Source organism: Xanthomonas sp. CFBP 8445, assembly GCF_025666235.1.
Lineage (GTDB): Bacteria > Pseudomonadota > Gammaproteobacteria > Xanthomonadales > Xanthomonadaceae > Xanthomonas_A > Xanthomonas_A indica.
Genome location: NZ_CP102594.1, coordinates 4,186,529 through 4,239,829, shown reverse-complemented (window position 1 = coordinate 4,239,829; position 53,301 = coordinate 4,186,529). Strand labels below are relative to the sequence as shown.

Sequence of the window (53,301 nt, the reverse complement as noted above, 5' to 3'; positions counted from 1 at the left end):
GTGCGGGAAGCCCAGTTCGATCGCGCTGGCCGCGTCCAGCCGCTGCAGCGCCTCGGCGTCCAGGTGCAAGGTCAGGGCGCCCAGGTTGTCCTGCAGTTGCGTCACGCTGCGTGCGCCGACGATCGGCATCGCCCCACGCGCCAGCAGCCAGGCCAGCGCCACCTGCGCCGGCGAGCGCTGCAGGTCGGCGGCCAGCGCCACCACCGCCTCGGCCACCGCCAGCGCGTGCTCGTTGAAGGTCCGTTGCGAATGCGCGACCTCGGCGCGGCCCACGCCATCGACCTGCGCGCCGCCGGAGGCGGCCGCGCGCACCCGCGCCAGGTCGGCGGCGCCGTACTTGCCGGTGAGCACGCCCATCGCCAGCGGCGACCAGGCCAGCACCGACATGCCCAGCGCCTCGGCCATCGGCACTAGTTCGCGCTCGACCGTGCGCTGCGCCAGCGAGTATTCGATCTGCAGGGCGACGAACGGCGTCCAGCCGCGCAGGTCGGCCAGGGTCTGCATGCGCGCCACCTGCCAGGCGGGGGTGTCGGAGATGCCGGCGTAGAGGATCTTGCCGGCGCGCACCAGGTCGTCGAAACCGCGCATGACCTCGTCGATGCCGGTGGTGCCGTCCCAGGCATGCAGGTACAGCAGGTCCAGGTAGTCGGTGCCCAGCCGCGCCAGGCTGGCGTCGACCGAGCGCAGCAGCGCCTTGCGGTGGTTGCCGCCGCCGTTGGGGTCGCCGGGGAAGGGATTGAGCGCGAACTTGCTGGCGATCACCAGGCGGTCGCGGCGGCCGGCGACGAAGCGGCCGAGCAGGGTCTCGGCGCTGCCGTTGGTGTAGATGTTGGCGGTATCGAGGAAGTTGCCGCCGGCATCGACGTACAGGTCGAACAGGCGGCGCGCCTCGGCCTCGTCCGCGCCCCAGCCCCAGTCGGCGCCGAAGGTCATGGTACCCAGGCACAGCGGGCTGACGCGCAGGCCGGAGCGGCCGAGCAGGCGGTAGTGATCGAGGGCCATTGCAGCGGTCTCCAGGTGAGGTGCGGGCACTGTAGGCGCCGCGTCGCCACGGATAAATCGGTGGAATCTGCATGTGCTTTGAAGGTGTGCTAAATAATCGCGGGCGCCACATCACGCGTCCGCCCTGCCGCTGTTGCCAGTTCCCATGCACCGTCCACCGCCGCTCTCCGCCGTCGTCGCCTTCGTCCGCGTGGCCCACCACGGCAGCTTCACCCGCGCCGCGGCCGAACTGGGCGTCTCGCCCTCGGCCTTGTCGCAGACGCTGCGCGCGCTGGAGGCGCAGCTGGGCGCGCGCCTGCTCAACCGCACCACCCGCCGGGTCGGCCTGAGCGAGCATGGCGAGCGCTTCCTGCAGCGGGTGGCGCCGGGCCTGGCGCAGATCGACGCGGCCTTCGCCGACCTGGATTTCCTGCGCGACCGCCCGGCCGGCACGCTGCGCATCAACCTGCCGCTGGTGGCCGCCGAGCAACTGGTGTGCCCGCAGTTGCCGGCGTTCCTGGCGCGCTATCCGGAGGTCAGCGTGGAGCTGTATTCGGACCGGACCCTGGCCGACATCGTCGCCGGCGGCTTCGACGCCGGCATCCGCCTGGGCGAGAGCCTGGCACGCGACATGATCGCGGTGCCGGTGGGGCCGCCGCAGCGGCAGACGGTGGTGGCCGCGCCGGCGTACTTCGCCGCGCACGGGGTGCCACGCACGCCGGCCGAGCTGGCCGAGCACGACTGCATCCGCTGGCGGCGCACCGACGGCCGCCTGCAGGCCTGGGAATTCACCCGCGACGGCCACGATTTTCTGGTCGAGGTCACCGGGCGGCTGGTGGTCAACGACACCGCGGTCGGCCTGGACGCCGCGCGCCGCGGTCTGGGGCTGGGCCAGGCGTTCGAGTGGCAGGTCGCCGCCGACGTCGCCGCCGGCCGCCTGCAGCGGGTGCTGGACGACTGGCATGCGCCGTTCGCCGGCTGGCACATCTACTACCCGGCGCGCGAGCACCTGCCGCCGAAGCTGCGCGTGTTCATCGATCACCTGCGCGCGGCGCATGCGGCCGGCGCCGTGCTGCCCGGCGCGCAGTAGTTTTGTCGGCTGCTCTTATTCCGGCAGCGCCGGCAGCGGCTGCAGGGTCTTGGCCGCGGTCACGAACGGCGCGAACATCGCCGCCATCGGCGTGGCGACCGCGGCCGGCGTGGTCGCCATGGTGCCGCCGGCGAACGGCGGCTGCGGGTGATACTCGGCGGTCAGCATCGAGGCGGCGGCATAGGGCTGGCCGCGCAGCCTGGAGACCACGGACAGGCCGAAATCCAGCCCTGCCGAGACCCCGGCGCCGGTGATCAGTTTGCCGTCCTCGACCACCCGCGCATCCACCGGGGTGGCGCCGAAGCGCGCCAGCAGCGGGCGCACCGACCAGTGCGAGGTGGCGCGGCGCCCGCGCAGCAATCCGGCCGCGCCGAGGATCAACGCACCGGTGCACACGCTGGTGAGGTAGTCGGCGTGGACCGCGGTCTCGCGCAGGAAGGCCAGGGTGCGCGGATCGCGCGCCGCCGCGAGGGTGCCGTCGGTACCGCCGGGCACGAACACCAGGGTGAGCTTGCGCGGGCAATCGGCATAGGTGACGGTCGGCGCGATCGCCAGGCCCATGTCGCTGCGGACCGGGGTCAGGTCCTCGCCGCTGCTGACCAGATGCACCTGGGCGCCCATCATCCCGGCCAGGAAGTGATAGGGACCGACCAGATCCAGCGCGGTGAAACCGGGATAGAGCAGCATCGCGATCTGTTCGTCGCCTTGCAGGCGCACCCCCGGCAGGCGCGCGAAGCGCTCGGCCCAGGCCGCGTCGGCATGCGCGTCTGCATGCATGTGGTCGTGCGCCGCGGCCGCGCCCGGCAGCAGGCCGGCAGCGCTGCCGGCGAGCAGGCCGAGTACGGTACGTCTGTCCATTGCGATCTCCTTGGGGATGCGGTCTAGCGATGGCGGCTGGCGCGCGACTGCGCGCCGAGTCAGCGCTGCTACGCCAGACGTTGCAGCAGCGCGTCGGCCTCGTCCCAGCCGTGCAGGCGCGGGTAGCGCTGCTCGGCGGCGTTGTGGGGCGCGGAAAACAGCACGCCCTGGCCGCGGAAATGGGCGAAATGGCGCGCGTTGTCGTCGATCATGATGTCCGCGGCGACGATACGTTTGTCGCCGCAGAACACGATGTTCAGCGGGTCCAGAAAATCGAAGTGAGTGCGCAGCCAGGTCCACTTGAACGGCATCGATGCCGGATATTCCATCGCCGCGGTGGTGACGAACACCTCGTGGCGGCGCGCCAGCCGGCGCAGCGCCTCCTGGCTGCCCGGCATGCAGCGCAGGGTGCCGAAGAACTCGCCCAATTGCAGATGCGCTTCCAGCGCCTCGGCGTGCTCGGCGGCGAGCAATTGCCGCAGGCGTTTGCCGTGCAGTTGCGGCGCTTCCCAGACATAGCCGAAGCGCTTCTGCAGCCACGCCAACTGCGCCGACAGCGCGTCGGCGATCACTTCGTCCATGTCCACTGCGATGCGCAGTCGCTGCATTGTCGGTACTCCGTGGTGGCCGCGCGCCGCTGGCGGCATGCGCCGGCGCGCGCTCCGGGGATGCAGGCGCCAGCGTAGTGCAGCGATGCCGAGGCGGATCTGAACGCCGCCGCGTGTGGGAAACGCCGCGCCGGCGACGTACGCTTGCGCGCAACTCTGTCTGGACGAGGTCACGATGCGCGCACTGTATGCCGGTTTGTTCGTACTCGGAACGGCCTTGCCATTGGCGGCCTTCTGGCCTTGGTTGCAGCAGTACGGGCTGGATGTGCCGCTGCTGCTGCGGCACATCGCTGGCTCGCCGCAGGCGCTGTTCGCCTGGTGCGACGTGCTGGTCGCGGCGCTGGCGGTGATCGCGCTGGTGCTGATCGAAGGCCAGCGCCTGGGCATGCGCCGGCGCTGGCTGCCGCTGCTGGCGTTGTTGACGGTGGGAGTGTCCTCGGGCCTGCCGCTGTTCCTGTGGATGCGCGAGCGGCGCCTGGCGCTGGCCCGTGGCCGCGCCGGCGGCCAGTGAGCGCCGCTGTCTGGGATCGTAGCGTCCGCCTGGTTGCCGCCGTCTGTCGTGGCGTAAACCATGCGCGGGATCTGCTTCGCCTGCGATCGAGGTCCGCGACGGCTAAACCGGCGCGTGCCGATCGGGAGTCATGCGCCAGACGCTGGCATCCGCTCAGAGCGCATCGAAGGCTTTCCAGCTCGCCAGGGCCAGCGATCCACACCAAACCGGTGGCAAGGGTCGCGACCGCGACAAACCCCGATCCCGCATAGAGCAGCCCCATGAGCATCGGACCCACGAAGACCGCCGCATAGGTGACTGCGCTGTTCAGGCCCATCACCGCGCCTCGCGCTTGCGCCGCGCTACGGTTCAACGAGAACACCAGGGCGTTCAGCCCAAGCTGGTTGAGCGCTCCCCAAAGCACGGCGGCGGCGAACGCCGCCGACGGGTGTCGCCAAGGCAAAGCGCCAACCGAAATAGCTGGCTCCAATACCGAGAAGCACCGCCATCGTATAGCGGCGCTGGATCTGGGGCGCAGCAATGCCGACCCCGACCCCAGCCGCACCGAACCCCAGCCCGTAGGCCAACACGAACATGCTGGTCGCTTGCGCCGATAGGACGAAGGCATGGCGTACGCCTTCGCCGAAAAAGGCGAAGCTGCCGTAAAACGCCGTCATGTAGGCGAATATCAGCACAGGCAGCGGCGCCACCCGCGGTACCCGCAATGCCTGTAATGGAGACGTCCGCCGCGCCTTGCCGGGTTCGCTGCCGACCCCGCGCAAGACCCGTAACATCCACAGGGCGATCAGCACGGACATTCCCGCCAGCAGGACCTAGACGCCCGCCAGCCGAAGCCTGCGGCGACAAAGGCCGCCAATGGCACCGCCAGCACCAGCGACAGCGCCCAGCTTGTCAGCACGATCCCAAGACGCGCGGCCTCGCGCCCTTGCGGCGCCGTCGCCACCGCCGTCGCATACGTGCCGGGAAGCAGAACCCCGGTCGCAACCCCGGCCAAGGCCGGCGCCAGGCAGAGCCAGACCCAAGTCTGGCTGACGCTGCTGGCTGCCAGCGCCAATAGCAGTGTGGCCCCGCCCAGCACCCATCCGGCGGGACGTCGGTCGATCAGTGTCCCAAGCGTCAGCGCCGACACCGCCGTCGCTGCGCCAAAGGCCGAAATCGCCCATGCGATGCGGAACGGTTCTGTCCCAAGCGCTGCCGCTACGTCCGACAGGATCGGGGTCAGCACGAAGGCGTTCGACCCCACAAGCAGAACCGCGGCCAGCAGCGCAGCGGTCTGCTTGATCCGAATACGATTCGCTGAAATGTCGGTCTCATGGGGCGCATACGGCGATAAGGTACAGATTCAGACGCTCTTGGCGAACGAAAAGCGAGAGGATGAACGCAAAAACGAACGCGGTTCTGCGCGGAGCGACGCACCCCTCCGGCCTCGACAGCACCGACCGAACGTTATTAAGGCTGCTCGCGGAAAACGCCGACAGGTCCTATTCCGAGCTTTCGGAACGGGTGCACCTGTCCGCTCCGGCAGCGCATGAGCGGGTGAAGCGATTGCGCCGCGGCGGTTTCATGCGCGGCACGGTCGCGCAGCTCGGCGGCGCAAAGATCGGTTGCCCGCTCCTTGCCTTCGTCCACGTCACGACGGAGGGATGGGGCATGACCGAGCCGATCCAGGCCTTGCGGGAATTGGCCGATGTCGAGGAGATCCATACCGCGACCGGAAACACCTGCCTGATCCTGAAGGTGCGCTGCGCGGACCCGGCTGGCCTGGAGCGGCTGCTGTCCAGTATTCAAGCGGTCAAGGGCGTACGTGCCACCCACAGCTATGTCGTGCTCGGTACCTACCTTGAACGCGGCCCCATGCCCGAGATACCGCAACGCGTCGCCACCCCTGCAGCGTGATCGTTGCGGCGGCAGCGGAGCGGCGCCGTCGATGATGGACGGCGCCGCCTGCGATCAGCCCTTGAGCCTGGCGGCGAACTCGGCCACGCGCTTGCCGAGCAGGCGCGCGGTCTCCAGGTCGCCGCTGCGCGGCGCCTCGTCCGGCGAGGCGTCGGACGGCGAGATCGCCAGCGCGCCGCCGGAGCCGGCGGTCCAGTTCACGTCGTTGGGGCCGTGCGCCTTGGTGTTGGACGGCAGCAGGCCGGTGCCGACCCAGATCTGGCCGTGCTGCTGGGCCAGGGTCCAGAAGTATTCGATGGTGGCGAACTTGTCGCCGTTGACCGAGGCCGAGTTGGTGAAGCCGGCGGCGATCTTGTCCTTCCAGGCCTGCGAGAACCACGGCTTGGAGCTGGCGTCGGCGAACTTCTTGAACTGCCAGGCCGGGCCGCCCATGTAGGTCGGGCTGCCGTAGATGATGGCGTCGGCCTGGCCGATGGCCTCCCAGGCGCCGTCGGGCAGGTTGCCGTCCTGGTCGATGCGGTACAGCGTGGCCTCGCCGACGCTGGCGGCGCCGGCGTGCACGGCCTCGGCCTGCTTGACGGTGTGGCCGTAGCCGCTGAAGTAGACGATCGCGATCTTGCTCATAAGCGGACTCCTGAGGTGAGGGGGGGGGGAAGCGCGGGCATTGTGCGCATGCCCGGCTGCCCGGATCAGCGCCATCGGCGGGATGTTGTGTCCGACCGCGCGCCGCGGTTCGGTTCAGTTCTCGGCCGGGGAGCGCATGGTGCGGTCGATGCCGACCTCGACCAGGTAGTCGATGAAGCTGCGCACCTTCGGCGCCAGGTGGCTGCGGCTGGCGTACACCGCGTAGACACCGATCGGGCCGACCTCGTGCTCGGGCAGCACCCGTACCAGGCGGCCATCTTCCAGTGCCGCCTCGGCCATGAAGTCCGGCTGCATGGTAATGCCCATGCCGGCGATGGCCGCCTCGCGCAGCACGTCGCCGCAATTGGCGCGCAGGGTGCCGGCCACCCGCACCTGGGTCGCTCCCTCGGGGCCGTGCAGCGTCAGGTCGTCCTGCACGTAGCTGTAGCTGAGGAAGGCGTGGCCGGCCAGGTCGGCCGCCAGCTGCGGCGTGCCGGCGCGCGCCAGGTAGGCCGGCGCCGCGCACAGGAAGGCCTGCACTTCGCCGAGCTTGCGCGCGATCAAGGTCGGCGCCACCTGGCGGGTGATGCGGATCGCCAGGTCGTAGCCTTCCTCGACGATGTCCACCAGGCGGTCGGACAGGGTCAGGTCCAGTGCCACCTGCGGATAGCGCGCGCTGTAGCCGGCCAGGCGCGGCCCGAGCCGGGCGATGCTGAAACTGAAGGGGGCGTTGATCCGCAGCGTGCCCGAGGGCGTCAGCGCCTGCTCGCCGACCGCCGCCTCCATGTCGTCGAACTCGGCCAGCAACATCTGGCAGCGCTGGTAGTAGGCGGCGCCGACGCTGCTCGGGCTGACCCGGCGGGTGGTGCGGTTGAGCAGGCGCGAGCCCAGGCGTTGCTCCAGCCACGCCACCTGGCGGGTGACGCTGGCCGTGGACATGCCCAGCGCCTCGGCGGCGGCGTTGAAGCCGTTGCGGTCGACCACGGCGACGAACACCCGCATCGCATCAAGCGTATCCATTGTTGCGGATCCCGAAATGAATTCTCGAAATAACGATAATTTATTCGTGGCGGCGACGGGAATAGCCTGTACAGCGTTCCCCATCCCATGGTCCGTCGTGAGGTCTCCCATGTCCGCTCCCGTCTCCCGCCTGGCGCCCTACGGTGCCACCCTGCTGCGCCTGGCCCTGGGCGCGCTGTTCCTGGTGCATGCACTGACCAAGCTGCTGGTGTTCACCCCGGCCGGCACCGCCGCCTACTTCGTGTCGCTCGGGTTGCCGGGCGCGGTGGGCTATGTGGCGATGGCGCTGGAGTTCACTCTCGCCGCGGCCTTGCTGCTCGGCGTGTACGCGCGCTGGGTGGGGCTGCTCGGCATCCCGCTGCTGCTCGGCACCATCGTCAGCGTGCACGGCGCCAACGGCTTCGGCTTCGCCAATCCCGGCGGCGGCTGGGAGTACCCGGCGTTCTGGGCGCTGGCGCTGGCGGTGCTGTTCCTGATCGGTGACGGCCGCTTCACGTTGCGCACGCGCTGAGCGCGGTGTTTCCTGTCCCTTCCGGAGACCTGTCATGTCTCGTCTGCCCTCCCTGTACATCTCGCACGGTTCGCCGATGACCGCGCTGCAGCCCGGCCTGGTCGGCACCCGCCTGGCCGAACTGGCGAAGACGCTGCCGCGGCCGCGCGCCATCGTGCTGGCCTCGGCGCACTGGCTGGGCCGGCGGCCATTGGTCGGCGCCGCGGCGCAGCCGCCGACCATCCACGACTTCGGCGGCTTCCCGCAGGCGCTGTACGCGATGCAGTATCCGGCGCCGGGTGCGCCGGCGCTGGCGCACCAGGTCGCCGAGCTGCTGGCGCAGGCCGGGCTGGCGCCGGTGCTGGACGAACGCCGCGGGCTGGACCATGGCGTGTGGGTGCCGCTGTCGCTGCTGTACCCGCAGGCCGACATTCCGGTGGTACCGCTGTCGATCCAGCCGGAACTGGGGCCGGAGCACCACCTGGCGCTGGGCCGCGCGCTGGCGCCGCTGCGCGAGGACGGCGTGCTGGTGATCGGCTCGGGCAGCATCACCCACAACCTGCACGACTTCGGCCGCTACGCCGAGGGCAAGGAAGTGCCCTACGTGCGTCCGTTCATCGAGTGGACCGAGCAGGCGTTGCGCCGCGACGACGTGCCGGCGATGCTCGACTACCGTCGGCAGGCGCCGTTCGCCGCGCGTGCGCATCCCACCGACGAGCACTGGTTGCCGATCTACGTGGCGGTGGGCGCGGCGGGCACGGAGGGGCTGGGAGCGCAGCGCATCGACGCCGGGATCGACGCCGGCCTGCTGGCGATGGACATCTATCGCTTCGATGGCGCCGCGGCGCGCGCAGCGGCCTGAACGCCGGCGCGTCGACCTGAGCGATTCATGGCGGTGAAGGCCGCAGCGCATCCGCGTCTCACCGTTTGAGACGCGGACCCGGCATCGTCGGCCGGTGAATACCCTCGAAAAACTCGCCGTGCTCGCCGACGCGGCCAAGTACGACGCCTCCTGCGCTTCCAGCGGCGCCGACAAGCGCCATTCGCTGCGCAGTGGCGGCATCGGCAGCACCGAGGGCATGGGCATCTGCCATTCGTACACGCCCGACGGGCGCTGCGTGTCGCTGCTGAAGATCCTGCTGACCAATTTCTGCGTGTTCGACTGCGCGTACTGCGTCAACCGCGTCTCCAGCAACGTGCGCCGCGCGCGCTTCACCCCGGCCGAAGTGGTCAAGCTGACCCTGGATTTCTACAAGCGCAACTACATCGAAGGGCTGTTCCTCTCCAGCGGCATCATCCGCAACAGCGACTACACCATGGAGCAACTGGTGGAGGTGGCGCGGCAGTTGCGCGAAGAGCATCGCTTCGCCGGCTACATCCATCTCAAGACCATTCCCGATGCGGCGCCGGAACTGCTCGCCGCCGCCGGCCGCTACGCCGACCGGCTCAGCATCAACGTGGAGTTGCCGACCGAAGGCGGCCTGGCGCAACTGGCGCCGGAGAAGAACGTCGGCGGCATCCGGGCGGCGATGGGCGAGTTGCGCTGGCGCATCGAGGAGAGCAAGGAGGCGCGCAAAGCCGAGGCGCGGGTGCGCGCCAAGCCGCCGCGCTTCGCCCCGGCCGGGCAGAGCACGCAGATGATCGTCGGCGCCGACGGCGCGGACGACCGCGCGATCCTGCACACCAGCCACAATCTCTACGGCAACTATCGCCTGCGCCGGGTCTACTACTCCGCGTTCAGTCCGATTCCCGACGCCTCCGCCAAGCTGCCGTTGCTGGCGCCGCCGCTGCAGCGCGAACACCGCCTGTACCAGGCCGACTGGCTGCTGCGGTTCTACGATTTCTCGGTGGAGGAGATCGCCCCGCCCGCGGCCAGCGGCATGCTCGACCTGGACGTGGATCCCAAGCTGGCCTGGGCGCTGCGCAACCCCGAGCGGTTCCCGGTGGATCTCAACACCGCCGCGCGCGAACTGCTGCTGCGGGTGCCGGGGCTGGGCACGCGCAACGTCGAGCGGCTGCTGCTGGCGCGGCGGCACGCGCGGCTGCGGGTCGAGGACCTGGCGCGGCTGCGGGTGCCGCTGAAGAAGCTGCTGCCGTTCGTCAGCGTGCTCGATCACCATCCGCGGCAGCGGCTGGACGATCCGCAGCGGCTGCGCGCGCAACTGGCGCCGGCGCCGCGCCAGGGTGGCTTGTTTGACTGACGCGGTGGGCGCGGCCCGTCGCGTTCGACGCGCTGGCGCGAGGCAGGGAGCAGGCCGTGTTCCAGGCTGAGGTGGTGCCGCCGTGGAGCCTGGAGGCGTGGCGGGCGGTGGCGCGGGCGGCATGGTGCGCGCAGGCGGCGCCGGAGACGCTGGCCTGGGATGGCGATGCGCAGGGCGGCCTGCTGGCCGGGACCGACGTTGCGACGCTGCCTGCGCAGGTGTCGCCACCGCGGGTATCGGCCGAGTTCCTGGCGCTGGCCGGCGCGGTGCTGTGCCATCGCGATCCGCAGCGGCATGCGCTGCTGTACCGCCTGCTGTGGCGCATCGCCGGCGGGGAGCGCGCGCTGCTGCAGCGGGTCACCGATGCCGACGTGCACCGCGCCCGGCAATGGGCGCAGGCGGTGCGCCGCGACAGCCACAAGATGAAGGCGTTCGTGCGCTTCCGCGAGGTGCCGGGCGAGCAGGAGGCGTACATCGCCTGGTTCGAGCCGGAGCACCACATCGTCGATCGGGTGGCGCCGTTCTTCGCGCGGCGCTTCGCCGGCATGCGCTGGGCGATTCTCACTCCGTACCGCAGCGTGCGCTGGGACGGCGAGACGCTGCAGTTCGGCGCCGGTGCGCAGCGCGCCGATGCGCCGGCCGACGACGCGCAGGACGCGCTGTGGCGCACCTACTACGCCAACATCTTCAACCCGGCGCGGCTCAACCCGACGATGATGCGCCAGGAGATGCCGCAGAAATACTGGAAGCATCTGCCGGAGGCGCAGTTGCTGCCCACGCTGATCCGCGACGCCGGGCAGCGCGTGCGCGAGATGGCCGAGCGCGCGCCGGAGCCGGTGCGTCGGCGCATTCCCGCCCCGGCACCGGCGCCGGCGGTGGCCGCCGACGACAGCCTCGAGGCGCTGCGCGCGGCGGCCCGCGACTGCCGCCGCTGCCCGCTGTGGCAGCCGGCCACCCAGACCGTGTTCGGCGAAGGCCCGCAGGACGCGGCGGTGATGGTGGTCGGCGAGCAGCCCGGCGACGAGGAGGACCTGAGCGGACGTCCCTTCGTCGGCCCGGCCGGGCGCCTGTTCGACCGCGCGTTGCAGGAGCTGGGGATCGAACGTGCCGGCATGTACGTCACCAACGCGGTCAAGCATTTCCGCTTCGAGCAGCGCGGCAAGGCGCGGCTGCACCGCAATCCCGAGCGTGCCCATGTCGAGGCCTGCCGCATGTGGCTGGCTGGCGAACTGGCGCGGGTACGCCCGCGCATCGTGCTGTGCCTGGGCGCGACCGCGGCGCGCGCGGTGCTGGGGAATGGGTTCGCGCTGATGGCCCAGCGAGGGCAGTGGCAGGCGCTGGACGACGGCACGCATGCCCTGGCCACCGTGCATCCGTCGTGGGTGCTGCGCCAGCGCGGCGGCGAAGCGGGCGAGGCCGCCTATCGAGGCTTCGTGCGCGACTTGCGCGTGTTGGCGGAGCGGGTGCCGATGCTGCACGGAGACAGTGCCGACGACTGACGGCCTGCGCATGCGGCGGTCGTCGCAGTCGGGGCGTGCTGCCGTCGTCGAGCGCATGGAGGCGCAAAACGGGGACGGCCGCAGCCGTCCCCGCGATGCCAATGCACCCCCGATGTGCTTACGGCATCAAAACCTTGTCCACCACATGGATCACGCCATTGCGCTGCATCACGTCGGCGGTGGTGACGTGCGCGGTATTGCCCTTGCTGTCCGTGAGGGTGACCTTGCCGCCGCGGGTCTTGGCGATCAGCGTTTCGCCCTGCACCGTGGTCAGCTTGGCGCTGCCGCCGCCGGCCTTGATCTGCGCCAGCAGCGTCGCCGCATCGAGCTTGCCGGGGACCACGTGGTAGGTCAGCACCTGGGTCAGCTTTTCCTTGTTCTCCGGCTTGAGCAGCGTGTCCACCGTGCCGGCCGGCAAGGCGGCGAAGGCGGCATTGGTCGGCGCGAACACGGTGAACGGGCCTGCGCCCTTCAGCGTGTCCACCAGGCCGGCGGCCTTGACCGCGGCGACCAGGGTGGTGTGCTCCTTGGAGTTGACCGCGTTGTCGATGATGTCCTTGGTGGCGTACATCGGCGCGCCGCCGACCATCGGATTCGGCTTGGCCGTGCTCATCGCTGCGTGGTCGTGCGCCGCGGCCTGACCGGTGTCGGCCATGGCGGGCAGGGAGACGAGGCCGGCGAGGGCCAGGGCCAGCAACTGGAGTTTCATGGGCTTGCTCCTTGAAAGGGATGCGCGGCCAGTCGACCGTGCACCTGCCTTTACGCGCGCAGCGCCGGCGCGGTTGCATCACGCGGCCCAGAGAATGATGAACGAGTGCTCCCCGTGTCGTCGCGCTCGCTGCAATACGCCAGATGGGAAGAGTAGGGCGGGTACTGGCCGCAAATCAGGTTTTGCCCGGCATCTCTTGCTTCGCCGTCGGCCGATTCTGTGGGGGCATGGCCCTTCGCCAATCACGATCGGTCCTGTCGATCAACTGGAAGCCGCCGCTGTTGCCAGTGGAACGCGATCGGCATCTGCCGTCGACCGGGATGCAGGGACATGCCAATCAACCGCACGATCACACGTAAAGAGAGGATGGCATGAAGTACTACCACTACGGCCCGGTGTCGATTCTGAGCAAGGTAAAGCGACTGGGCGGCAGCAAGGGATGGGAGTTCATCGAAAGCGCACAGGATCAGTCGGAAGGAAAGCCGAAAGCGTGCTACGTCACGCGCCTTTCGCCGGAGCAACTTGCCGACAACAGTAGCCCGGTAGCACGGGTGCTGGGCCTGAAGGCGACGCCGGGCGACCGCTGGCTGTGCTTTGAGATGGACTTGCCCGATGCCTGGGAGGAAAAAGGGGCTGCCGTGCTGATCACGCCCATCAAGGGAGACAGAGGCAAGCAGGGAATCGCCCTGTTTCTGACCAAGCAAAAGGACTACGACGCGAGTCTCGATAACGACGTGGATCCACGTAGCGACTACATCTACATCAATCGCGCGTATTGCACGCAAATATGGACCATCAGCACGGCCACGGGGAAAGACAAGGTGTTCGAACCCTACACGCCGTAGTCGATCCGGTTACGTACCTGCCGCGTGGCATGCTCGCGGCACGGTGCGTTCGTGCGCTCCCTTGGCGAATCGCAGGGAGCGACGCGATGCCGTTCCACACCTGTCGAGTCAGGAACATGGGCGGATCATGCGTCGCTCGCCGCAGTGCAGCCAGCGGACAACGTCGGCCGCGCCGTCATCCATCGGCGACGCACCCGGGGCGTCCAGATCCGGCTGGATGGACGCCGCTGGGTCCAGGGCGAGCGCTGCCCATCTTGCACCCCGGTTGTGGGCCAGCTGTCCGGGCGGCAACGTCGCGACATCAGCGGCCGGCTGCGTCGTCCCACTGGACATCGCCGCCGCGGTGCGCTTTGCTTGCAGGCTCCCCCATTCATGGGCGGCGCTGCCGCGTGGCGCCGCCGTCCGGACGAGCATGCATTCGATCGAAGTGGTCTTGGCGATGTTGCTGGCGGTGGTGGCCAGTGGCTATCTCGTGCGCGTTCTGCCGTTCTCGCTGCCGTTGCCGCTGGTGCAGATCGGCCTGGGCGCGATCATCGCCGGCGTGTTCAAGAAGGGCTATGCGCTGGAGCCGGAGCTGTTCTTCCTGCTGTTCCTGCCGCCGCTGCTGTTCCTGGACGGCTGGCGCATCCCCAAGCAGGGTCTGTTCCGCGACAAGGGCGTGATCCTGGAACTGGCGCTGGGCCTGGTGGTGTTCACGGTGATCGGCGCCGGCTTCCTGATCCACTGGATGATCCCGACCATGCCGCTGGCGGTGGCGTTCGCGCTGGCGGCGGTGGTGTCGCCGACCGATCCGATCGCGGTGTCCTCGATCGCCGCGCGCGCGCCCATCCCCAAGCGGCTGATGCACATCCTGGAAGGCGAGTCGCTGCTCAACGACGCGTCCGGCCTGGTCTGCTTCCAGTTCGCGGTGGCCGCGGCGATCACCGGCGCGTTCTCGCTGGCCGACGCCTCGCTGACCTTCCTGTGGGTGGCGCTGGTCGGCGTGGCCGCCGGCATCGCGGTGGTGGTCGGCACCAGCCTGGCGCAGCGCTGGGTGTGGCGCCAGGTCGGCGAGGAGCCGGGCGCGGCGATCCTGGTCAACCTGTTGCTGCCCTTCGCCGCCTACCTGCTGGCCGAGGCGATCAACGCCTCGGGCATCCTCGCCGCGGTCGCCGCCGGCATCGCCATGAGCTACGTGGAACTGAGCGGCCGCGCCCCGGGCAGCATGCGCGTGCAGCGCTCGGCGGTGTGGGACATGGTGCAGTTCACTCTCAACGGCATCATGTTCGTGCTGCTCGGCGAGCAGTTGCCGGGCATTGTGCAGGGCGCCATGCACAACATGGACGAGGCCGGGCACCTGGATCCGTGGTGGCTGCTGGGCTATGCGCTGGCCATCTACGTCGGCCTGCTGCTGCTGCGCTTCCTGTGGGTGTGGCTGTCGCTGCGCTGGACCCTGCTCAAGGCGCGCCGTCGCGGCGAGGACCGGCAGAGCCCGCCGTGGCGGATCGTGGTGGCGACCTCGCTGGCCGGCGTGCGCGGCGCGATCACCCTGGCCGGCGTGCTGACCCTGCCGCTGGCCCTGCCCAACGGCGCCGCGTTCCCGGCGCGCGACCTGGCGATCTTCCTGGCCAGTGCGGTGATCGTCACCTCGCTGCTCGTCGCCAGCATCGCGCTGCCGCGCCTGCTGCGCGGCCTGGAGCTGCCGGAAGAGCCGAGCGACCGCCTGGAGGAAGACCTGGCCCGGCGCGAGTCCTCGCGTGCGGCATTGGCCGCGGTGGAGAAGCTGCGCCAGCGGCTGGTGCAGGACAGCGAGCACGCCGACCTGTACAACGAGGCGGCCAACCGGGTCAGCGCGCTGTACCAGCGCCACCTCGACCACGGCGACGCGATGGAGAGCGACCCGGAGGAGGCGCGGCGCCTGGACAATGTGCTGCGCCAACTGCGCAACGCCGGCCTGCAGGCCGAGCGCCAGGAACTGTTCAAGCTGACCCGCCAGCGCAAGATCTCCGACGAGATCGCGCGCCGGCTGATCCGCAACCTGGATCTGCTGGAGGCGCGGCGCAAGAGCTGAAAGGCCGGGACCCGGGACCCGGGACCCGGAAAAGTGGGCTTCGCAGGGCGGACGCGTCGCTACCCGCGAAATGTGACGGCAGCTGATCGTAGACAACGAGTCGCTGCTAGGCTCTTGCGGGTCCCGGGTCCCGGCCTTCGCCGCGACTGGCGCATCGCGCTAGGCGTCCTCGACCAACGGCGGCAGCCGCCTGGGCACGGGCGTGGATTTCACGATCGCGGTGTTGGTTTCGGCACGTTCGCTGACTTTCGCCAGGATGCTGTCCAGATGCTGGATGGTGCGCAGGTACAGCCGGCAGATGAAGCAGTCTTCGCCGGTCACCTTGTCGCATTCGACGACTTCCGGGATGCGCTGCAGCAGCTCCTCCACCAGGTGCAGCTGCCCCGGCAGCGGCTTCACCCGCACGATCGCCTGCAAGGTGTAGCCGAGCGCGCGTGGGTCGAGCTCGACCGTGAACCCGGCGATCACGCCCTGGTGCTGCAACCGTCGCACGCGGTCGGCGGTGGCCGGCGCCGACAGGCCGATCTGCCGGGCCAGTTCGCTGGTCGCCATGCGCGCGTCCTGCGCCAGCGCGCCGAGGATGGCGCGATCGATCGCGTCGAGCGTGGCGACGGCGGGTGCTGAAAGGTGGTTATGCATAAGGGGCTTAATTTCTGAGGCCAGATTTGTAGATAACCTAAGTTTAAGCATGTTTTCGCGAAGCCGCGGTTTCTACAATGGCTGCCATCCGACACATTGAAAGGAACCGGGATGGCATCCAACGAGATCCGCCGTGGTGCGGCCGAGATGGTCGTGGCCATGCTCATGTCCGGCACGATCGGCTGGCTGGTGGTGTCCTCGCGGCAATCGCCGGTCAACGTGGTGTTCTTCCGCTGCCTGTTCGGCGCGGCCACCCTGCTGATCGTCTGCGCGGCGCTGGGCCTGTTGCGCCGTAAGGCGTTTTCGCCGCGGATGCTGGCGCTTGTGCTGCTCGGCGGCGTCGCGATCGTGGGCAACTGGCTGCTGTTGTTCGCCGCCTACGGCCGCGCCTCGATTTCGATGGCCACCGCCGTCTACAACACGCAGCCGTTCATGCTGGTCGGGCTGGGCGCGATCGTGTTCCGCGAGCGCATCAGCGCCTCGACCATGGCGTGGTTGGCGGTGGCCTTCGTCGGCCTGGTGGGCGTGGTGCGCATCGTGCCGGCGGTGCTCGCGGTGCCGGGCGAGTACCTGCAGGGCGTCGCGCTGGCGCTGGGCGCAGCGTTCCTGTACGCGGTGTCGTCGATCGTCACCAAGCACCTGAAAGGCACGCCGCCGCACCTGCTGGCGCTGCTGCAACTCGGCATCGGCATCGTGTTGCTGGCGCCGTTCGCGCACTTCGATGCCTTGCCGTCCCGCCCCGCCCAGTGGCTGGATCTGGTGGTGCTCGGCGTGGTCAACACCGGGGTGATGTACGTGCTGCTGTACGGCGCCATCCAGAAACTGCCCACCGCGATGATCGGGGCGCTGTCGTTCATCTATCCGGTGGTGGCGATCGCGGTCGATCGCATCGCCTTCGGGCAGTCGCTGGCGTGGACGCAGGTGCTCGGGGCGCTGCTGATCCTGCTGGCGGCGGCGGGGGTCAACTTCGGCTGGCGCGTGCTGCCCTGGCCGCGCCCTGCGCGGCCGGCCGCCGGTACCCTCGGCACCGGCGAACGCTAGCCGGCGTTCGGCGCGGCAACCACGGCGTCGTCAGCGTTTGCAGGCACCGGCTGGCGCACTGTCCCGCATCCGGGAGAGTGCTTCCGTCGGATCGGGATTTATCCATCACGATCCGGCTTCTACCCTGGGGGCCGTTTCCGCAGCCGCTGCGCCACCCCGGGAGTTCCTGTGTCGCCGATCATTTCCGTGCAACAGCTCACCAAGACCTACGCCGGGGGCTTCCAGGCGCTCAGGGGCATCGACCTGGAGATCCGCCGCGGCGAGATCTTCGCCCTGCTCGGCCCCAACGGCGCCGGCAAGACCACGCTGATCAGCATCATCTGCGGCCTGGTCACGCCCAGCAGTGGCCGGGTGCTGGCCGATGGCCACGACATCGTGCGCGACTACCGTGCCGCGCGCGCCAAGATCGGCCTGGTGCCACAGGAGCTGGCCACCGATGCGTTCGAGACGGTGTGGGCGACGGTGCGCTTTAGCCGCGGCCTGTTCGGCAAGCCGCGCGACGACGCCCACCTGGAGCGGGTGCTGCGCGAGCTGTCGCTGTGGGACAAGCGCGGCAGCCGCATCTCCACCCTGTCCGGCGGCATGAAGCGGCGCGTGCTGATCGCCAAGGCGCTGGCGCACGAACCGTCCATCCTGTTCCTGGACGAACCCACCGCCGGCGTTGACGTGGAGCTGCGCCACGACATGTGGCAGATGGTGCGGCGCCTGCGCGAGCAGGGCACCACCATCATCCTCACCACGCACTACATCGAGGAGGCCGAGGACATGGCCGACCGGGTCGGCGTGGTCAACCGCGGCGAACTGGTGCTGGTGGAGGACAAGCGCACGCTGATGCGCAAGCTCGGCAAGAAGCAACTGGCGCTGACCCTGCAGGCGCCGCTGCCGGCGTTGCCGCCAGCGCTGGCGACGCAGCCGCTGGAACTGTCCGCCGACGGCGCCACGCTGACCTACACCTACGACGCGCAGGCCGAGCAGACCGGCATCGGCCCGCTGCTGCGGCAACTGGAGGAGCAGGGCGTGGAGATCAAGGACCTGCAGTCCAGCGAGAGTTCGCTGGAGGAAATCTTCGTCAACCTGGTGCGGCCGGCGTCTGCCGCGGCGGAGGTGCGCGCATGAACCTGCACGCGATCGCCGCCATCTACCGTTTCGAGATGGCGCGCACTTTCCGCACGTTGACCCAGTCCATCGCCTCGCCGGTGCTGTCGACCTCGCTGTACTTCGTGGTGTTCGGCGCGGCGATCGGCTCGCGCATGGGCGCCATCGACGGCATCAGCTACGGCGCCTACATCATCCCGGGGCTGGTGATGCTGTCGCTGCTCAGCGAAAGCATTTCCAACGCCTCGTTCGGCATCTACATGCCGCGCTGGGCCGGCACCATCTACGAGGTGCTGTCGGCGCCGGTGGCATGGTGGGAGGTGGTGATCGGCTACGTCGGCGCGGCGGCGAGCAAGTCGGTGCTGCTGGGCCTGCTGATCCTGCTCACCGCGCGCGCCTTCGTGCCGTACGAGATCGCCCATCCGCTGTGGATGTTCGGCTTCCTGGTGCTGACCGCGCTGACCTTCAGCCTGTTCGGTTTCATCATCGGCGTGTGGGCCGACGGCTTCGAGAAGCTGCAGGTGATCCCGCTGATGGTGATCACGCCGCTGACCTTCCTCGGCGGCAGCTTCTACTCGATCAACATGCTGCCGCCGCTGTGGCAGAAGATCAGCCTGTTCAACCCGGTGGTGTACCTGGTCAGCGGCTTCCGCTGGGCGTTCTACGGCAAGGCCGACGTGCACATCGCGGTCAGCGTGGGCATGACCCTGGGGTTCCTGGCGCTGTGCCTGGGCGTGATCTGGGCGATCTTCCGCAGCGGCTACCGGCTCAAGCCCTGAGGCGGTCGCCGAGGACCGCAATGTGCCGGCGGGCGCCGTGCCTGCCGGCGATCGCGCTTACTTGGCGTCGAGCCAGAAGGCTTCGACCTGGCCCTTGACCTTCATGGTCATGGGATTGCCGCGGCGGTCGCGCGCCTTGCCGACCTGCACGCGGATCCAGCCTTCGCTGATCGAGTACTCCTCGACGTTGTCGCGCTCCACGCCGTTGAAGCGGATGCCGACGCCGCGCGACAGCGTCTCGGCATCGTGGAACGGGCTCTGCGGGCTGACCGCCAGGCGGTCGGGGGGCGTGTCGGACATCGTGGTGGCTTCGCGTGGCGGCGGACAGCGCCGTCTTCCGGGCTGCGAAGGATAAACGCCCGCGGCGCCGTTGCCGAGTTCCGCGCTTCCGTCGTCGCGCCGGGCGCGGCACACTGGCGCTCCCCGTGATGCCCGATGCGCCGCCATGCCCGACAACAGCGCCGACTACGACGATCCCGACGACCTGTTCGACGACGACGACGATCCGGATACCCAGCAGGGCCTGATCTGGAACCTGCTGCTGCTGATCAACCCGGGCGACGAGGAAAGCGCCCTGCGCCAGTTCGACGCCTACCGCGAGGCCGCCGGCGAAGCCGAGCGCGAGGACGCGGACTGGCTGTGGACGCTGAAGGACGCGATCGACTGGCGGGCGGGCTTCTACGTCGACGGCCACGACCGCGAGGCGCTGATCGGCGCGATCGACGAACTGGCCGCGCGCTGGAACCTGCGCATCGACTGGGGCGGCGACATCGACGATGCCGACTTCCTGGAGGAGCACGACAGCGCCTCGCTGCTGGCGGTGGCCTACGACCGCCTGCGCGAGCACGGCTACAGCATCTGGTGCTGGGATGCCGGCAGCGAGATCCGCGCCGGCTGGATGGCGCTCAGCCGCGACGATCAGGACATGCAGCGCCTGGCCGCGATCCTCGGCATCGACCTGCGCCCGGGCAGCGATCCGTTCTAGGCATCCCTCGCTGCGCATCGGTGATTGGTGTTGCCGCCTTGCGTGTCAGGCACCCGCAGCGTCCTGTGGGCGCGATTTCAGTGGCGATGCGTGCAGCGTTTGGGTGTTCTGGCGCCGGATGCCGTCGGGACTGAAGTCCCTCCCACAGTGCACCCAGCAGCTTGCCGCCAGCGCCCTGTAGGAGCGGCTTCAGCCGCGACGAGCGAAGTCGCGATCGCACCGCCCATGGTGAATGTTGGGGCTGAAGGCCTCCTGCAGTGCGCCATAACGTATCCGCAGCTCCCTGTGGGAGCGACTTCAGTCGCGACGCGCAGAGCCGTCAGACGCAGCCGTGCCGGCCGCTGCCGGAAGCGCTGGTCCAGTGCACCCGCACGCCCGCGCCGCCGCACTGCGCAGGACGCCGCTGCCGCCATCACGCTTCAATCGGCCTCGCCGCGCGCCTGCGCACGTGCGTGGCGGATCAGCGCCTTCAGCAGTTCGCGATCGCTGTGCCGCGAGACCGGCACCGCGCCCAGGCGGATCGCTTCGTCGCGCAGGGCGGCCGGCACGTCGTAGTGCGCGCCGCTGAGCTTGTTCTGGAAGGCGCGGCGGGGAATGCCCAGCCGCGCCGCCATGGCGTGCAGTTCGTCCAGCGTGTCGGCGAGCAGGTGGCCCCAGCGCTGGCCGCGCCAGGGATGCACCGCATCGTCGATGTAGACCGCCATCGCGTCCGGTCAGGCCGGCTTGTGCGTGCCGTCGGCGTCCGCCGCGGTGTCAGGCGCCGCGCTGCTGTCGGCCTGCGCCGGCGCGGCATCGCCGGCCTCCGTCGCGGCGTCCGCGTCGGTCTCGTCCTCGGCCGCATCCTCTGTCGCGCCGTCGCCCGCGGCGAACTCGGCGACCAGCGCGTCCAGGTACTCGGCCGGGGTCTGGCCGGCCTCGGCCGCCAGCGCGTCGATCATCTGCTGCAGCTGCGTCGAGTATTCCAGGGTGATGGTGTTGCCTTCCTGCTCCTGCAGGTTGGCCAGGTGCTTGAGCATCGCCAGCATCGGCACCGGATTGTCGGCATTGCCCATGGTCTGGCCGCCGACCGCCAGCAGCCATTGGCGGCCCTGCAGGCCGATCGCGGCCAGCACGCGGCCGCTCTGGTCCTGCAGCACGGCGTGGTTGGCGATGGGCTGCTCGCGGCCCAGGCGGGCGAAGGGGCGCGACGGCTGCTGCTTCTTGCGCTTGTCGCGCTTGGCTTTGGATTGCTTGGACACGGCGGTCTCGTTGGCGAAGTGGCGGTCATTGTAAGCGCCGCGCCGTATGCGGTCCCGCCGGGCCATCGCGGCGCGGCCGCCGGCGCCGCGCCGGGTGCCGCCGCGATCAGCGTGCGCTGGCCGCTTCGGTGCCGCCGGCGGCGGCGGCCGTCACCGGTGCCCCGCCGTTGATGCTGCGCAAGGCGTCGCGCGCGGCGGCGGCCGCTGCCTCCGGCGAGGTGGTGCGCGGTTCGGCGATCCGCACCGAGGCCTTGGCCGGCCTCGCCGCCGGCGCTGCTGCCGACGGAGCGCCGGGGGTGGCGGCAGGTGCGGCGGCGGGCGCCGCCTTGCCGGGCGCCGGCGCCGCGGCCGCCTCCGTCGCCGCCGCGCTCAGGTCCGGCACCTTGGTGTCGGCGTCGGGCTGCACGGTGCCCAGGGCGACGCTGTGGTCGCCATCGGCGGTGGCCGCGTCCTCGGCATCCTTGGTCATCACCACGATGCTGATGCGGCGGTTGATCGGATTGTTCGGCACCTGCTTGTCGAACAGCACCGACGAGGACAACCCGACCACGCGCGAGACCTTGTCCTCGCCCATGCCGCCGGCGACCAGTTCGCGGCGCGCGGCGTTGGCGCGGTCCGCGCTCAGCTCCCAGTTGCTGTAGCCGTTCTTGGTGCTGTACTGGGTGACGTCGGTGTGGCCGGTGATGCTGATGTGGTTGGGCACCTGGTTGATGAAGCCGGACAGCTCGTGGAGGATGCCGCGGGTGTAGGGCTTGAGCACCGCACTGCCGAGGTCGAACATCGGCCGGTTCTCCTTGTCCACGATCTGGATGCGCAGGCCGTCCGGGGTCAGGTCCAGCAGCAACTGGTCCTTGAACGGCTCCAGCGCCTGGCTCTTGTCGATGGCTTCCTTCAGCTCCTGCATCAGCGTTTCCAGGCGCTCCTTTTCCTTCTCGCGCTGGCTGCTCTTGCTGTCGTCGCCCTTCAGGCTCTTGCTGCCGAACGGATCCTTGTTGTTGCCGCGCTGCATCTCGCCGGCGCCGCCGAGCTTGATCATCGAGGTGCTGGCGCCGCCGGGGCCGGCCATGCCGGGGCTCGGCGCCGGGCTCTTGCCGGCCAGCGGGCTGGGGTTGCGGAAGTATTCGGCGATCGCCGCGCGCTGTTCCTTGGTGGTGGCCGCGACCAGCCACAGCACCAGGAAGAACGCCATCATCGCGGTCACGAAGTCGGCATAGGCCACCTTCCACGCGCCGCCGTGGTGGCCGCCGCCCTGGACCTTCTTGACCCGGCGGATGACGACGGTGGGCTTGGTCTCGGCCATGACTGCGTTACTTGATCGTCTTCAGATGCGTTTCGAAGTCGGCGAAGCTCGGCCGCACGTCGGTCGGCAGGGTCTTGCGCGCGAATTCGAGGGCGATCTTCGGGTTGTAGCCGCGCAGGCAGGCCAGCAGTGCGGTCTTCACCGATTCGAAGATGCGGCTGTCCTGCTCGGCGCGCGCTTCCATCGCCGCCGACAGCGGCGCGACGAAGCCGTAGGCCAGCAGGATGCCGAGGAAGGTGCCGACCAGCGCCGCGCCGACGTGGTGGCCGATCTCCTCGATCGGGCCGCCGATCGAGCCCATGGTGATGACGATGCCCAGCACCGCGGCGACGATGCCGAAGCCGGGCAGGCCGTCGGAGACCTTGCTCAGCGCATGCGCCGGCGCCATCGCTTCGTGGTGGTGCTTTTCCAGCTCCAGTTCCAGCAGCGGTTCCAGTTCGTGCGGCTCGATGTTGCTGCCGATCATCAGGCGCAGGCAGTCGGTAATGAAGTCGAGCAGGTGGTGGTCGGCCAGTACCTTGGGGTAGTTGCCGAAGATCGCGCTGTCGGCCGGCCGCTCGACGTGGTCTTCCAGGGCCATGAAGCCGTCGCGGCGCGCCTTGTTCAGCAGTTCGTAGATCAGGGTCAGGGTGCTGCGGTAGTCGTCGGCCTTGTACTGCGGGCCCTTGAACACGCCCAGCACGCCGCCGATGGTGGCCTTGACGATCTTGCCCGGGGTGCTGACCAGGAACGCGCCCAGGGCCGCGCCACCGATGATCATCAGCTCGTAGGGCTGCCACAGTGCGCCAAGTTTGCCGTGCGACAGCACGTAGCCGCCGACCACGCTGATGATGACGACGATGAAGCCAACGATGATGAGCATGGCGGAGCAGCCTGCGGGCCGGAACGGGGACGCTCTAGATGTCGGCCCCGCGGCGCCATTCTGAAGGTGTGAGCCGTGCCGGGTTTTTGGCGGCGCGGGCGGCGGGCCGGGTGCTCAGCCGGTCATGCCGCTGTCGTGGCGGACGCATTTGAGCGTCTCGCCCAGGCCCGCCAGGGTCAGCGTGGCCTGGTCGGGCTGCGACTGCCAGAAGGTGTTGCCCAGGGCATCGGCGTAGCGCGCGCCGGTGGCGGTGCCGGCGTCGGTGCGCTGCATGTCCAGGCGCGTCCCGCGCACCTGCAGGGCCAGGCGCTCGCGCGCCGGATCGGCGGCCGCCTGCACCAGTTCCTCGCCGCAGCGCCACTGCATGGGCAGGGCATCGGCCTGCAGGCCGGGTGCGGCGGTGGGCGACGGCGTGGCCGCCGCGGGCGCGGCCTGTGCCGGCGCCGGGGCGGGACTGCGCTGGCAGGCGCCCAGGGCGAGCGGCAGCAGCAGGAGGGGAAGCAACGGGGTTCGCATACCGGTGGTCTCCCTGTGGCGGCGCGTCTGCGCCGGAATCAGGCCGGTTCGGTCTCGCCGCCGCCGCGGTGCAGCGGGTTGGGCAGCGCCTGGCCCTGTTCGGTGAACTGCAGCGAGACCGAATTCAGGCAGTGGCGCTCGCCGCTCGGCGGCGGGCCGTCCGGGAACACGTGGCCGAGATGGCTGTCGCAGCGGGCGCAGACGATCTCGGTGCGGATCATGCCGTAGCTGGTGTCGCGCAGCTCGCGCACGTGATCGGGGTGGTAGGGCGCGAAGAAGCTCGGCCAGCCGGTGCCGGAATCGAACTTGGCGCTGGAGCGGAACAGCGGCAGCCCGCACAGCCGGCAGGTGTAGACGCCTTCCAGCTTGTTGTCCAGGAACACCCCGCAGAACGGCGCTTCGGTGCCGTGCTGCAGCAACACCCGGCGTTCCTCCGCGTTCAGTGCGCCGATCAGCTGCTCGCGCTCGGCAGCAGTGGGAGGCGTGAGGTCGAATCGGCTCATGGCGGGGCCCGGGGCTGGAGGAGGGGAAAACAACATGAGGGCTGTACGGGGCGGATCAAGCGCGCCGGGGCCGCGTCGACGCGGCGCGGTCGATGCGCTAGCGTGAACGCCTCTTCCCGGCGCGTCGACGGAGCCATCGTGAATCGCTTGCTGCCCTGCGTTGCCATCGCCCTGCTCGTGCCGGCGCTCGCCGCCGCGCAGGCGCTTCAACCGGTGCCCGGCGCACCGGCCAGCAATCGCGACGCCAATACCCTGCAGTCCGCGCCGCCGCCACCGCCATCGATGGCCAGCCGTCTCGACGAGCGCCCGCCGGCGTCGGCCTCCGCTCCCAAGGCGACGCCAGTCCCCTCCAACCTGGACGACCGGCCGCAGGGGCAGGCCAAGCGCAAGCGCGCGGCTAGCCCGGCGGTGCCGGCCGCAGTCGCCGACCCGGCCGCGCGCCGCCCGGTGCGCCTCTACGATCGCAGCGGCCAGGTGATCCCCGGGGCGATGCAGGTCGGGCCGAACCGCGCGCTGGACACGCGCACCGGCCGTTACTACGACACCGTGCCCAGCGGCGACGGAATGCGCATCCAGGACTGAGGCGCCGGCGCGCGGGCGGCGAACGCGTGGCGAACGCCGCGTGGCCGCCATCCTCACAAATCGGTTTCTAGACTGGCGGACCGGCCGCGATATGCGCGGCGCCATGTTCGCCAGGAGAACCGATGAGCAAGCTTCCCGACAACACCCTGATCGTCGTCGCCGACCGCGCCAGCGCGCGCCTGTTCCGGGTCAACCTGGCGGGCGAGACCGCGCTGCTGGAGCAGACCGAGGTGCTGAACCCGGCGCCGATCGAAGGTGTGGAGGACGGCGACCGGCCGATGACCATGGATGAGGCCGGGTTCGTGCGGCAGGTGGCCGAGCGCCTGTACCAGGACGCCCTGCGCGGCGATGTCGAGCACCTGATGCTGGTTGCCGACCCGCACACGCTGGGGCAGTTGCGGCCGCTGCTGCACAAGGAGGTCCAGAAGCGGGTGGTGGCCGAACTGGCCAAGAACCACGCCAATTCCTCGCGCGACGACCTGGAGAAGCTGCTGGTCTCCTGACCTGCACCCCGCGCGGAACGCTCAGTCGGCGATCGGCAGGCTGAGCGTTTCCTTCACTTCTTCCATCACGATGTAGCTCTTGGATTCGCGCACGTGCGGCAGGGTCAGCAGGGTGCTGCCCAGCAGCTTCCGGTAGGACGCCATCTCGCTGATGCGGGCCTTGAGCAGGTAGTCGAAGTCGCCCGAGACCAGGTGGCACTCGAGCACGTTGGGCAGCTTCAGCGCGGCGCGGCGGAATTCCTCGAAGATGTCGCCGGACTTGTAGGCCAGGCTGATCTCCACGAACACCAGCAGGCTGGCCTTGAGGTAGTGCGGGTCCAGCCGCGCGTAGTAGCCGGTGATGGCGCCGTCGCGTTCCAGCCGGCGCACCCGCTCGGTGCATGGCGTGGTCGACAGGCCGACCCGCTCGCCCAGTTCGGTGAAGGAGATGCGTCCTTCCTGCTGCAGGATGCGCAGGATCTTGCGGTCGATCTTGTCCAGTTCGCGGAGGCGTGCGGCCATGCGGGCGGGTCTCAGGGGTTTAGCCTGTTGGGCCGGTGGAAATCAGGGGAAAATCCTGGGTTGTGCTGCCTATACTGCACCGAACTTCTGCCCTGGCGCCATCCAGCCAGGGAATTGATCCGAACGGAGTAGGCGCATGCGGGTTCTGGTTCTCGGCAGCGGTGTGATCGGTACGGCCACGGCGTGGTATCTGGCCCGCAGCGGTTGCGAGGTGACGGTGGTCGACCGCCAGCCGGCGGCCGGGCTGGAGACCAGCTACGCCAATGCCGGGCAGGTCTCGCCTGGCTATGCGTCGCCGTGGGCGGCGCCCGGCGTGCCGCTGAAGGCGCTGAAATGGCTGTTCCAGCGCCATGCGCCGCTGGCGATCACGCCGACCGCCGACCTGCAGCAGTACCTGTGGCTGGCGCAGATGCTGCGCAACTGCACCGCCGAGCGCTACGCGATCAACAAGGCGCGGATGGTGCGCCTGTCCGAGTACAGCCGCGACTGCCTGGACCAGCTGCGTGCCGAGACCGGCATCGCCTACGAAGGCCGCCAGCTCGGCACCACCCAGTTGTTCCGCACCCAGCAGCAACTGGACGGCGCGGCCAAGGACATCGAGGTGCTGCGCGAGTACGGCGTGCCCTACGAACTGCTGGACCGCGCCGGCATCGCCCGGGTCGAGCCGGCCCTGGCCAGCGCGCCGGCGACCCTGGTCGGCGCGTTGCGCCTGCCCAACGACCAGACCGGCGACTGCCGCCTGTTCACCCAGCGCCTGGCGGCGATGGCCGCCGCGGCCGGCGTGCAGTTCCGCCAGGGCGAGACCATCGAGGCGCTGCAGGCCGACGGCGACCGCATCGACGGCGTGCGCATCGGTGGCCGGCTGGAGCGTGCCGACCGCTACGTGGTCGCGCTGGGCAGCTATTCGCCCGGCCTGCTGGCGCCGCTGGGCATCCGCCTGCCGGTGTACCCGCTGAAGGGCTATTCGCTGACCCTGCCGATCCGCGACGCGGCGCTGGCGCCGACCTCCACCATCCTCGACGAGAGCTACAAGGTGGCGATCACCCGCTTCGACGAGCGCATCCGCGTCGGCGGCATGGCCGAACTGGCCGGCTTCGACCTGTCGCGGCCGGCGCGGCGCCGCGCCACCCTGGAGAAGGTGGTCAACGACCTGTATCCGCGCGGCGGCGACCTGGCTGCGGCCGAGTTCTGGACCGGACTGCGCCCGGCCACCCCGGACGGCACGCCGGTGGTCGGCGCCACCGGCTACCGCAACCTGTTCCTCAACACCGGCCACGGCACGCTGGGCTGGACCATGGCCTGCGGCTCGGGCCGCTACCTGGCCGACCTGATGGTCTCGCGGCAGCCGCAGATCAGCGGCGAGGGCCTGGACATCTTCCGTTACTCCCGCGGTTCCGCCGCGTCCGTCGCCGAGGCCGTCGCGTGCGCCCAGCCCGTGCATTGATCGACCTCGACGCGCTGCGCCACAACTACCGCCTGGCCCGCCGGCTGAGCGGCGGCAAGGCGCTGGCGGTGGTCAAGGCCGATGCCTACGGGCACGGCGCGGTGGCCTGCGCGCGCGCGCTGGACGGCGAGGCCGACGGCTTCGCGGTGGCCTGCATCGAGGAGGCGCTGGAACTGCGCCAGGCCGGCATCGCCGCGCCGATCCTGCTGCTGGAAGGCATCTTCGACGCCGAGGAACTGCAACTGGTCGCCGCACACCGGCTGTGGTGCGCGGTGGCCTCGCCCTGGCAGGTCGAGGCGATCGCCGCCTTCGCCGCGCCGCAGCCGCTGTGCCTGTGGCTGAAGTTGGACAGCGGCATGCACCGGCTGGGCCTGGCGCCGGACGAATTCCGCGCCGCGCATGCGCGGCTGAGCGCGCTGCCGCAGGTCGAGCGGCTGGTGCTGATGAGCCACTTCGCCCGCGCCGACGAACTGGACAGCGCACGCACGCGCGAGCAGGTGGAGATATTCCGCCAGGCCACCGCCGGCCTGGCCGGCGAGACCAGCCTGTGCAACTCGCCGGCGCTGCTCGGCTGGCCGGAGTTGCGCAACGACTGGGGGCGGCCGGGGCTGATGCTGTACGGCGCCGACCCCTTCGCCGCAGCGGCCACGCTGCCCGGCGAACTGCGTCCGGTGATGACCCTGCAGTCCAAGGTCATTTCCGTGCGTGACATCGCGCCGGGCGAGCCGGTCGGCTACGGCGCACGCTTCGTCGCGGCGCGGCCGACACGGGTCGGGGTCGTGGCGATCGGCTATGCCGACGGTTATCCGCAGTTCGCGCCCAACGGCACGCCGGTGCTGATCGACGGCACGCCCGGCGAGCTGATTGGGCGCGTGTCCATGGACATGCTGACCGTGGACCTGACCGAGCACCCGCAGGCGGGGCTCGGCAGCGAGGTGCAGTTGTGGGGCGAACAGCCGCGCATCGATGCGTTGGCCGGGCGCTGCGCGTCCAGCGCCTATCGGCTGCTGTGCGGCCTCAAGCGCGCGCCGCGGGTCTACCTCGGCGGGTGAGCCCGCCTCACGGCGCCGGCGCGCTACCGGCGCCGCGCGTGCTGCCTCAGCGTTCGGCGACCGCGCTGTCCTTGCGGAACTGGCGGCGCAGCCAGTCGTCGAGCATGCGCTTTTCGTAGCGCAGCGGATCGGTGCTCAGGCCGACCGAGCTGTTGTACAGATAGCTCGGGTCCATCAGCTTCGGCTGGCCCTGAGCCAGCACCTGGCCGTCGGCGCCGTACAGGGTGAAGTCGAGGCTGATCCGCGGCGGGTACAGGTCGCGCATCACCCGCACGTCGTTCCAGTTCGGGCCGTGCCAGGGCTCGTAGTCGCCGGCGCGCTTGATGTCGGTCAGCTTGATGTCCAGGCGCTGGCCGGGCTGCAGTTGCTTGGCGGCCTGCTTCTGCAGGTAGGCGGCCAGGTCCTGCACCCAGTCGCCGCGTTCGGCTTCCCAGCGATTGCGGCTCTGCCGCAGTTCGCTGAAGGTGGCCGGATCGGCCCAACTGACCTGCACCGGGCCGTCGCTGGTGAGGCTGCGCGGGGCCTGCGGGTCGGTGACGTTGCGGATCTCGGCGGAGGCGCCGCCCGCCCACAGGCAGGCAGCAGCCAGCGCCGTCCAGGCATAGCGGATCTTCATGGCGGATCTCCAGGAGGCGTACGCCCAGTGTGTGCCTGCGCCGGCGCGCCCGCAATCGCGGCGAGGCACGCGGCGGCGAGCGTTGGCCGCCGATTCATCCGCCGCGGCATGACGGACGGCTCACATCGCCTCGCCGCCTGCTTCACGGTGCGCGCGCGAGGATGGATGCCACTCGAGTGACGCGGGGATCGCATGAAGACGCCGTTGTTCCACCAGGCCCACACCGGCAGCGATGTGCGCCTGCAGTTCATCGACTGGGCCAAGCGCCACGGGCACAGCCCGGCCAGCGGTGCGGCCGCCTTCGTCGAGCACCAGGCCAACTTGGACGACGCCGCGCGGCAGTTGCGCCTGAACCCGGGCGACGACGTGCGCCAGCTGTTGCGGCGTTACCTGGTCTCGCTTGGCGAGGCACGCGATGTGGCCGTGCAGTTCCCGCCCAGCTACCACTACCGCAGCCCGCAGGGGCAGAGCTTCCGCTACACGCTGACGCTGGTGCTGGCCGAGCACGGTGTGGAGTGGAAGGTGCGGGTGTGGACGGGCCTGGAATACCTCGGCCTGATCGTCGGCCGTGGTGCCGGCCCGCGCGCCAACTACACGCGATTGGCGCGCATGGCGGTGGAACACGAGCTCGCCAGCGACGCGCCGCGTTTCACGCTCGGCTGAGCAATTCAGGAACGTTGTCATGTCCGTCGTCAGCGCGCCCGAGCGCACCGTGGTTCCCGAAGAATGCCGCCGGCAATGCCGGCGGCTGGGGGCGGCACGTGTGCAGGAATTGCTGGAATCCTCGCCGCCGCCGCCGTGGCGCGAGGAAGCCGAGCGCTGGCTGGAAGAGCAGGCCCTGCGCAGCGCGCGCCTGACCCAGTGGCTGGTGTTTGCCGGGATCGGCCTGTCGCTGCTGGGCATCGTCCTTGTGATCGCCTTCTTCTGGTGACCCGGGTCGGGCAGGCGCGGCGGAAGTCGCGGCTTGACGGCGGCGGAGTGGCTTAACAAGATGGTCGTTCCGCCTCGCCGTTCCTAGCGCGTCGTTGTTGCGCCGCGGATGCCGGGCACCGTCTTCATCCGTTGCCGTAGGCCGCTTCCAGAGCTACTCCGTCATGCATGCCAGCCCCGACACCACTTCGTCTCCGCTCGTGAAGGCGACGGATCTGCATTACCGCGAGATCTTCGACAAGATCGATGCCGGCTTCTGCGTGATCCAGGTTCTGTTCGACGAGACCCAGCGCGCGGTGGACTACGTTTTTCTGGAGGTTAATCAGGCGTTCGAGCGCGAAACCGGGTTGCACGACGCGTTCGGCCGACGCATGCGCGACCTGGCGCCGACCCATGAGGAGCACTGGTTCCGGCTGTATGGCGAGGTGGCGCTGAGCGGACGCTCGGCCAAGTTCGAGAATTTCTCCACGCCGCTGGCCCGTTGGTGGACGGTGGATGCTTTCCGCATCGGCGCGCCCGAGCAGCACCTGGTCGCCGTGCAGTTCCTCGACATCACCGAGCGCAAGCGCATGGAGCGCGACCTCGCCGAGAGCGAGGCGCGCTTCAGCGCACTGGCCGAGGGCCTGCCGATGCCGGTGTGGGTGCTGGACGCCCATGGCGAGCTGCGCTTCACCAACACCGCCTATGCCGAATTCTTCGGTATCGATCCGGACGCCGATGGGGCGCGCCCGGGTTGGGGCGACGTGCTGCATCCGGAGGACGTGGGCGTGTTCGCCTACGAGCTGCGCAGCGCGCTGCACGACCAGCGCAACCTGCGCGCGCTGGTGCGCGCGCGCCGCCACGATGGCGAATGGCGCTGGTTGGAAATGACCGCGATGCCGCGCTATTCCGCCGAGGGCCAGTTCATCGGCCTGGCCGGCAGCAGCCCGGACGTCACCGAACGCCGCGACATCGAACTGGCGCGCGAGCAACTGCTGGAATCCGAGCGCAGCGCGCGCAACGCCGCCGAGAGCATGGCGCGGCTCAAGGACGAGTTCCTGGCGACGCTGTCGCACGAACTGCGCACGCCGCTGACCACCATCCTCGGCTGGAGCGATCTGCTGCTGCAGCGGCTGCCGCCGGGCGATCCGAGCAGCAAGGGCCTGTCGGTGATCGCCAGCAGCGCGCGCGCGCAGCAACGGCTGATCTCGGACATGCTCGATCTCAGCAGCATGCTGCTGGGCAAGGTGCAACTGGAGGTGGAGGCACTGGACCTGGCCGAGCAGGTGCGCGAGGCGATGCGTGCGCAGGAACCGGTGGCCGAAGGCAAGGACCAGGCACTGACCCTGCAGGCGCCCTCGCAGCCGTGCATGGTGCTGGGCGACGCCACGCGCCTGCAGCAGGTGTTCTGGAACCTGTTGTCCAACGCGATCAAGTTCACCCCCGCGCACGGGCGCATTGCCCTGGCGATCGACCTCGAGGACGATGGCGAGCATGTCAGCGTGGCGGTGCGCGATTCCGGCGACGGCATCCCGCCGGAATTCCTGCCGCATCTGTTCGGCCGCTTCCGCCAGGCCGACAGCACCACCACGCGCCTGCACGGCGGCCTGGGCCTGGGCCTTGCGATCGTGCAGCAACTGGTGGAGATGCACGGCGGGCAGATCAGCGCGGCCAGCGAAGGCCGTGGCTGCGGCTCGGTGTTCACCGTGCGCCTGCCGCTGCACCGCGACGCGCCGGGCTCGCGCCCGCTGCGCGAAGTGCGCGCGTTCGCGATGGCCGAGCAGGTGGTCGAGGCGTATTCGCTCAAGGGCGTGCGCCTGCTGGCGGTGGAGGACCAGCCGGACATGCTCGACTACCTGCGGCGCCTGCTCGAGGAGCAGGGCGCCGAGGTGGTCGCGGTGGGCTCGGCCAGCGAGGCGCTGGAGGTGCTCGACGGCGGCGGCCATGCCGCGATCGATGTGATGGTCACCGACATCGGCATGCCGGGCATGGACGGCTATGGCCTGATCCGCACCGTGCGCGAGAACATGGGTCTGGGCGCGGACGAACTGCCGGCGGTGGCGGTGACCGCGCTGGCGCGTGCCGATGATCGCCAGCGCGCGCTGCAGTCCGGCTTCCAGGAGCACCTGGCCAAGCCCTACAGCGTGGCGCAACTGGTCTCGGCGGTACGCTTCGCGCGGCAGCGCTAGGGCAGCTGCGCTCTTGCCCGCCGGCTCACGCCGGCGGCGCTACGGTGGAACGTCCCTCGCACGGAGTCCACCGATGACCAAGTATGCCAAGCGTGTCCACACCGACCAGGCGCAGATCCAGGCACTGGAAGAACTGGCCAAGCAACTGCCGGAGCAGTCCAACGTGCGCATCGAACTCGAGGACGGCAGCACCTTCCTCGGTACGGTGACGATCCGTCCCAGCATCCAGCTGTTCCGCGATGCCAACGAGCAGGAAGGCAGCAATGCGCAGGTGCGCATCGACGGGCTGGACGATCCCGCCGAGCACCGCTACCTGTGGCTGGACGAAATCCGCAGCGTGCGCCAGCTGCCGGCGCGGCCCTGGGACATCGATCCGCGCGGCGACGCCTCTTGACGCATCTTTCACTTTTTCCGGGCCATGGCTGGGCATCATCGGGGTTCCCCCGTGTTCCCGGATATCCAAGACGCATGGCCATGTCTTCGCCGATTCGTGCCCGTTGGGTGTTGTGTGCGCTCAGCGCCGCCCTGCTCGCCGCCTGCGGCGACACCGCCAAGCACCCCATCGAGGACGGCATGGGACCGGATCCGGTGCTGCCCGATCCGGTCAAGCGCATGATCCCCACGGTCAAGATCGCCGAGGTCAAGCGCTGGGCCGATGGCGCCGCGCCGGTGCCCGCCGCCGACCTGGCGGTGCAGGCCTTCGCCCGTGATCTCGACCATCCGCGCTGGCTGTACGTGCTGCCCAACGGCGACGTGCTGGTCGCCGAGACCGCCGAGCCGCCGGCGCCGGAAAAGGAGAGCAGCGGCCTGCGCGACAAGATCCAGGGCGCGATGATGTCCAAGGCCGGCGCCACCGTGCCCAGCGCCAACCGCATCACCCTGCTGCGCGATGCCGACGGCGACGGCGTCGCCGAGGTGCGCACCCAGTTCCTCAAGGGCCTGTACTCGCCGTTCGGCATGGCCCTGGTCGGCGACCGCCTGTACGTGGCCAACGCCGATGCCCTGGTCAGTTTCCCGTACAAGGATGGCGATACGCAGATCACCGCCGCGCCCAGCTTCGTCGCCAATCTGCCCGGTGGCATCAACCACCACTGGACCAAGAGCCTGCTGGCCAGCCGCGACGGCAAGAAGCTGTATGTGGGCGTCGGCTCCAACAGCAATGTCGCCGAGAACGGCATGGAGCAGGAGCTCAACCGCGCCGCGATCCTTGAGGTGGACGCGGCCAGCGGCGCCACCCGCGTGTTCGCCAGCGGCCTGCGCAATCCGGTCGGCCTGGCCTGGCAGCCGGGTACCGACACGCTGTGGACCGTGGTCAACGAACGCGACGAGCTCGGCAGCGATCTGGTGCCCGATTACCTGACCTCGGTGCGCGAGGGCGGCTTTTATGGCTGGCCGTACAGCTATTACGGCCAGCACGTGGACGAGCGCGTGCAGCCGCAGAATGCGGAGATGGTGGCCAGCGCGATCAAGCCCGACTATGCGCTGGGCGCGCACACCGCCTCGCTGGGCCTGGCCTTCTACGAGGGCGCCCTGTTGCCGCCGACCTACCGCGGCGGTGCCTTCATCGGCCAGCACGGCTCCTGGAACCGCGATCCGCCGTCCGGCTACAAGGTGATCTACGTGCCCTTCGCCAACGGCAAGCCCAGCGGCAAGCCGCAGGACGTGCTGACCGGCTTCCTCGACGCCGAGGGCCGCGCGCAGGGCCGCCCGGTCGGCGTGGCGGTGGACAAGCCCGGCGCGCTGCTGGTCGCCGACGACGTCGGCAACGTGGTGTGGCGGGTGACGCCGAAGTCCGGCAAATGAGCGGCAACGGGCGTGACGTCCGCTGCGCCAATCCGCACCGATCGTAGCGGCGTCTTGATTGCGACGGGGGGCTGGCTGATGGAGACCAGTCGCGGCTGAGGTCGCTCCTACAAAAGACCGGGTCGACGTGGCGGCGCCAGGGTCCAGGATCGCGTCTCCAGCTGCAGGCGCAGCGGTGTCCTGCGGAATGCACTCGCGTACGAGCGGCTTCAGCCGCGACGGGCGGCACACGGAAATTCCGTCGCGGCCCGAAGCCGCTTCCGCACTGGACTTGTTCGGCGTTTCTACCGTCGAAATCGCGCCGATGCCGGCGCGCGATCAAACAGCCTGTCATGGCCGTCGTAGGAACGGCTCCAGCCGCGACCGGGCATTCCTGGGGAGGCCCGGCCGCGGCTGAAGCCGCTCCTACGTATCGCGTCTGGGTGTACTGGGTTACTGCCCGGTATCAATGCTCCACCGGTGCCGGCTCCACGCCGAAACGGCGGGCGTAGCCGCGTTCATTGAACACCCGCTCCACTTCGGTATCGCCCAGTTCCGGGGCCGCGTAGACGGCGTAGACCACGCTGCCGTCGTCACGTGCGCCGCGCTGGTGCAGGCGGTAGCGCGGACGTCCGGTGCCGGTGTTCTCCGGGTAGTGCAACGGCGGCTGGCTGCCATCCAGGTCCACTTCGCTGTTGTCGACGACGCCGCCGATGAACACTGCGCGCATGCTGCCTCTCCAGTCATTGGGTGCCTTGCAGCCTAGGCGCGGCGATGTTGCCGAAACATCAATGATGCGTTGGATTCGCGCAAAACCGAGGGTCACCGCGCGCTGCCGGTAGAATGCGCGTCCCTGTTCCGAAGACAACGCCCGATGCCGGCCGCGCAAGACGCCCCTCTCGAGACCCTGTTCCTGCCGTTCGCCCAGGGCGTGCTGCGCTGGCCGGCCGGCAAGGTGCTGTTCCTGCGCGCCCGCGACGGTTGGGCGCTGCGCCAGCACGCGCAGCCGTCGCAACTGGTCTGCGAGCAGGATTACCGACCGTTCGCCAGTGCGCTGCAGCAAGGTGGCTGGACCGTACGCGCCGAGCAGGACGGCGATGCCGATGCCGGCGGCTACGCGCTGGTGCTGGTGCTGCCGCCGCGCCAGCGCGAGGAAGCGCGGGCGTTGCTGGCGCGTGCGGTGGCGCTGGCCGCGCCGGGCGGTGTGGTGGTGGCCTGCCAGGCCAACAACGAGGGCGCGCGCTCCGGCGAGGACGACCTGCAGCAACTGGCCGGTCTCGGTGGCAAGCTGACCAAGCACCACTGCCGGGTGTACTGGACCGCGCCGCTGCAGGGCGGCCACGACGCCGCGCTGCAGCAGCGCTGGGCGAAACTGGATGCGGTGCGGCCGATCCTGGACGGGCGCTTCCGCAGTCGCCCGGGCGTGTTCGCCTGGGACCGCATCGACCCGGCCTCGGCGCTGCTGGCCGAGCACCTGCCCGCCGACCTGCGCGGCCGTGCCGCCGATCTCGGCGCCGGCTACGGCTATCTATCCGCGGAGTTGCTGGCGCGCTGTCCACAGCTGACCGCGCTGGACCTGTTCGAGGCCGACGCGCGCGCGCTGGCGCTGGCGCGCGCCAACCTGGCGCAGGCGCCGGCCGGAGTGACGCTGGGCTTCCACTGGCACGATGTGACCACCGGATTGCCCGGGCAGTACGACGTCATCGTCAGCAACCCGCCGTTCCATGCGCCGGGGCGGATGGAACGGCCGGACATCGGCCGGCGCTTCATCGCGGTGGCGGCGCAGGCGCTGGCGCCTGGCGGGCGGCTGTTCCTGGTCGCCAACCGGCATTTGCCCTACGAGGCGGTGCTCGACGCCAGTTTCGGCGAAACCGAGGTGCTCGCCACCCGCGACGGCTTCAAGCTGATCCACGCGGTGCGCAGCCGCGGAGCGCGCCGATGAAACTGGTCAAGCACCTGGCCAACCTGGGCTATGGCAGCCGCAAGCAGGTGGCGCTGATGTTCCGCGAAGGCCGCATCACCGATGCCGACGGCGAGGTGCTGTACGCCGACGACCAGGTGCCGCACGCGGCGATCCGGGTCGACGGCGAGCCGCTGGACCCGCCGCCCGGGCTGATCCTGGCGCTGCACAAGCCGGTCGGCTACACCTGCTCGACCAAGGATCCGGGACGCATCGTCTACGACCTGCTGCCGCCGCGCTTCCGCCTGCGCTCGCCGCTGTTGTCCACGGTCGGGAGGCTGGACCGCGACACCAGCGGCCTGCTGCTGATGACCGACGATGGCGCGCTGCTGCATCGCATCGTCTCGCCGAAGGCGCGGCTGGCCAAGGTCTACGAGGCCACCCTGGCCGAGGACCTTCGCGGCGACGAAGCGGCGCAATTCGCCAGCGGCACGCTGATGCTCGACGGCGAGACCACGCCGTTGCTGCCGGTGGAACTGGAGACGCTGGGGCAGCGTCAGGTGCGCGTCGCCCTGCACGAAGGCCGCTACCACCAGGTGCGGCGCATGTTCGCCGCCGTCGGCAACCACGTGGCCGCGCTGCACCGCAGCCGCATCGGCGGCTTCGGCCTGGGCGATCTGCCTTCAGGACAGTGGCGGGTGCTTGAGGCGGCGGACGTGGCGCGCTTGTTCGACGGTGGGGAATAGGGATTGGGGATTCGGGATTGGCAAAGGCGCGTGGCGTCGCGACGCCGTGCCTTTGCCGATGTCGGTTTGATCCCAACGTCGCCAGGTTGACGGATTGCGCTGGACGATCGCGTCTTGAACCGCGCGCATGGGCCGCTTCAACGATGCGTGCAGCGCAGCTCTCGTAGGAGCGGCTTCAGCCGCGACCGGGCGTTACCGGTAACGGCTGGTCGCGGCTGAAGCCGCTCCTACGCGGGATGTGTGGAATGCGGATTGGCAACGGCAACGACCACGCGTCCTGCCTTTGCAAATCCCCAATCCCCAATTCCCAATCACGAATCCCGCCCCTCAACCGCCCGCTTCCAGCCCTCCAGTCCCAGCTTCTCCAGGGTCTGGAGATTGCGCTCGACGATCACGTCCGCGTCCGGGAAGGCGGCCACGGCGCGCTCCACGCTGTCCTCGCGCAGCAGGTGCAGGGTGGGGTAGGGCGCGCGGTTGGTGTAGTTGCCGATGTCGTCCGGCGCGGTGCCGGCGAACTGGTACTGCGGGTGGAAACTGGCCACCTGCAGGATGCCCTGCAGGTCCAGCGCCTCGACCGCGGCGTCGGCGTTGTCGAGGAAGTCGTTGTAGTCGAGGAAGTCCTGCAGCACGTCCGGGTGCACGATCAGCGTGGTGTCGATCTGCTCGGCCGGGGTGTCGCGCAGCAGCACCAGTTCCTCGGCCAACTGTTCGAGCAGCGCCTCGGGCGTGCTCGCGTCGCTGAGCACGTAGCGGATCTGCTGCTTGACGTGCACCGCCTTGGCGAACGGGCACAGGTTCAGGCCGATCACCGCGCGTTCCAGCCAGCGGCGGGTGTCGCCCAGGTAGTCGGGCGCGTCGCCGGGGATTTCGTTGTGCATCGTCGCGGGGCTGGCTTGGAAAGGCAGGCGATTGTAGGACACCCCGAATCATCCCGGTTGGCGCATGCGCAGGAGCGGCTTCAGCCGCGACGCGGCCTTTTCTGGAACGCCATCGCGGCTGGAGCCGCTCCTGCAGGTGGCGTGATGCGCGACGAACGCAGGGCATCGAAGCTGACCCTGCGGGTGCTGTGCGGCCACCCCGGCATGCCGCTTGCAGCGCGTGCCATCGCGGGCCTGCGACAGCAGCGTGGCTGTCGCCTGGCCCACGCTGTCGAGTCGCAAGGCCGCGGTGTCGCCGTCAGGCGGGCGCGGCCGGGGCAGGTGTCCGGCCCGTCTTGCGTTCTGCTCCGATCCGAGGGGCGGCGGACTGCGCTCAATCGCGGAAGTTGTCGAATTGAAGCGGCAGCTCGAAATCGCTCTTCTTCAGCAGCGCGATCGCATCCTGCAGATCGTCGCGCTTCTTGCCGCTGACCCGCAGCTTGTCGCCGTTGATCTGCGCTTCCACCTTGAGCTTGGCCTCCTTGAGCGTGGCCACGATCTTCTTGCCCAGCTTCTGCTCGATGCCCTGCTTGACGGTGATCTTCTGCCGCGCGCCGGCCAGGTTGGTCTCCACGTCGCCGAACTCCAGGCAGCGCACGTCGATGCCGCGTGCCAGCAGGCGCGCGCGCAGGATGTCGGTCATCTGCTTGACCTGGAAGTCGCTGGGCGCCGACTGCGTGATGACCTGGTCGTCCAGTTCGAACTTGGCCTCCACGCCCTTGAAGTCGAAGCGCGTCGACAGTTCGCGGTTGGCCTGGTCGACGGCATTGGTCAGTTCGTGCTTGTCGACTTCGGACACGATATCGAAGGAAGGCATGGGTGAGTCCTCGGCAAAGATGCCTATCGTAAGACGTGCGGGTCGTGCATGGGGCGGAGATTCGGGGTTGGGGATTCGCAGAAGTGCCCTGCGCCGACACGACAAGAGCCGCTCCTACGAGACAGCGCGATGCGCGGAGAAAAGCAGGTGATCAGGAGATGTCTTGAAGCCGCTCTCACAGAAGGCTGTGTCAGCCGCTGCAGCCGGGGCTGGAGCCATGTGGGAGGGACTTCAGTCCCGACGCGACGCGCTCCGGCACCACGTACATCGCCGATCGCGGCGATAATGCGCCGATGCCCAGTTCCCGTTCCAATGCCGCCGCCGCTGCGTGGATGATCGCCGCGGTCGCGTTCTTTTCGCTGATGGATGCGTCGATGAAGCAACTCAGCGCGCACTATCCGGCGCTGCAGGTCGCGGCGCTGCGCGGCGGCGCCTCGCTGCCGTTCGTGCTGGTGTGGGTGCTGGCCAGCGCTGGGCCGCGCGCGATCTGGCCGGTGCGCTGGGGCTTGCATCTGCTGCGGGGCGTGCTCGGCATCGTCATGATCGGCTGCTTCGCCTGGGCCTTGCGCAGCCTGCCGTTGTCCACCGCCTACACCATCTACTTCGTCGCGCCGCTGCTGGTGGCCGCGCTGTCGGTGCCGCTGCTGGGCGAATACGTGGGGCCGCGGCGCTGGGCGGCGATCGGCGTCGGCCTGGTCGGCGTGCTGGTGGTGCTGCGCCCCGGCATGGACGGGTTCGTCTCGCTGCCGGGGTTGATGGTGCTGCTGGCGGCCGTCGCGTACGCGGTGGCCTCGGTGCTTGTCAGCCTGCTGGCGCGCACCGACACGCCGCAGTCGCTGGTGGTGTGGTTCCTGCTGCTCATGGCGCTGGGTGCCGGCGCCTTGGCGCTCCCGGACTGGACCCCGCTGCGCCCGGCCGACACCGGCTGGATCGCCGGCATGGGCCTGGCCGGGGCGTTGGGCCAGGTGGCGCTGACCCAGGCGTTCCGCCGCGGCGACGCCTCGCTGGTGGCGCCGCTGGAATACAGCGGCCTGCTGTGGGTGATCCCCTGGGACTGGCTGCTGTGGCGCAAGCTGCCCGATGCCTGGACCTGGGTGGGCGGGGCGATCATCGTCGCCAGCGGCCTGTACCTGCTGCACCGCGAGCGGATCCGCGCGGTGGCGCACCCGCCGCCGCAGGCGCGGCCGTAGCCCACTCCGCAATGCGCGCCTACGTTAGAATCGAATGGAATAACGCACGCCACCTTGGCCTGCTAGGCTTTGCGCCCCCCGTCGCTGCCGGTCCCGCGCGTTGATCCAGTTCGAGCGCCTGCACAAGTCCTATTCCGTCGCCGGCCAGCCGGTCGTGGCGCTGCATCCGCTCGACCTGCGCATCGAGGCCGGCGAGGTGTTCGGCATCATCGGCCATTCCGGTGCCGGCAAGTCGACCCTGATCCGGCTGATCAACCGGCTGGAGGAGCCCAGCGGCGGGCGCCTGCTCATCGACGGCGAGGACGTCACCGCGCTGGACCGCGCCGGGCTGCGGACCCTGCGCCAGCGCGTGGGCATGATCTTCCAGCACTTCAACCTGCTGTCCTCGCGCACGGTCGCCGGCAACGTCGCCTTCCCGCTGGAACTGGCCGGTACGCCGCGCGCGGAGATCGACGCGCGGGTGGCCGAGCTGCTGGAGCGGGTCGGGCTGGCCACGCATGCCGGCAAGTACCCGGCGCAGCTGTCGGGCGGGCAGAAGCAGCGCGTCGGCATCGCCCGCGCCCTGGCCACGCGGCCGCGGATCCTGCTGTGCGACGAGGCCACCAGCGCGCTGGATCCGCAGACCACCGCCTCGGTGCTGGCGCTGCTGGCGCAGATCAACCGCGAGCTGGGCCTGACCATCGTGCTGATCACCCACGAGATGGAAGTGATCCGCCGGGTCTGCGACCGCGTGGCGGTGCTCGATGCCGGGCACCTGGTCGAGAGCGGGCCGGTCACCGAGGTGTTCCTGCATCCGCAGCATCCGACCACCAAGCGCTTCGTCTCCGAAGCCGAGCACGTCGACGAGGGCGACCTGCACCGCGACCTCACCGCGGTGGACGGGCGCATCCTGCGCCTGACCTTCCTCGGCACAGACACCTACGCGCCGCTGCTCGGGCGCATCGCCCGCGCCACGGCGGTGGACTACAACATCCTGTCCGGGCGCATCGACCGGATCAAGGACACCCCCTACGGCCAGCTCACCGTGGCCCTGGTCGGTGGCGACATGGATGCGGCGCAGGCCGAGTTCGTCGCTGCCGGCGTGCACGTGCAGGAGTTGCGCCGATGATGCCGTTCGCCACCGCCGCCAGCGGCTTCTTCCGCAATCTCGATGCCGGCAAGTGGAGCGAGATCGGCCGCGCTACCGTCGATACGCTGCTGATGCTCGGCGGCTCGCTGCCGCTGACCCTGCTGATCGGCCTGCCGCTGGGCGTGCTGCTGTTCCTCACCGGCCCGCGCCAGACGCATCAGAAGCCGTTGCTGTACGGCAGCCTGGCGCTGGTGATCAACGTGCTGCGCTCGGTGCCCTTCATCATTTTGATGATCGCGATGATCCCGCTGACGCTGTGGGCGATGGGCACCTCGCTGGGCGTGCGCGGCGCGATCCTGCCGCTGGTGGTGGGCGCGGCGCCGTTCTACGCGCGGCTGGTGGAGACCGCGCTGCGCGAAGTGGACCGCGGCGTGGTCGAGGCCAGCCTGGCGATGGGCGCGACCACCTGGCAACTGGTGACGCGCGTGCTGCTGCCGGAGGCGCGGCCGGGCCTAATCGCCGGCGCCACGGTGACCACCATCGCCCTGATCGGCTTCACCGCCATGGGCGGCGCGATCGGCTCCGGCGGCCTCGGCGACCTGGCCTACCGCGATGGCTACCAGCGCTCGCATGCCGACGTGGCCCTGGTGACGGTGGTGATCCTGCTGTTGCTGGTGCAGGCGCTGCAGATGCTCGGCGATCGCCTGGTCGCGCATTACAGCCGGCGCTGATGTCCCGCGTGCCGGCGTAGGAGCGGCGCTTGCCCCCTTTGCGGGATCAGCCGCGACCGCTGCCGCCAGCGCGGGCGCGGTGCCGGATCCCACACGCCGGGACGAGCGCCGCGCCTGCGCCAGGGCGCCAATCCCCGGCCTTTCGCCGCAGCGCGAGGCCGGGTCTGCTAGCGTGCTGACAGACCTGGCCGCTGCCCTTCTCCTTCCCCACGTTTCCCGGATACCTGACATGACCCGATTCCCGTTCCGCCTCCTGCTCGCCAGCGCCGTGCTCGTCCTCGGCGGCTGCGGCAAGCCCGATGCTGGTGCCGCCAGCGACCACCTCAGCGTCGCCGCCACCGCGGTGCCGCACGCCGAGATCCTGGAGGTGGTCAAGCCGATGCTGGAGCAGCAGGGCGTGACCCTGGACGTGCGCGTGTTCAACGACTACGTGCAGCCCAACGACCAGGTGGTGCAGAAGCAGATCGACGTGAACTACTTCCAGACCGAGCCCTACCTGCAGGCCTACAACCGCGACCGCAAGAGCAACCTGGTCACCGTGGTCGGCGTGCACATCGAGCCGTTCGGCGCCTATTCGCGCCGCTACAAGTCGCTGGACGCGCTGCCGCAGGGCGCCGACGTGGTGATCCCCAACGATCCCAGCAACAACAGCCGCGCGCTGATCCTGCTGGACAAGGCCGGGGTCATCAAGCTCAAGGATCCGAGCAACGCGCTGTCCACCCAGCGCGACATCGTCGCCAATCCCAAGCAGCTGAAGTTCCGCGAGCTGGATTCGGCGATGCTGCCGCGGGTGCTGGACCAGGTCGACCTGGCGCTGATCAACACCAACTACGCGCTCGACGCCGGGCTCAATCCGACCCGCGACGCACTGGCGATCGAGAGCAAGGATTCGCCCTACGTGAACTTCCTGGTCGCGCGTCCCGACAACAAGGACGATCCGCGGGTGCAGAAGCTGGCCAAGGCGCTGACCAGCCCGGAAGTGAAGGCCTTCATCCAGCGCAAGTACCAGGGCGCGGTGCTGCCGGCGTTCTGATCGGCCCGCGCGCATGCCGCTGCTGCTGGCCATTCCGCTGGCGATCGTGATCGCGCTGGCGGTGACCGCGGTGCTGTTGCCGCTGTCGCTGCTGCAGCGGTTCCGTGTGGGCACGGCGCGGCGCCAGGCGCGCGCTTGGCTGGTCGCAGTGCAACTGTGGTCGGCGCTGTTGTCCAGCGTGGTGCTGCTGGTCTTCGCGCTGATCGCCGGGCACTGGTGGGCCGGAGCAGCCACGCATGCGTTGGTCGGCTGGGGCATCGGCGTGCTGCTGGGTGCGCTCGGCAGTGTCGCCACCCGATTCGAACCGCTGCCGCACGGCCTGCATTACACGCCGAACCTGTGGTTGGCGCTGGGCATGACCGCGCTGGTGGCGATCCGCATCGGTGCCGGGGTGTGGCAGGGTTGGCGCAGCCTGGTCGATGGCGCCGCCTGGCCGACCGAGGGCTGGATGAGTCATGCGAGCCTGCTGGCGGCCGCGGCCTTGTTGCTCGGCTATGCCTGCGCCTACGCCTGGCTGTTGCGGCGTCGCCTGCGTCGCTACACCCGCTACCGCGGTTTCGATCGCTCGCCGCGCTGAGGGCTGCGTACGCGATGCAGTTTCGCTGGTGTTGTTGCAAGTAACGCACGCACAAAAACAAACGGGCCCTGTCGGGCCCGTTTGCGCAAGCACTGGAGACGGAACGCTTAGAAGCGCGCGCCGACGCCGAAGCTGAACAGCCACGGATCCAGCTTCAGGTCTTCGCCGGTGCCTTCGCCGGCCACCTTCAGCTCCGGACGCGAGTGCATGTAACGCGCATCGGCACGGGCGAACCAGGTGGAGTTGATGTTCATGTCCACGCCGACGGTGCCGATGGCGCCCTTGGCGGTGTCCAGGCTGATGTGCTGGTCGGCGTCGAGGCCGGCGAGCTTCTCGTTGCTGAAGTTGGACTCGTAGTAACCGACGCCGACGAACGGACGGAACACGTTGTCCGCCTGGCCGAAGTGGTACTGGCCGCTCAGCGCGATCGGCTGCTGCTCGACGGTGCCGACCTTGCCGATGCCGTCGGCCTTGACGCGGTGGTTGAACTTGTCGGCAGCGCCCCACAGTTCGACCGCCCAGTTGTCGTCGATCAGCCAGCTGGCGCTGATGGTCGGCGCCGGGCCGCCATCGACGTCGAGGCCGGCCGCCGGCTTGGAATGCGGGTCGAGCAGGGTCGCGCTGCCGACGACGGAGAAGTGCTTGCCGGAAGCGGTATCGGCATCCTGTGCGAATGCGGCGGGCGCAAACGCAAGGGCGGACACGACAGCCAGGCTCAGGATCTGAATGGACCGCATGGGGTATCTCCTCATCTTTTTCTTGTGGGGCCACGGGAGTGGGCGCGCACACCGTATCGATGAGAAGATGAATCGTCGCCGACCCTCGCCGGACGAATGCAGGCGACGTTCAGGCACTTGCGCTTGATGCTTGAAATAACGAGGTTTTAAGACTTTTGGCCGTTCATCCTGATGCGTGCGACGTGACGACGCAGTCGCTGTTGCAGGGGCTGCCCGCGCAGATACGCGACGATTGCCGAGTGCTGGTGCTCGGCTCCATGCCCGGTACGGCGTCGTTGCAGCAGTCGCGCTACTACGCGCATCCGCGCAACCGATTCTGGCCACTGATGGCGGCGTTGTGCGACGTCGATCCGGCGCTCGACGCTGCAGCGCGGGTGCAGGCGCTGCACGCGGCCGGCGTGGGCCTGTGGGACGTGATCGGCCAGTGCCGGCGCCGCGGCAGCCTGGACGCGGCGATCGTGCGCGGCAGCGAAGTGCCCAATGCCTTGCCCGAACGCATCGCGCAGTTGCCGCAGCTGCGCGCCATCGCCTGCAACGGCGCGGCGGCGGCGCAGGCGTTCGCGCGCTTCGTGCAGCCGCAGTTGCCGCTGCGCGATCCGCCGCTGGAGCTGTTGTCGCTGCCGTCCAGCAGCCCGGCCAATGCCGCCTTCGCCTGGCCGCGCCTGCTGCAGGCGTGGTCGCCGCTGCAGCACTGGTTGCGCGCGCCGACGGGCCGGTGATTGGAAGACGCCCCCACAGGCGGCACGTGCCTAGGAGCGGCTTCAGCCGCGACAGCGCGTTGTCGAGAGAGCGCCTCGTCGCGGCTGAAGCCGCTCCTACGCGAGACGGCGCGCTGTGTGGCAAAAACAGGTGATTGGAGCTGCCCTGGCGTCACGCCGCTGGATCAGCGGCGCGCGCGCAGGCGCAACCACAGCGTCTGCAGCGCCAACAGCGCGGCGAGCAGCAAGGCCACCCATGCCGCGGTCTGCGCACCGGCCAGCGTGCTCCCGGCCTGTTTGACGTAGACCGCGGCCAGCGCCCACAGCGCCGCCGCCGCATAGGCGAGGTTGCCGCGCATCGCCCGGTTCATGCCCAGCAGCAGCGCCGCCGCCAGCGCGAACAGCACCAGGCTCCACGGCAGCATCCGCTCGGTCGGCAGCCAGCGGTAGGCCACGATCACCTGTGCGGTGTTCAGGAACGCCGCCAGCGACAGCCAGCCGGCGTGCAGCGACAGCGGCAGCCACGCCCACAGGGTCTGACCGGGTTCGACCGCCGGATCGCGCGACAGCCGCAGCGCGGCCAGCAGCATCGCCGCCAGCGCGGTCCAGATCACCGCCAGCGCCAGCAGGAAGTGCTGCTGGGAGAACACCGGCATCCACGCCGCGGTCAGCGCGAAGCCCAGCGCCGCCGGTGCCCGCACCTGTGCCAGCGCGCTGCCGCGGCGGCGCCGCGCGCTGCATTGCCACAGGCCGAAGGCCAGGTCGAGCAGGAAGATCACGCCCCAGATCGCGAAGGCGTAGCCGGCGGCGACGATCAGGGTCGGGTAGCGGTCGGAGATGGCGCCATTGGTGGGGCCGAACGCACCGCGTTGCGCGAACCAGGCGACCAGCGGCATCGCCAACGCCATCAACAGCACCAGGATCCGCATGCCTGCCCTCCGGAAATCTGCGGCGAGCCTAGCCGCGGCGCCGTGAAGGCGGCGCACCGGCGCTGGTGCGCAACATGCGCCGGCGTACTGTCCGCCGGCAGCGGCGCCGGGTGCAGGCGATCGGGCTTTTTTGTCCGGCAAAGGTTGGCGCTGCGGCTGCGGGCCGCCACAATAGGGGTTTCCCCCTCATTAGTTGCCGGAGTTGCCCGCATGGCCGAAATCAAGGAAGCACTTGTCCCCGATATCGGTGACTACAGCGACGTCCCGGTAATCGAAGTGCTGGTGGCCGTCGGCGACACGGTGAAGAAGGACCAGAGCCTGGTCACCCTGGAATCGGACAAGGCGACGATGGAAGTGCCGTCGCCGTTCGCCGGCGTGGTCAAGGAGATCAAGGTCAAGGTCGGCGACAGCCTGTCCGAGGGCAAGGTGGTGGCGCTGATCGAAGTGGCCGAAGGCGGTGCCGGTGCCGCACCCGCGGCGCCTGCGGCCGCCAAGGCCACGCCCGCGCCGGCCCAGCAGGCCGCCGCCCCGGCCGCTGCGCCCGCGCAGAACGCGGTCAAGCCCGCCCCGGCCGCTGCCGCGCCCGCCGGCGTGGTCGAGGCGCGGGTGCCGGACATCGGCGACTACAGCGACGTGCCGGTGATCGAGGTGCTGGTCGCGGTCGGCGACACGGTCAAGAAGGACCAGGGCCTGGTCACCCTGGAGTCGGACAAGGCGACGATGGAAGTGCCCTCGTCGGTGGCCGGCTTGGTCAAGGAACTCAAGGTCAAGGTCGGCGACAGCCTGTCCGAGGGCAAGGTGGTGGCGCTGATCGAAGTGGCCGGCAGCGATGCCGACGCGCCGTCCGCATCCGCGGTCCAGCCCAGCGCCGAGACCGGCGGCGGCGTGGAGCCGGTGCCGGCCTCGTCCGCGCCGGACAAGCTGGCCCAGCGCGAGATCGCCCAGGTCCAGGCCACGGCGCCGGCCAAGGCGGCCGCGCCGTCCGCCACCCAGAGCAGCCCGCCGGTGGCCTTCGACGCCGACAGCGTGCTGCCGCAGAAGGTGCCCTACGCCAGCCCGGCGGTGCGCGTGTTCGCCCGCGAACTCGGCGTGGACCTGTTCCAGGTCAGCGGCTCGGAGCAGGGCGGCCGCATCACCAAGGATGACGTGCAGCGCTACGTCAAGGCGGCGCTGTCCGGCGCCGCGCCGGCCGCTACCGGGGCCGCGCCTGCCGCGGGCGGCAACGGCCTGAACCTGCTGCCGTGGCCGAAGGTGGACTTCGCCAAGTTCGGCGAGGTCGAGGTCAAGCCGCTGTCGCGGATCAAGAAGATCTCCGGCGCCAACCTGGCGCGCAACTGGGCGATGATCCCGCACGTCACCCAGTTCGAGCAGGCCGACATCACCGACCTGGAAGCCCTGCGCGTGGCGCTGAACAAGGAGAACGAGAAGGCCGGCATCAAGCTGACCATGCTCGCCTTCCTGCTCAAGGCCAGCGCCGCGGCGCTGAAGCAGTTCCCCGAGTTCAACGCCTCGCTCGACGCCAGCGGCGAGAACCTGACCCTGAAGAAGTACTTCCACATCGGCTTCGCCGCCGACACCCCGAACGGGCTGGTGGTGCCGGTGATCCGCGACGTGGACAAGAAGGGCGTGGTCGAACTGGCGCGCGAGAGCGGCGAGCTGGCCAAGAAGGCCCGCGACGGCAAGCTGGGCCCGGCCGACATGAGCGGCGGCTGCTTCTCGATCAGCTCGCTCGGCGGCATCGGCGGCACCGCCTTCACTCCGATCGTCAACGCGCCGGAAGTGGCGATCCTGGGCGTGTCCAAGTCCTCGATCCAGCCGGTCTGGAACGGCAAGGAATTCGCCCCGAAGCTGATGCTGCCGCTGTCGCTGAGCTACGACCACCGGGTCATCGACGGCGCTGCCGCGGCGCGTTTCACCACCTACCTGAGCCAGGTGCTGGCGGACATGCGCCGCGTGCTGCTGTAAGCCCTGTCGTCACGGCGCCGCGTCTGTCGCGGCGCCGGTTTTCCCCCACCTGCGCGCGCCGCCTGTTTGCGCGGTCGCGCCGACGAACTGCAAATGCCTCTCGCCGCGGCGAGGGGTCACAGGAGAAGCTGCATGGCGGTCATTGAGGTCAAGGTCCCGGATATCGGCGACTACAGCGACGTTCCGGTCATCGAGGTGCTGGTCGCCGTCGGCGACACGGTGAAGAAGGATCAGGGCCTGGTGACGCTGGAGTCGGACAAGGCCACGCTGGAAGTGCCGTCCGCGGCTGCCGGCGTGATCAAGGAGCTGAAGGTCAAGCTCGGCGACACCCTGTCCGAGGGCGCGGTGATCGCGCTGCTGGAGACCGCCGATGGCGCCGCCGCAGGCGCGCCCGCCGCGGCTCCGGCCGAGGTGCCGGCCAGCAAGCCGCCGGTGGCGCCGTCGCACCGCGCGCCGGCCGAGCCGCCGGCGCCCAAGCCGGCGCTGGCCAGCGGCAAGCCCGCCGACATCGAGTGCAAGATGGTGGTGCTCGGCGCCGGCCCCGGCGGCTACACCGCCGCGTTCCGCGCCGCCGACCTGGGCCTGGACACGGTGCTGATCGAGCGCTACGCCAGCCTCGGCGGCGTCTGCCTCAACGTCGGCTGCATTCCGTCCAAGGCGCTGCTGCACGCGGCCGCGGTGATCGACGAGGTGGCCCATGCCGGCGACTTCGGCGTGGACTTCGGCAAGCCCAAGATCACCCTGGACAAGCTGCGCGAGTACAAGGAGAAGGTGGTCGGCAAGCTCACCGGCGGCCTGGCCAGCATGGCCAAGCAGCGCAAGGTGCGCACCGTCACCGGTGTGGCGTCGTTCGTGTCGCCGAACGAGTTGGAAATCGTCGGTGCCGACGGCAAGACCCAGCTGCTGCGCTTCGAGCACTGCATCGTCGCCGCCGGGTCGCAGGCGGTGAAGCTGCCGAACTTCCCGTGGGACGACAAGCGGGTGATGGACTCCACCGACGCGCTGGAACTGCAGGAGATTCCCAAGACCCTGCTGGTGGTCGGCGGCGGCATCATCGGCCTGGAAATGGCCACCGTGTACAGCGCGCTGGGCAGCAAGGTGACCGTGGTCGAGTTCATGGACCAGCTGATGCCGGGCGCCGACAAGGACCTGGTCAAGCCGCTGGCCGACCGCTTGAAGAAGCAGGGCGTGGAGGTCCATCTCAAGACCAAGGCGGCCGAGGTCAAGGCCGACAAGAAGGGGATCACCGTGACCTTCGAGGCCGCTACCGCGGGCGAGACCCCGGCGCTGGCCGCCACCACCTACGACCGCGTGCTGGTCGCGGTGGGCCGCGCGCCCAACGGCAAGAAGATCGGCGCCGACAAGGCCGGCATCAACGTCACCGAGCGCGGTTTCATTCCGGTCGACCGGCAGATGCGTACCAATGTGCCGCACATCTTCGCCATCGGCGACATCGTCGGTAACCCGATGCTGGCGCACAAGGCCACCCACGAGGGCAAGCTGGCCGCGGAAGTGGCCGCTGGCGAGAAGAAGGAGTGGGTGGCGCGGGTGATCCCGTCGGTGGCCTACACCAACCCGGAAATCGCCTGGGTCGGCGTCACCGAAACCGAGGCCAAGGCCAAAGGGCTGAAGGTCGGCGTGGCCAAGTTCCCGTGGGCGGCCAGCGGCCGCGCCATCGGCATCGGCCGTACCGAGGGCTTCACCAAGCTGATCTTCGACGAGGAGACGCACCGCATCATCGGCGGCGCGATCGTCGGCGTGCACGCCGGCGACCTGCTGGCCGAGATCGGCCTGGCGATCGAGATGGGCGCCGAGGCCGAGGACATCGGCCACACCATCCACGCGCATCCGACCCTGAGCGAGTCGGTCGGCATGAGCGCCGAGGTCTACGACGGCACCATCACCGATCTGTACATCCCCAAGAAGAAGTGATGTCCTGAGCGACCGCGCCGCCGCGCGCGGTGCGGTCGTGGCCGTGGTGGACCGATGCAGGGAGGTCGAGGTGGGGCAGGGCACGCTATGTCCGGAACTGCAGGCGCTGCTGCAACGCGAACTGGCCGGCGGCAACCGCATCGCCGAGCCGCCGCGGCGGACCGACTGGCCGCATCCCGGCTCGGTCTTCGTGTCGCTGAAGCGCGACTTGCGCAGCGACGTGGCGTCGCTGCCGGCGTCGGTGCAGCATGCGATCTGCACCGACCCGCACTACGGCTGGCACGACGAGTGCTACTGCACGACGCACCGGCACCTGCTGGTGGCCGGTGCGACCAAGCCGCCTTGAGCGTGTTTCGGCTGCCGCAACGCCGCTGCCACCGCGTTGGCCATCGGCCACGCGTACCCGTTAAACGACAGAACCCCGCATCGCTGCGGGGTTCTGCATGAAGCTGCTCGCGGGTCCCGGGTCCCGGGTCCCGAAAGAATCAGAACGCGAAGGTCACGCCCGCGACCGGGCCCTTGAACTCCTGCTTCAGGCCGACGCTGGCGTTGTCGCGCTTGCGGTCCACGTCCAGCTTGAACCAGTCGTAGCCGGCGAAGATGCCGAAGTTGCGGGTGAAGCGGTACTCGACGATGGCGTTGGCGCGGCTCAGGTCGCCGTCGTAGTCGCCGAAATCGCCCCACTTGGTGTTGAGGTACTGGCCCTGGATGTTGAACAGCCAGTGCTCGCTCGGGTGCGCGGTGAAGCGCAGGCCGACCACCGGCGCGGCGCCGTCTTCGCTCTCGTCCAGGAAGGTGCCGGTGTAGACCGGGCCCAGGTCGGCGTAGGCATTGGACTCCACCTTGGCCCACTCGGCACCGATCTGCAGGCCCATGCTGAACTGCGGGTTGTCGATCACCGAGTAGTCGTACACCAGGCTGGCCACCTGGTACTTCAGCTCGCCCTTGACGAAGCTGCCCGACGGCACGGTCACGCCGCCCAGGCTGACGTCCTGGCCCAGTTCCTCGCGGCGGTCCTTGTCGAACTTGAAGTAGTCGAAGATCAGGCGCTGGCGGGTGCTGAGGCGGAACACGCCGTCCACGCGCGGCTCCCATTCCTTGCCACCGAAGTTGAAGTCCTGCGAGCCGGAAATGGCGTTGCCGTTGATCACGGCATTGCCGCGCAGGGTGTTGTCGTTGTCCACGTTCATCGCGCCCACGCGCAGGGTGAAGCGGTCGTCGCCGTCTTCGGCGTGGGCGGGCAGGGCATAAGCGGCGGCGAGCGCGCAGGGCAGCGCCAGGGCAAGCAGGTGTTTCATGGGGGACAAGCTCCGTCGTCTTGGGATTTTGGATAGGGCGTCGATGGCAATGCCAGCGCGTGGCGCCACTATCCTTAAATCTGCGTCCACCATTCGTGAAAGTATGGTGGCTCGACCCGGCACACGCGTCCCAGAACGCGCAACAAAAGAGCCCCGGCAAGGACCGGGGCTCGGCGGGTCTGTGCTGTGGGCCGACGAGGATGGGCGCAGTCCCTGTCCGATCAGACAGGGCAGTGGACAGAAAGTTCCCCCGCAAAGACGTGCTGCGACGCCGCATTCGGTGCCGGTGGCGGGCGGCCGCCGTGCTATCGTCTACGAGCGGACGGGCCTGCGGACGCCATCAGGACCCTTGGCGGTTGTCTCGCAAATTGTCCCATTGCTATAATTCCGCGGCTCGACGGACGCGAAGACGTCCTCAATCCACCACCAATTGCAGGATTTTCTGTGCTGAACTCCGTTGATGCGGGTCGGCGGCTGATGCTGCGCGCAGCGATTTACCCGCTGGTGGCGGTGGCCGTGGTGTCCCTGCTGTTCCTGCTGCTGGGACCGAAGTACGCGATGGGCGCCGCCGCAACCGGGCTGGCGACCGTGGCAGGGGGATGGTTGGCCGCACGCACCGCGCTCAATGGCGGTGTGCAGGCGGCAGGCTCGGCGCTGGCGCGGCTGATCGTGGCCATGGTGCTGAAGTGGGTGTTGGTGTTCGCGGTGCTGGCGCTGGGCTTTGCCTGGTGGCGGTTGCCTCCTCTGGCCCTGTTGGCGGGTATCGCCGTCGGGCTGATGTTCCAGGTTCTGGCTCTGGCCAGGCGTTGATCGAATCAAGAAAAGGCTCAGGACTCATGGCGGGCGAGGCAGAAACCCCTACCTCCTACATCCAGCACCATCTGCACAACCTCACCTTCCAGGTGCAGGAAGGCGGGTTCTGGCAATTGCACGTCGACACCCTGGTGATGTCGCTGCTGATGGGCCTGCTGATGGTGTTCGGCTTCTGGCTGGCCACGCGCAAGGCCACCGCCGGCGTGCCCGGCAAGTGGCAGGCGTTCGTGGAAATCATGCTGGAGTTCGTCGACCGCCAGGCCAAGGACACCTACCACGGCACCAGCAAGCTGGTGACCCCGATCGCGATCACCCTGTTCTTCTGGATCCTGTTGATGAACCTCATCAAGATGATCCCGGCGGACTTCCTCGCGATCCCGCTGGGCTGGGCCGGCGTGCACTACTGGAAGCCGGTGCCCACCGCCGACGTCAATGCCACCCTGGGCATGTCGATCAGCGTGTTCTTCCTGATGCTGTTCTTCTCGCTGCGCTCCAAGGGCGTGGGCGGGATGACCAAGGAATTCCTCACCGCGCCGTTCGGCAAGTGGATGCTGCCGTTCAACCTGATCCTCAATATCGTCGAATGGCTGAGCAAGCCGGTGTCGCTGGCGATGCGACTGTTCGGCAACATGTTCGGCGGCGAGATCGTGTTCCTGCTGATCTGGGTGCTGGGCGGTGCCGGCATCCTCGGTGCGCTGGCCGGCGGCGCGTTCGGCTTCGGCTGGATGCTGTTCCACCTGCTGGTGATTCCGCTGCAGGCGTTCATTTTCATGATGCTGTCCATCGTGTACCTGAGCCTGGCGGAAGACAGCCACTGACGTTTCTGTTTCACGCGTTCTAAGCAACCCTTCGTTCGATTCACCATCCTCAAGCAACTTTGTTCCTGGAGAAAACCATGTACTTCGCCGTCCTGACCAACCTCGCCCAAGTCCAGAGCTCCACCGTCCTCGCCGTCGGCATCATGATCGGCCTGGCCGCGCTGGGCGCCGGCCTCGGTCTGGCCATCATGGCCGGCAAGTTCCTGGAATCGGCCGCGCGCCAGCCGGAACTGATCCCGGTGCTGCAGGTCCGCATGTTCATCACCGCCGGCCTGATCGACGCCGCGTTCATCATCAGCGTCGCGGTCGGCCTGCTGTTCGCGTTCGCCAACCCGATGATCGGCGAGTTCGTCGCGCGTCTGCCGCAGGGCGGTTGATCCCGTCGTACCGGCGTGCGGTCGCCACCGGCGGCCGCCGCTACGGATGAAGGTTCGGACGCGTCGCCGCGCTGGCGGCGCGTCCACCCCGTCACCATTGGCTGAGCGTACCCCATGAATATCGGTCTCACCCTCTTTGCCCAGGCGCTGGCGTTCGCCGGTCTGATCTGGATCGTCGCGACCAAGATCTGGCCGCCGCTGATGCAGGCCATCGAAGAGCGCCAACAGAAGATCGCCGAAGGCCTGGCCGCCGCCGATCGCAGCCAGAAGGATCTGGCGCAGGCGCAGGAAAAGGTCAACGAAGCGTTGAAGGACGCCCGCATCAAGGCCAACGAGATCATCGACCAGGCGCATGCGCGCGCCAACCAGATCGTCGAGGCGGCCAAGCACGAGGCGATCGTCGAAGCCAACCGGCAGAAGGAACTGGCCCAGGCCGAGATCGACGCCGCGGCCAACCGCGCGCGCGAGGACCTGCGTCGCCAGGTGTCGCTGCTGGCGGTGAGCGGCGCCGAGAAGCTGCTCAAGCGCGAAATCGACGCCAACGCCCATAAGGCGCTGCTCGACGAGCTGGCGGCGGAGATCTGAGATGAGCCAGGCCCTCACACTGGCGCGTCCCTACGCTCGCGCCGCGTTCGCCGCGGCCAGCGACGCCGGCAAGCTCGCGCCCTGGTCGCAGGCGCTGGCGTTCTCCGCCCAGGTCGCGGCCGACCCGCGCGTGGCCGCGCTGCTGCACAACCCGCTGCTGCAGCGGGAGCAGGCGGTGTCGCTGCTGGCGCCGGAAGCGTCCGACGAGCAGTACCAGCGCTTCCTGAGCCTGCTGGCCGAAGGCCAGCGGT

General features: G+C 69.4%; 62 protein-coding genes (2 of these 62 only partly in view). 38 read left to right on the top strand and 24 right to left on the bottom strand.

All coding sequences use genetic code 11. The features are described 5' to 3' along the window. Positions 1-1,002, bottom strand: the 5' portion of a protein-coding gene (locus NUG21_RS18270; protein ID WP_160946246.1) for an aldo/keto reductase. The gene continues 66 nt to the left of window position 1, outside the view; 1,002 of the gene's 1,068 nt are visible here — the first part of the coding sequence; the start codon lies at positions 1,000-1,002; its stop codon lies off the left edge, out of view. A gap of 145 nt (positions 1,003-1,147) precedes the next feature. Here NUG21_RS18270 and NUG21_RS18265 point away from each other — a divergent pair, with 145 nt between their 5' ends. Further along, positions 1,148-2,071: a LysR family transcriptional regulator gene (locus tag NUG21_RS18265; protein ID WP_263391607.1), complete on the top strand. Its 924-nt coding sequence runs from the start codon at positions 1,148-1,150 to the stop codon at positions 2,069-2,071. 15 nt (positions 2,072-2,086) lie between these two features. Here NUG21_RS18265 and NUG21_RS18260 read toward each other — a convergent pair whose 3' ends face one another. Further along, a complete protein-coding gene (locus tag NUG21_RS18260; RefSeq protein WP_263391606.1) occupies positions 2,087-2,929 on the bottom strand; it encodes a DJ-1/PfpI family protein in 843 nt (280 codons plus the stop codon). A gap of 68 nt (positions 2,930-2,997) precedes the next feature. Then, entirely contained in the window at positions 2,998-3,537 is a 540-nt protein-coding gene (locus NUG21_RS18255) for a 5' nucleotidase, NT5C type (protein ID WP_263391605.1), read from the bottom strand. Between the two features lie 175 nt (positions 3,538-3,712). Between NUG21_RS18255 and NUG21_RS18250 the strand changes: the two genes are divergently transcribed. After that, positions 3,713-4,048, top strand: a complete 336-nt coding sequence (locus NUG21_RS18250) for a DUF2834 domain-containing protein (RefSeq protein ID WP_263391604.1) — start codon at positions 3,713-3,715, stop codon at positions 4,046-4,048. Positions 4,049-4,389: 341 nt separating this feature from the next. On the opposite strand, the gene NUG21_RS18245 is transcribed toward NUG21_RS18250, so the two are convergent. Together NUG21_RS18245 and NUG21_RS18240 are read right to left on the bottom strand one after the other, a co-directional pair. Then, positions 4,390-4,845 (bottom strand): hypothetical protein, encoded by a 456-nt coding sequence (locus NUG21_RS18245; RefSeq protein WP_263391603.1) that lies wholly within the window; start codon positions 4,843-4,845, stop codon positions 4,390-4,392. Continuing rightward, positions 4,833-5,273, bottom strand: a complete 441-nt coding sequence (locus NUG21_RS18240) for an MFS transporter (protein ID WP_263391602.1) — start codon at positions 5,271-5,273, stop codon at positions 4,833-4,835. The genes NUG21_RS18245 and NUG21_RS18240 overlap by 13 nt, the downstream gene beginning before the upstream one ends. A gap of 149 nt (positions 5,274-5,422) precedes the next feature. Between NUG21_RS18240 and NUG21_RS18235 the strand changes: the two genes are divergently transcribed. Next, positions 5,423-5,944, top strand: coding sequence for an Lrp/AsnC family transcriptional regulator (locus NUG21_RS18235; protein ID WP_019796649.1), 522 nt, complete (start codon positions 5,423-5,425; stop codon positions 5,942-5,944). Positions 5,945-5,998: 54 nt separating this feature from the next. Here the strand turns inward: NUG21_RS18235 and NUG21_RS18230 are convergent, their stop codons facing one another. Both NUG21_RS18230 and NUG21_RS18225 read right to left on the bottom strand, forming a co-directional pair. Further along, a complete protein-coding gene (locus tag NUG21_RS18230; RefSeq protein ID WP_263391601.1) occupies positions 5,999-6,568 on the bottom strand; it encodes a flavodoxin family protein in 570 nt (189 codons plus the stop codon). 114 nt (positions 6,569-6,682) lie between these two features. Beyond that, positions 6,683-7,588, bottom strand: a complete 906-nt coding sequence (locus NUG21_RS18225) for a LysR family transcriptional regulator (protein ID WP_160946249.1) — start codon at positions 7,586-7,588, stop codon at positions 6,683-6,685. 109 nt (positions 7,589-7,697) lie between these two features. On the opposite strand from NUG21_RS18225, the gene NUG21_RS18220 reads away from it, so the two are divergent. From NUG21_RS18220 to NUG21_RS18205, 4 genes are all read left to right on the top strand, one after another. Further along, the gene (locus NUG21_RS18220; RefSeq protein WP_019798324.1) at positions 7,698-8,099 is read left to right on the top strand and encodes a DoxX family protein; all 402 of its coding nucleotides are present in this window, start codon (positions 7,698-7,700) and stop codon (positions 8,097-8,099) included. Positions 8,100-8,133: 34 nt separating this feature from the next. Continuing rightward, positions 8,134-8,940: a DODA-type extradiol aromatic ring-opening family dioxygenase gene (locus NUG21_RS18215; RefSeq protein ID WP_160946251.1), complete on the top strand. Its 807-nt coding sequence runs from the start codon at positions 8,134-8,136 to the stop codon at positions 8,938-8,940. 94 nt (positions 8,941-9,034) lie between these two features. Further along, the gene (locus NUG21_RS18210) at positions 9,035-10,279 is read left to right on the top strand and encodes a putative DNA modification/repair radical SAM protein (protein ID WP_263391600.1); all 1,245 of its coding nucleotides are present in this window, start codon (positions 9,035-9,037) and stop codon (positions 10,277-10,279) included. Positions 10,280-10,335: 56 nt separating this feature from the next. Beyond that, the gene (locus tag NUG21_RS18205) at positions 10,336-11,778 is read left to right on the top strand and encodes a UdgX family uracil-DNA binding protein (protein ID WP_263391599.1); all 1,443 of its coding nucleotides are present in this window, start codon (positions 10,336-10,338) and stop codon (positions 11,776-11,778) included. A 118-nt stretch (positions 11,779-11,896) separates the two neighbouring features. Here NUG21_RS18205 and NUG21_RS18200 read toward each other — a convergent pair whose 3' ends face one another. Then, on the bottom strand, positions 11,897-12,487 hold the full coding sequence (locus NUG21_RS18200) for a fasciclin domain-containing protein (protein WP_242084058.1): 591 nt from the start codon (positions 12,485-12,487) through the stop codon (positions 11,897-11,899). 371 nt (positions 12,488-12,858) lie between these two features. Between NUG21_RS18200 and NUG21_RS18195 the strand changes: the two genes are divergently transcribed. Beyond that, entirely contained in the window at positions 12,859-13,332 is a 474-nt protein-coding gene (locus NUG21_RS18195) for a hypothetical protein (RefSeq protein WP_160946255.1), read from the top strand. A gap of 412 nt (positions 13,333-13,744) precedes the next feature. After that, a complete protein-coding gene (locus NUG21_RS18190; protein ID WP_160946256.1) occupies positions 13,745-15,382 on the top strand; it encodes a Na+/H+ antiporter in 1,638 nt (545 codons plus the stop codon). A 159-nt stretch (positions 15,383-15,541) separates the two neighbouring features. On the opposite strand, the gene NUG21_RS18185 is transcribed toward NUG21_RS18190, so the two are convergent. Beyond that, the gene (locus NUG21_RS18185) at positions 15,542-16,021 is read right to left on the bottom strand and encodes an Lrp/AsnC family transcriptional regulator (RefSeq protein ID WP_019798070.1); all 480 of its coding nucleotides are present in this window, start codon (positions 16,019-16,021) and stop codon (positions 15,542-15,544) included. A 111-nt stretch (positions 16,022-16,132) separates the two neighbouring features. On the opposite strand from NUG21_RS18185, the gene NUG21_RS18180 reads away from it, so the two are divergent. The 3 genes from NUG21_RS18180 (at position 16,133) to NUG21_RS18170 (ending at position 18,936) form a co-directional block, all read left to right on the top strand. After that, positions 16,133-17,062 (top strand): DMT family transporter, encoded by a 930-nt coding sequence (locus tag NUG21_RS18180; protein WP_263391598.1) that lies wholly within the window; start codon positions 16,133-16,135, stop codon positions 17,060-17,062. Positions 17,063-17,230: 168 nt separating this feature from the next. Then, positions 17,231-18,178 carry an ABC transporter ATP-binding protein gene (locus tag NUG21_RS18175; RefSeq protein ID WP_263391597.1) on the top strand — a complete coding sequence of 316 codons (948 nt, stop codon included), beginning with the start codon at positions 17,231-17,233 and terminating at the stop codon, positions 18,176-18,178. Further along, positions 18,175-18,936, top strand: a complete 762-nt coding sequence (locus tag NUG21_RS18170) for an ABC transporter permease (protein WP_019798936.1) — start codon at positions 18,175-18,177, stop codon at positions 18,934-18,936. The genes NUG21_RS18175 and NUG21_RS18170 overlap by 4 nt, the downstream gene beginning before the upstream one ends. Positions 18,937-18,993: 57 nt before the next feature. Here NUG21_RS18170 and NUG21_RS18165 read toward each other — a convergent pair whose 3' ends face one another. After that, positions 18,994-19,236 carry a DUF3297 family protein gene (locus NUG21_RS18165; RefSeq protein ID WP_048492240.1) on the bottom strand — a complete coding sequence of 81 codons (243 nt, stop codon included), beginning with the start codon at positions 19,234-19,236 and terminating at the stop codon, positions 18,994-18,996. A gap of 145 nt (positions 19,237-19,381) precedes the next feature. Here NUG21_RS18165 and NUG21_RS18160 point away from each other — a divergent pair, with 145 nt between their 5' ends. After that, on the top strand, positions 19,382-19,921 hold the full coding sequence (locus NUG21_RS18160) for a DUF6630 family protein (RefSeq protein WP_019798934.1): 540 nt from the start codon (positions 19,382-19,384) through the stop codon (positions 19,919-19,921). Between the two features lie 419 nt (positions 19,922-20,340). On the opposite strand, the gene NUG21_RS18155 is transcribed toward NUG21_RS18160, so the two are convergent. From NUG21_RS18155 to msrB, 6 genes are all read right to left on the bottom strand, one after another. Beyond that, a complete protein-coding gene (locus NUG21_RS18155) occupies positions 20,341-20,625 on the bottom strand; it encodes a DUF4031 domain-containing protein (RefSeq protein ID WP_160962429.1) in 285 nt (94 codons plus the stop codon). Positions 20,626-20,634: 9 nt separating this feature from the next. Continuing rightward, positions 20,635-21,159 carry a hypothetical protein gene (locus tag NUG21_RS18150; protein ID WP_263391596.1) on the bottom strand — a complete coding sequence of 175 codons (525 nt, stop codon included), beginning with the start codon at positions 21,157-21,159 and terminating at the stop codon, positions 20,635-20,637. A gap of 106 nt (positions 21,160-21,265) precedes the next feature. Further along, the gene (gene motB / locus NUG21_RS18145; RefSeq protein ID WP_263391595.1) at positions 21,266-22,459 is read right to left on the bottom strand and encodes a flagellar motor protein MotB; all 1,194 of its coding nucleotides are present in this window, start codon (positions 22,457-22,459) and stop codon (positions 21,266-21,268) included. Positions 22,460-22,466: 7 nt separating this feature from the next. After that, a complete protein-coding gene (gene motA, locus NUG21_RS18140; RefSeq protein WP_160946263.1) occupies positions 22,467-23,321 on the bottom strand; it encodes a flagellar motor stator protein MotA in 855 nt (284 codons plus the stop codon). Positions 23,322-23,435: 114 nt separating this feature from the next. Next, the gene (locus NUG21_RS18135; RefSeq protein WP_263391594.1) at positions 23,436-23,837 is read right to left on the bottom strand and encodes an MliC family protein; all 402 of its coding nucleotides are present in this window, start codon (positions 23,835-23,837) and stop codon (positions 23,436-23,438) included. 38 nt (positions 23,838-23,875) lie between these two features. After that, positions 23,876-24,340: a peptide-methionine (R)-S-oxide reductase MsrB gene (gene msrB / locus NUG21_RS18130; RefSeq protein ID WP_263391593.1), complete on the bottom strand. Its 465-nt coding sequence runs from the start codon at positions 24,338-24,340 to the stop codon at positions 23,876-23,878. A gap of 138 nt (positions 24,341-24,478) precedes the next feature. Between msrB and NUG21_RS18125 the strand changes: the two genes are divergently transcribed. Beyond that, on the top strand, positions 24,479-24,922 hold the full coding sequence (locus tag NUG21_RS18125) for a hypothetical protein (RefSeq protein WP_263391592.1): 444 nt from the start codon (positions 24,479-24,481) through the stop codon (positions 24,920-24,922). A 122-nt stretch (positions 24,923-25,044) separates the two neighbouring features. Next, positions 25,045-25,425 (top strand): baeRF12 domain-containing protein, encoded by a 381-nt coding sequence (locus NUG21_RS18120; RefSeq protein WP_160946266.1) that lies wholly within the window; start codon positions 25,045-25,047, stop codon positions 25,423-25,425. Positions 25,426-25,446: 21 nt separating this feature from the next. On the opposite strand, the gene NUG21_RS18115 is transcribed toward NUG21_RS18120, so the two are convergent. Further along, the gene (locus NUG21_RS18115) at positions 25,447-25,926 is read right to left on the bottom strand and encodes an Lrp/AsnC ligand binding domain-containing protein (protein WP_017908762.1); all 480 of its coding nucleotides are present in this window, start codon (positions 25,924-25,926) and stop codon (positions 25,447-25,449) included. Between the two features lie 136 nt (positions 25,927-26,062). Here NUG21_RS18115 and NUG21_RS18110 point away from each other — a divergent pair, with 136 nt between their 5' ends. Both NUG21_RS18110 and alr read left to right on the top strand, forming a co-directional pair. Continuing rightward, positions 26,063-27,370, top strand: coding sequence for a D-amino acid dehydrogenase (locus NUG21_RS18110; protein WP_160946267.1), 1,308 nt, complete (start codon positions 26,063-26,065; stop codon positions 27,368-27,370). After that, a complete protein-coding gene (gene alr / locus NUG21_RS18105) occupies positions 27,349-28,422 on the top strand; it encodes an alanine racemase (protein ID WP_263391591.1) in 1,074 nt (357 codons plus the stop codon). The genes NUG21_RS18110 and alr overlap by 22 nt, the downstream gene beginning before the upstream one ends. A 46-nt stretch (positions 28,423-28,468) precedes the next feature. On the opposite strand, the gene NUG21_RS18100 is transcribed toward alr, so the two are convergent. Then, entirely contained in the window at positions 28,469-29,038 is a 570-nt protein-coding gene (locus NUG21_RS18100) for a DUF3016 domain-containing protein (RefSeq protein ID WP_242083898.1), read from the bottom strand. 192 nt (positions 29,039-29,230) lie between these two features. Here NUG21_RS18100 and NUG21_RS18095 point away from each other — a divergent pair, with 192 nt between their 5' ends. The 5 genes from NUG21_RS18095 to NUG21_RS18075 all read left to right on the top strand — a co-directional run bounded on the left by NUG21_RS18095 (position 29,231) and on the right by NUG21_RS18075 (position 33,939). Further along, the gene (locus tag NUG21_RS18095; protein WP_019797310.1) at positions 29,231-29,701 is read left to right on the top strand and encodes a hypothetical protein; all 471 of its coding nucleotides are present in this window, start codon (positions 29,231-29,233) and stop codon (positions 29,699-29,701) included. Positions 29,702-29,720: 19 nt separating this feature from the next. Then, the gene (locus NUG21_RS18090; protein WP_019797309.1) at positions 29,721-29,969 is read left to right on the top strand and encodes a hypothetical protein; all 249 of its coding nucleotides are present in this window, start codon (positions 29,721-29,723) and stop codon (positions 29,967-29,969) included. A gap of 163 nt (positions 29,970-30,132) precedes the next feature. Continuing rightward, on the top strand, positions 30,133-32,136 hold the full coding sequence (locus NUG21_RS18085) for a PAS domain-containing hybrid sensor histidine kinase/response regulator (RefSeq protein WP_263391590.1): 2,004 nt from the start codon (positions 30,133-30,135) through the stop codon (positions 32,134-32,136). 73 nt (positions 32,137-32,209) lie between these two features. Further along, positions 32,210-32,530 (top strand): DUF3247 family protein, encoded by a 321-nt coding sequence (locus NUG21_RS18080; RefSeq protein WP_019798577.1) that lies wholly within the window; start codon positions 32,210-32,212, stop codon positions 32,528-32,530. 74 nt (positions 32,531-32,604) lie between these two features. Further along, complete coding sequence (locus tag NUG21_RS18075) at positions 32,605-33,939, top strand: PQQ-dependent sugar dehydrogenase (RefSeq protein ID WP_263391589.1); 1,335 nt, start codon at positions 32,605-32,607, stop codon at positions 33,937-33,939. Between the two features lie 445 nt (positions 33,940-34,384). Here the strand turns inward: NUG21_RS18075 and NUG21_RS18070 are convergent, their stop codons facing one another. Further along, on the bottom strand, positions 34,385-34,648 hold the full coding sequence (locus NUG21_RS18070) for a hypothetical protein (protein ID WP_017908770.1): 264 nt from the start codon (positions 34,646-34,648) through the stop codon (positions 34,385-34,387). A gap of 144 nt (positions 34,649-34,792) precedes the next feature. On the opposite strand from NUG21_RS18070, the gene NUG21_RS18065 reads away from it, so the two are divergent. Together NUG21_RS18065 and NUG21_RS18060 are read left to right on the top strand one after the other, a co-directional pair. After that, positions 34,793-35,860: a class I SAM-dependent methyltransferase gene (locus tag NUG21_RS18065; RefSeq protein ID WP_263391588.1), complete on the top strand. Its 1,068-nt coding sequence runs from the start codon at positions 34,793-34,795 to the stop codon at positions 35,858-35,860. After that, complete coding sequence (locus tag NUG21_RS18060) at positions 35,857-36,564, top strand: pseudouridine synthase (protein WP_263391587.1); 708 nt, start codon at positions 35,857-35,859, stop codon at positions 36,562-36,564. The genes NUG21_RS18065 and NUG21_RS18060 overlap by 4 nt, the downstream gene beginning before the upstream one ends. 311 nt (positions 36,565-36,875) lie before the next feature. On the opposite strand, the gene NUG21_RS18055 is transcribed toward NUG21_RS18060, so the two are convergent. Both NUG21_RS18055 and NUG21_RS18050 read right to left on the bottom strand, forming a co-directional pair. Continuing rightward, entirely contained in the window at positions 36,876-37,442 is a 567-nt protein-coding gene (locus NUG21_RS18055) for a DUF1415 domain-containing protein (RefSeq protein ID WP_263391586.1), read from the bottom strand. Positions 37,443-37,815: 373 nt separating this feature from the next. After that, positions 37,816-38,298 (bottom strand): YajQ family cyclic di-GMP-binding protein, encoded by a 483-nt coding sequence (locus NUG21_RS18050; RefSeq protein WP_019798247.1) that lies wholly within the window; start codon positions 38,296-38,298, stop codon positions 37,816-37,818. A gap of 293 nt (positions 38,299-38,591) precedes the next feature. On the opposite strand from NUG21_RS18050, the gene NUG21_RS18045 reads away from it, so the two are divergent. The 5 genes from NUG21_RS18045 to NUG21_RS18025 all read left to right on the top strand — a co-directional run bounded on the left by NUG21_RS18045 (position 38,592) and on the right by NUG21_RS18025 (position 42,898). Next, on the top strand, positions 38,592-39,488 hold the full coding sequence (locus tag NUG21_RS18045) for a DMT family transporter (RefSeq protein ID WP_160946276.1): 897 nt from the start codon (positions 38,592-38,594) through the stop codon (positions 39,486-39,488). Between the two features lie 100 nt (positions 39,489-39,588). Next, positions 39,589-40,596, top strand: a complete 1,008-nt coding sequence (locus tag NUG21_RS18040; protein WP_263391585.1) for a methionine ABC transporter ATP-binding protein — start codon at positions 39,589-39,591, stop codon at positions 40,594-40,596. Then, positions 40,593-41,288, top strand: coding sequence for a methionine ABC transporter permease (locus NUG21_RS18035; RefSeq protein WP_160946278.1), 696 nt, complete (start codon positions 40,593-40,595; stop codon positions 41,286-41,288). Before NUG21_RS18040 ends, NUG21_RS18035 begins: the two co-directional genes overlap by 4 nt. A gap of 229 nt (positions 41,289-41,517) precedes the next feature. Next, complete coding sequence (locus NUG21_RS18030) at positions 41,518-42,321, top strand: MetQ/NlpA family ABC transporter substrate-binding protein (RefSeq protein WP_048492336.1); 804 nt, start codon at positions 41,518-41,520, stop codon at positions 42,319-42,321. Between the two features lie 13 nt (positions 42,322-42,334). Continuing rightward, entirely contained in the window at positions 42,335-42,898 is a 564-nt protein-coding gene (locus tag NUG21_RS18025) for a hypothetical protein (protein WP_019796412.1), read from the top strand. A 107-nt stretch (positions 42,899-43,005) separates the two neighbouring features. Here the strand turns inward: NUG21_RS18025 and NUG21_RS18020 are convergent, their stop codons facing one another. Next, positions 43,006-43,635 (bottom strand): OmpW/AlkL family protein, encoded by a 630-nt coding sequence (locus NUG21_RS18020; protein ID WP_019796411.1) that lies wholly within the window; start codon positions 43,633-43,635, stop codon positions 43,006-43,008. A gap of 182 nt (positions 43,636-43,817) precedes the next feature. On the opposite strand from NUG21_RS18020, the gene NUG21_RS18015 reads away from it, so the two are divergent. Next, on the top strand, positions 43,818-44,354 hold the full coding sequence (locus tag NUG21_RS18015) for a DNA-deoxyinosine glycosylase (RefSeq protein WP_263391584.1): 537 nt from the start codon (positions 43,818-43,820) through the stop codon (positions 44,352-44,354). A gap of 164 nt (positions 44,355-44,518) precedes the next feature. Here NUG21_RS18015 and NUG21_RS18010 read toward each other — a convergent pair whose 3' ends face one another. After that, on the bottom strand, positions 44,519-45,262 hold the full coding sequence (locus tag NUG21_RS18010) for a TspO-related membrane protein (RefSeq protein ID WP_263391583.1): 744 nt from the start codon (positions 45,260-45,262) through the stop codon (positions 44,519-44,521). A 210-nt stretch (positions 45,263-45,472) separates the two neighbouring features. Here NUG21_RS18010 and aceF point away from each other — a divergent pair, with 210 nt between their 5' ends. From aceF to NUG21_RS17995, 3 genes are all read left to right on the top strand, one after another. Continuing rightward, positions 45,473-47,227 carry a dihydrolipoyllysine-residue acetyltransferase gene (gene aceF, locus NUG21_RS18005; protein ID WP_263391582.1) on the top strand — a complete coding sequence of 585 codons (1,755 nt, stop codon included), beginning with the start codon at positions 45,473-45,475 and terminating at the stop codon, positions 47,225-47,227. 132 nt (positions 47,228-47,359) lie between these two features. Further along, on the top strand, positions 47,360-49,159 hold the full coding sequence (gene lpdA / locus NUG21_RS18000) for a dihydrolipoyl dehydrogenase (RefSeq protein ID WP_152236502.1): 1,800 nt from the start codon (positions 47,360-47,362) through the stop codon (positions 49,157-49,159). Positions 49,160-49,205: 46 nt separating this feature from the next. Beyond that, positions 49,206-49,505 carry a hypothetical protein gene (locus NUG21_RS17995; protein WP_263391581.1) on the top strand — a complete coding sequence of 100 codons (300 nt, stop codon included), beginning with the start codon at positions 49,206-49,208 and terminating at the stop codon, positions 49,503-49,505. A gap of 139 nt (positions 49,506-49,644) precedes the next feature. Here NUG21_RS17995 and NUG21_RS17990 read toward each other — a convergent pair whose 3' ends face one another. Continuing rightward, positions 49,645-50,457 carry a porin family protein gene (locus NUG21_RS17990; RefSeq protein ID WP_019796081.1) on the bottom strand — a complete coding sequence of 271 codons (813 nt, stop codon included), beginning with the start codon at positions 50,455-50,457 and terminating at the stop codon, positions 49,645-49,647. Positions 50,458-50,901: 444 nt separating this feature from the next. Here NUG21_RS17990 and NUG21_RS17985 point away from each other — a divergent pair, with 444 nt between their 5' ends. The 5 genes from NUG21_RS17985 to NUG21_RS17965 form a co-directional block, all read left to right on the top strand. Continuing rightward, the gene (locus tag NUG21_RS17985; protein WP_026143249.1) at positions 50,902-51,267 is read left to right on the top strand and encodes an ATP synthase subunit I; all 366 of its coding nucleotides are present in this window, start codon (positions 50,902-50,904) and stop codon (positions 51,265-51,267) included. A gap of 26 nt (positions 51,268-51,293) precedes the next feature. Then, positions 51,294-52,088: a F0F1 ATP synthase subunit A gene (atpB, locus tag NUG21_RS17980; RefSeq protein ID WP_010340498.1), complete on the top strand. Its 795-nt coding sequence runs from the start codon at positions 51,294-51,296 to the stop codon at positions 52,086-52,088. 77 nt (positions 52,089-52,165) lie between these two features. After that, positions 52,166-52,465, top strand: coding sequence for a F0F1 ATP synthase subunit C (gene atpE / locus NUG21_RS17975; protein WP_010340497.1), 300 nt, complete (start codon positions 52,166-52,168; stop codon positions 52,463-52,465). Between the two features lie 114 nt (positions 52,466-52,579). Next, entirely contained in the window at positions 52,580-53,050 is a 471-nt protein-coding gene (locus NUG21_RS17970; RefSeq protein WP_017910291.1) for a F0F1 ATP synthase subunit B, read from the top strand. 1 nt (position 53,051) lies between these two features. Further along, a protein-coding gene (locus NUG21_RS17965; RefSeq protein ID WP_019796080.1) for a F0F1 ATP synthase subunit delta crosses the window boundary here: on the top strand, positions 53,052-53,301 show its start. Its footprint extends 278 nt past the window's final position; 250 of the gene's 528 nt are visible here — the first part of the coding sequence; it begins with the start codon at positions 53,052-53,054; the stop codon falls past the right edge of the window.

Bases quoted from the DNA above. Each gene is read 5' to 3' on its own strand.
- NUG21_RS18265 (WP_263391607.1), top strand. From the start codon at position 1,148: ATGCACCGTCCACCGCCGCTCTCCGCCGTCGTCGCCTTCGTCCGCGTG.
- NUG21_RS18260 (WP_263391606.1), bottom strand. From the start codon at position 2,929: ATGGACAGACGTACCGTACTCGGCCTGCTCGCCGGCAGCGCTGCCGGC.
- NUG21_RS18255 (WP_263391605.1), bottom strand. From the start codon at position 3,537: ATGCAGCGACTGCGCATCGCAGTGGACATGGACGAAGTGATCGCCGAC.
- NUG21_RS18250 (WP_263391604.1), top strand. From the start codon at position 3,713: ATGCGCGCACTGTATGCCGGTTTGTTCGTACTCGGAACGGCCTTGCCA.
- NUG21_RS18245 (WP_263391603.1), bottom strand. From the start codon at position 4,845: ATGTCCGTGCTGATCGCCCTGTGGATGTTACGGGTCTTGCGCGGGGTC.
- NUG21_RS18235 (WP_019796649.1), top strand. From the start codon at position 5,423: ATGAACGCAAAAACGAACGCGGTTCTGCGCGGAGCGACGCACCCCTCC.
- NUG21_RS18230 (WP_263391601.1), bottom strand. From the start codon at position 6,568: ATGAGCAAGATCGCGATCGTCTACTTCAGCGGCTACGGCCACACCGTC.
- NUG21_RS18225 (WP_160946249.1), bottom strand. From the start codon at position 7,588: ATGGATACGCTTGATGCGATGCGGGTGTTCGTCGCCGTGGTCGACCGC.
- NUG21_RS18220 (WP_019798324.1), top strand. From the start codon at position 7,698: ATGTCCGCTCCCGTCTCCCGCCTGGCGCCCTACGGTGCCACCCTGCTG.
- NUG21_RS18215 (WP_160946251.1), top strand. From the start codon at position 8,134: ATGTCTCGTCTGCCCTCCCTGTACATCTCGCACGGTTCGCCGATGACC.
- NUG21_RS18200 (WP_242084058.1), bottom strand. From the start codon at position 12,487: ATGAAACTCCAGTTGCTGGCCCTGGCCCTCGCCGGCCTCGTCTCCCTG.
- NUG21_RS18195 (WP_160946255.1), top strand. From the start codon at position 12,859: ATGAAGTACTACCACTACGGCCCGGTGTCGATTCTGAGCAAGGTAAAG.
- NUG21_RS18190 (WP_160946256.1), top strand. From the start codon at position 13,745: ATGCATTCGATCGAAGTGGTCTTGGCGATGTTGCTGGCGGTGGTGGCC.
- NUG21_RS18185 (WP_019798070.1), bottom strand. From the start codon at position 16,021: ATGCATAACCACCTTTCAGCACCCGCCGTCGCCACGCTCGACGCGATC.
- NUG21_RS18180 (WP_263391598.1), top strand. From the start codon at position 16,133: ATGGCATCCAACGAGATCCGCCGTGGTGCGGCCGAGATGGTCGTGGCC.
- NUG21_RS18170 (WP_019798936.1), top strand. From the start codon at position 18,175: ATGAACCTGCACGCGATCGCCGCCATCTACCGTTTCGAGATGGCGCGC.
- NUG21_RS18165 (WP_048492240.1), bottom strand. From the start codon at position 19,236: ATGTCCGACACGCCCCCCGACCGCCTGGCGGTCAGCCCGCAGAGCCCG.
- NUG21_RS18160 (WP_019798934.1), top strand. From the start codon at position 19,382: ATGCCCGACAACAGCGCCGACTACGACGATCCCGACGACCTGTTCGAC.
- NUG21_RS18155 (WP_160962429.1), bottom strand. From the start codon at position 20,625: ATGGCGGTCTACATCGACGATGCGGTGCATCCCTGGCGCGGCCAGCGC.
- motB (WP_263391595.1), bottom strand. From the start codon at position 22,459: ATGGCCGAGACCAAGCCCACCGTCGTCATCCGCCGGGTCAAGAAGGTC.
- motA (WP_160946263.1), bottom strand. From the start codon at position 23,321: ATGCTCATCATCGTTGGCTTCATCGTCGTCATCATCAGCGTGGTCGGC.
- NUG21_RS18135 (WP_263391594.1), bottom strand. From the start codon at position 23,837: ATGCGAACCCCGTTGCTTCCCCTCCTGCTGCTGCCGCTCGCCCTGGGC.
- msrB (WP_263391593.1), bottom strand. From the start codon at position 24,340: ATGAGCCGATTCGACCTCACGCCTCCCACTGCTGCCGAGCGCGAGCAG.
- NUG21_RS18120 (WP_160946266.1), top strand. From the start codon at position 25,045: ATGAGCAAGCTTCCCGACAACACCCTGATCGTCGTCGCCGACCGCGCC.
- NUG21_RS18115 (WP_017908762.1), bottom strand. From the start codon at position 25,926: ATGGCCGCACGCCTCCGCGAACTGGACAAGATCGACCGCAAGATCCTG.
- NUG21_RS18110 (WP_160946267.1), top strand. From the start codon at position 26,063: ATGCGGGTTCTGGTTCTCGGCAGCGGTGTGATCGGTACGGCCACGGCG.
- NUG21_RS18100 (WP_242083898.1), bottom strand. From the start codon at position 29,038: ATGAAGATCCGCTATGCCTGGACGGCGCTGGCTGCTGCCTGCCTGTGG.
- NUG21_RS18095 (WP_019797310.1), top strand. From the start codon at position 29,231: ATGAAGACGCCGTTGTTCCACCAGGCCCACACCGGCAGCGATGTGCGC.
- NUG21_RS18090 (WP_019797309.1), top strand. From the start codon at position 29,721: ATGTCCGTCGTCAGCGCGCCCGAGCGCACCGTGGTTCCCGAAGAATGC.
- NUG21_RS18085 (WP_263391590.1), top strand. From the start codon at position 30,133: ATGCATGCCAGCCCCGACACCACTTCGTCTCCGCTCGTGAAGGCGACG.
- NUG21_RS18080 (WP_019798577.1), top strand. From the start codon at position 32,210: ATGACCAAGTATGCCAAGCGTGTCCACACCGACCAGGCGCAGATCCAG.
- NUG21_RS18075 (WP_263391589.1), top strand. From the start codon at position 32,605: ATGGCCATGTCTTCGCCGATTCGTGCCCGTTGGGTGTTGTGTGCGCTC.
- NUG21_RS18070 (WP_017908770.1), bottom strand. From the start codon at position 34,648: ATGCGCGCAGTGTTCATCGGCGGCGTCGTCGACAACAGCGAAGTGGAC.
- NUG21_RS18065 (WP_263391588.1), top strand. From the start codon at position 34,793: ATGCCGGCCGCGCAAGACGCCCCTCTCGAGACCCTGTTCCTGCCGTTC.
- NUG21_RS18060 (WP_263391587.1), top strand. From the start codon at position 35,857: ATGAAACTGGTCAAGCACCTGGCCAACCTGGGCTATGGCAGCCGCAAG.
- NUG21_RS18055 (WP_263391586.1), bottom strand. From the start codon at position 37,442: ATGCACAACGAAATCCCCGGCGACGCGCCCGACTACCTGGGCGACACC.
- NUG21_RS18050 (WP_019798247.1), bottom strand. From the start codon at position 38,298: ATGCCTTCCTTCGATATCGTGTCCGAAGTCGACAAGCACGAACTGACC.
- NUG21_RS18045 (WP_160946276.1), top strand. From the start codon at position 38,592: ATGCCCAGTTCCCGTTCCAATGCCGCCGCCGCTGCGTGGATGATCGCC.
- NUG21_RS18035 (WP_160946278.1), top strand. From the start codon at position 40,593: ATGATGCCGTTCGCCACCGCCGCCAGCGGCTTCTTCCGCAATCTCGAT.
- NUG21_RS18030 (WP_048492336.1), top strand. From the start codon at position 41,518: ATGACCCGATTCCCGTTCCGCCTCCTGCTCGCCAGCGCCGTGCTCGTC.
- NUG21_RS18025 (WP_019796412.1), top strand. From the start codon at position 42,335: ATGCCGCTGCTGCTGGCCATTCCGCTGGCGATCGTGATCGCGCTGGCG.
- NUG21_RS18020 (WP_019796411.1), bottom strand. From the start codon at position 43,635: ATGCGGTCCATTCAGATCCTGAGCCTGGCTGTCGTGTCCGCCCTTGCG.
- NUG21_RS18010 (WP_263391583.1), bottom strand. From the start codon at position 45,262: ATGCGGATCCTGGTGCTGTTGATGGCGTTGGCGATGCCGCTGGTCGCC.
- aceF (WP_263391582.1), top strand. From the start codon at position 45,473: ATGGCCGAAATCAAGGAAGCACTTGTCCCCGATATCGGTGACTACAGC.
- lpdA (WP_152236502.1), top strand. From the start codon at position 47,360: ATGGCGGTCATTGAGGTCAAGGTCCCGGATATCGGCGACTACAGCGAC.
- NUG21_RS17990 (WP_019796081.1), bottom strand. From the start codon at position 50,457: ATGAAACACCTGCTTGCCCTGGCGCTGCCCTGCGCGCTCGCCGCCGCT.
- atpB (WP_010340498.1), top strand. From the start codon at position 51,294: ATGGCGGGCGAGGCAGAAACCCCTACCTCCTACATCCAGCACCATCTG.
- atpE (WP_010340497.1), top strand. From the start codon at position 52,166: ATGTACTTCGCCGTCCTGACCAACCTCGCCCAAGTCCAGAGCTCCACC.
- NUG21_RS17970 (WP_017910291.1), top strand. From the start codon at position 52,580: ATGAATATCGGTCTCACCCTCTTTGCCCAGGCGCTGGCGTTCGCCGGT.